At 66.8% G+C, this 49,581-nt stretch carries 41 protein-coding genes and 1 tRNA gene; 16 read left to right on the top strand and 26 right to left on the bottom strand.

Features of this window, described 5'->3' with window-relative positions; genetic code table 11:
* Positions 1-160: 160 nt before the first annotated feature.
* The gene (locus ACTJJK_RS12865; RefSeq protein WP_031371528.1) at positions 161-754 is read right to left on the bottom strand and encodes an alpha-ketoglutarate-dependent dioxygenase AlkB family protein; all 594 of its coding nucleotides are present in this window, start codon (positions 752-754) and stop codon (positions 161-163) included.
* Between the two features lie 231 nt (positions 755-985).
* Between ACTJJK_RS12865 and ACTJJK_RS12860 the strand changes: the two genes are divergently transcribed.
* Entirely contained in the window at positions 986-2,635 is a 1,650-nt protein-coding gene (locus ACTJJK_RS12860; protein ID WP_031371527.1) for an electron transfer flavoprotein-ubiquinone oxidoreductase, read from the top strand.
* 83 nt (positions 2,636-2,718) lie between these two features.
* On the opposite strand, the gene ACTJJK_RS12855 is transcribed toward ACTJJK_RS12860, so the two are convergent.
* The 7 genes from ACTJJK_RS12855 to ACTJJK_RS12825 form a co-directional block, all read right to left on the bottom strand.
* Positions 2,719-4,992: an FG-GAP-like repeat-containing protein gene (locus ACTJJK_RS12855; RefSeq protein WP_440730389.1), complete on the bottom strand. Its 2,274-nt coding sequence runs from the start codon at positions 4,990-4,992 to the stop codon at positions 2,719-2,721.
* 54 nt (positions 4,993-5,046) lie between these two features.
* A complete protein-coding gene (locus ACTJJK_RS12850) occupies positions 5,047-7,341 on the bottom strand; it encodes an FG-GAP-like repeat-containing protein (protein ID WP_440730388.1) in 2,295 nt (764 codons plus the stop codon).
* A gap of 65 nt (positions 7,342-7,406) precedes the next feature.
* Positions 7,407-9,668 (bottom strand): reprolysin-like metallopeptidase, encoded by a 2,262-nt coding sequence (locus ACTJJK_RS12845; protein WP_161786090.1) that lies wholly within the window; start codon positions 9,666-9,668, stop codon positions 7,407-7,409.
* A gap of 53 nt (positions 9,669-9,721) precedes the next feature.
* Positions 9,722-11,881, bottom strand: a complete 2,160-nt coding sequence (locus tag ACTJJK_RS12840; RefSeq protein ID WP_440730387.1) for an FG-GAP-like repeat-containing protein — start codon at positions 11,879-11,881, stop codon at positions 9,722-9,724.
* A 246-nt stretch (positions 11,882-12,127) separates the two neighbouring features.
* Positions 12,128-14,371, bottom strand: a complete 2,244-nt coding sequence (locus tag ACTJJK_RS12835) for a reprolysin-like metallopeptidase (protein ID WP_440730386.1) — start codon at positions 14,369-14,371, stop codon at positions 12,128-12,130.
* A 264-nt stretch (positions 14,372-14,635) separates the two neighbouring features.
* Positions 14,636-15,268, bottom strand: a complete 633-nt coding sequence (locus ACTJJK_RS12830) for a CoA transferase subunit B (protein WP_440730385.1) — start codon at positions 15,266-15,268, stop codon at positions 14,636-14,638.
* A gap of 309 nt (positions 15,269-15,577) precedes the next feature.
* Positions 15,578-16,315: a CoA transferase subunit A gene (locus ACTJJK_RS12825; protein ID WP_408952613.1), complete on the bottom strand. Its 738-nt coding sequence runs from the start codon at positions 16,313-16,315 to the stop codon at positions 15,578-15,580.
* 117 nt (positions 16,316-16,432) lie between these two features.
* On the opposite strand from ACTJJK_RS12825, the gene ACTJJK_RS12820 reads away from it, so the two are divergent.
* Complete coding sequence (locus tag ACTJJK_RS12820) at positions 16,433-17,344, top strand: ATP-grasp domain-containing protein (protein WP_440730384.1); 912 nt, start codon at positions 16,433-16,435, stop codon at positions 17,342-17,344.
* Between the two features lie 110 nt (positions 17,345-17,454).
* On the opposite strand, the gene ACTJJK_RS12815 is transcribed toward ACTJJK_RS12820, so the two are convergent.
* Complete coding sequence (locus tag ACTJJK_RS12815) at positions 17,455-18,867, bottom strand: mannose-1-phosphate guanylyltransferase/mannose-6-phosphate isomerase (protein ID WP_031371518.1); 1,413 nt, start codon at positions 18,865-18,867, stop codon at positions 17,455-17,457.
* A gap of 182 nt (positions 18,868-19,049) precedes the next feature.
* Here ACTJJK_RS12815 and ACTJJK_RS12810 point away from each other — a divergent pair, with 182 nt between their 5' ends.
* From ACTJJK_RS12810 to ACTJJK_RS12785, 6 genes are all read left to right on the top strand, one after another.
* Positions 19,050-19,895, top strand: a complete 846-nt coding sequence (locus ACTJJK_RS12810; RefSeq protein ID WP_440730383.1) for a D-hexose-6-phosphate mutarotase — start codon at positions 19,050-19,052, stop codon at positions 19,893-19,895.
* A 352-nt stretch (positions 19,896-20,247) separates the two neighbouring features.
* Positions 20,248-20,994, top strand: coding sequence for an electron transfer flavoprotein subunit beta/FixA family protein (locus tag ACTJJK_RS12805; protein ID WP_031371516.1), 747 nt, complete (start codon positions 20,248-20,250; stop codon positions 20,992-20,994).
* The gene (locus ACTJJK_RS12800; protein WP_031371515.1) at positions 20,994-21,935 is read left to right on the top strand and encodes an electron transfer flavoprotein subunit alpha/FixB family protein; all 942 of its coding nucleotides are present in this window, start codon (positions 20,994-20,996) and stop codon (positions 21,933-21,935) included. The genes ACTJJK_RS12805 and ACTJJK_RS12800 overlap by 1 nt, the downstream gene beginning before the upstream one ends.
* A 180-nt stretch (positions 21,936-22,115) precedes the next feature.
* The gene (locus ACTJJK_RS12795) at positions 22,116-23,168 is read left to right on the top strand and encodes an acyltransferase family protein (protein ID WP_081930731.1); all 1,053 of its coding nucleotides are present in this window, start codon (positions 22,116-22,118) and stop codon (positions 23,166-23,168) included.
* On the top strand, positions 23,087-24,238 hold the full coding sequence (locus ACTJJK_RS12790; protein ID WP_440730382.1) for an NAD-dependent epimerase/dehydratase family protein: 1,152 nt from the start codon (positions 23,087-23,089) through the stop codon (positions 24,236-24,238). The genes ACTJJK_RS12795 and ACTJJK_RS12790 overlap by 82 nt, the downstream gene beginning before the upstream one ends.
* The gene (locus ACTJJK_RS12785; protein WP_440730381.1) at positions 24,235-25,173 is read left to right on the top strand and encodes a hypothetical protein; all 939 of its coding nucleotides are present in this window, start codon (positions 24,235-24,237) and stop codon (positions 25,171-25,173) included. The genes ACTJJK_RS12790 and ACTJJK_RS12785 overlap by 4 nt, the downstream gene beginning before the upstream one ends.
* On the opposite strand, the gene ACTJJK_RS12780 is transcribed toward ACTJJK_RS12785, so the two are convergent.
* Complete coding sequence (locus ACTJJK_RS12780; RefSeq protein ID WP_440730401.1) at positions 25,146-25,397, bottom strand: hypothetical protein; 252 nt, start codon at positions 25,395-25,397, stop codon at positions 25,146-25,148. The genes ACTJJK_RS12785 and ACTJJK_RS12780 overlap by 28 nt on opposite strands.
* Here ACTJJK_RS12780 and ACTJJK_RS12775 point away from each other — a divergent pair.
* Complete coding sequence (locus ACTJJK_RS12775; protein WP_440730400.1) at positions 25,287-27,023, top strand: glycosyltransferase; 1,737 nt, start codon at positions 25,287-25,289, stop codon at positions 27,021-27,023. The genes ACTJJK_RS12780 and ACTJJK_RS12775 overlap by 111 nt on opposite strands.
* 52 nt (positions 27,024-27,075) lie before the next feature.
* Here ACTJJK_RS12775 and ACTJJK_RS12770 read toward each other — a convergent pair whose 3' ends face one another.
* The 8 genes from ACTJJK_RS12770 to ACTJJK_RS12735 all read right to left on the bottom strand — a co-directional run bounded on the left by ACTJJK_RS12770 (position 27,076) and on the right by ACTJJK_RS12735 (position 34,285).
* Positions 27,076-28,425 carry an ABC transporter ATP-binding protein gene (locus ACTJJK_RS12770; protein WP_031371510.1) on the bottom strand — a complete coding sequence of 450 codons (1,350 nt, stop codon included), beginning with the start codon at positions 28,423-28,425 and terminating at the stop codon, positions 27,076-27,078.
* Positions 28,415-29,254, bottom strand: coding sequence for an ABC transporter permease (locus tag ACTJJK_RS12765; protein ID WP_081930729.1), 840 nt, complete (start codon positions 29,252-29,254; stop codon positions 28,415-28,417). Before ACTJJK_RS12765 ends, ACTJJK_RS12770 begins: the two co-directional genes overlap by 11 nt.
* The gene (locus ACTJJK_RS12760; protein ID WP_440730380.1) at positions 29,251-30,429 is read right to left on the bottom strand and encodes a cystathionine gamma-synthase; all 1,179 of its coding nucleotides are present in this window, start codon (positions 30,427-30,429) and stop codon (positions 29,251-29,253) included. The genes ACTJJK_RS12765 and ACTJJK_RS12760 overlap by 4 nt, the downstream gene beginning before the upstream one ends.
* Positions 30,430-30,778: 349 nt before the next feature.
* Positions 30,779-32,149: a pyridoxal-phosphate dependent enzyme gene (locus tag ACTJJK_RS12755; protein ID WP_440730379.1), complete on the bottom strand. Its 1,371-nt coding sequence runs from the start codon at positions 32,147-32,149 to the stop codon at positions 30,779-30,781.
* Between the two features lie 372 nt (positions 32,150-32,521).
* Complete coding sequence (locus tag ACTJJK_RS12750; RefSeq protein ID WP_031371506.1) at positions 32,522-32,737, bottom strand: YdcH family protein; 216 nt, start codon at positions 32,735-32,737, stop codon at positions 32,522-32,524.
* 38 nt (positions 32,738-32,775) lie between these two features.
* A complete protein-coding gene (locus tag ACTJJK_RS12745; RefSeq protein WP_255610692.1) occupies positions 32,776-32,898 on the bottom strand; it encodes a hypothetical protein in 123 nt (40 codons plus the stop codon).
* A 383-nt stretch (positions 32,899-33,281) separates the two neighbouring features.
* Complete coding sequence (locus ACTJJK_RS12740) at positions 33,282-33,911, bottom strand: hypothetical protein (RefSeq protein WP_223619681.1); 630 nt, start codon at positions 33,909-33,911, stop codon at positions 33,282-33,284.
* Positions 33,908-34,285 carry a DUF4398 domain-containing protein gene (locus ACTJJK_RS12735; protein WP_036148343.1) on the bottom strand — a complete coding sequence of 126 codons (378 nt, stop codon included), beginning with the start codon at positions 34,283-34,285 and terminating at the stop codon, positions 33,908-33,910. The genes ACTJJK_RS12740 and ACTJJK_RS12735 overlap by 4 nt, the downstream gene beginning before the upstream one ends.
* 96 nt (positions 34,286-34,381) lie before the next feature.
* Between ACTJJK_RS12735 and ACTJJK_RS12730 the strand changes: the two genes are divergently transcribed.
* The gene (locus ACTJJK_RS12730) at positions 34,382-35,500 is read left to right on the top strand and encodes a PilT/PilU family type 4a pilus ATPase (protein WP_031371504.1); all 1,119 of its coding nucleotides are present in this window, start codon (positions 34,382-34,384) and stop codon (positions 35,498-35,500) included.
* Positions 35,501-35,597: 97 nt separating this feature from the next.
* Here the strand turns inward: ACTJJK_RS12730 and maiA are convergent, their stop codons facing one another.
* On the bottom strand, positions 35,598-36,260 hold the full coding sequence (gene maiA / locus ACTJJK_RS12725) for a maleylacetoacetate isomerase (protein WP_223619680.1): 663 nt from the start codon (positions 36,258-36,260) through the stop codon (positions 35,598-35,600).
* A gap of 98 nt (positions 36,261-36,358) precedes the next feature.
* Positions 36,359-37,345, bottom strand: coding sequence for a fumarylacetoacetate hydrolase family protein (locus ACTJJK_RS12720; RefSeq protein ID WP_440730378.1), 987 nt, complete (start codon positions 37,343-37,345; stop codon positions 36,359-36,361).
* Positions 37,346-37,706: 361 nt separating this feature from the next.
* Here ACTJJK_RS12720 and ACTJJK_RS12715 point away from each other — a divergent pair, with 361 nt between their 5' ends.
* Positions 37,707-39,677 carry a M23 family metallopeptidase gene (locus ACTJJK_RS12715; RefSeq protein WP_440730377.1) on the top strand — a complete coding sequence of 657 codons (1,971 nt, stop codon included), beginning with the start codon at positions 37,707-37,709 and terminating at the stop codon, positions 39,675-39,677.
* A 197-nt stretch (positions 39,678-39,874) separates the two neighbouring features.
* Here ACTJJK_RS12715 and ACTJJK_RS12710 read toward each other — a convergent pair whose 3' ends face one another.
* Positions 39,875-42,661, bottom strand: coding sequence for a tetratricopeptide repeat protein (locus tag ACTJJK_RS12710; protein ID WP_440730376.1), 2,787 nt, complete (start codon positions 42,659-42,661; stop codon positions 39,875-39,877).
* 32 nt (positions 42,662-42,693) lie between these two features.
* Positions 42,694-43,245 carry an ECF-type sigma factor gene (locus tag ACTJJK_RS12705; protein ID WP_031371499.1) on the bottom strand — a complete coding sequence of 184 codons (552 nt, stop codon included), beginning with the start codon at positions 43,243-43,245 and terminating at the stop codon, positions 42,694-42,696.
* A gap of 226 nt (positions 43,246-43,471) precedes the next feature.
* Here ACTJJK_RS12705 and ACTJJK_RS12700 point away from each other — a divergent pair, with 226 nt between their 5' ends.
* A complete protein-coding gene (locus tag ACTJJK_RS12700) occupies positions 43,472-43,960 on the top strand; it encodes a GNAT family N-acetyltransferase (protein ID WP_440730375.1) in 489 nt (162 codons plus the stop codon).
* 188 nt (positions 43,961-44,148) lie between these two features.
* On the opposite strand, the gene ACTJJK_RS12695 is transcribed toward ACTJJK_RS12700, so the two are convergent.
* The 3 genes from ACTJJK_RS12695 to rplM form a co-directional block, all read right to left on the bottom strand.
* A tRNA-Gln gene (locus ACTJJK_RS12695) sits at positions 44,149-44,223 on the bottom strand.
* A 45-nt stretch (positions 44,224-44,268) separates the two neighbouring features.
* Entirely contained in the window at positions 44,269-44,661 is a 393-nt protein-coding gene (gene rpsI, locus ACTJJK_RS12690; RefSeq protein WP_031371497.1) for a 30S ribosomal protein S9, read from the bottom strand.
* A 10-nt stretch (positions 44,662-44,671) separates the two neighbouring features.
* Complete coding sequence (rplM, locus tag ACTJJK_RS12685; protein WP_031371496.1) at positions 44,672-45,100, bottom strand: 50S ribosomal protein L13; 429 nt, start codon at positions 45,098-45,100, stop codon at positions 44,672-44,674.
* Positions 45,101-45,271: 171 nt separating this feature from the next.
* Between rplM and ACTJJK_RS12680 the strand changes: the two genes are divergently transcribed.
* Together ACTJJK_RS12680 and coq7 are read left to right on the top strand one after the other, a co-directional pair.
* Positions 45,272-46,444: a (Fe-S)-binding protein gene (locus ACTJJK_RS12680; RefSeq protein WP_440730374.1), complete on the top strand. Its 1,173-nt coding sequence runs from the start codon at positions 45,272-45,274 to the stop codon at positions 46,442-46,444.
* A 37-nt stretch (positions 46,445-46,481) separates the two neighbouring features.
* A complete protein-coding gene (gene coq7, locus ACTJJK_RS12675; protein WP_057916849.1) occupies positions 46,482-47,123 on the top strand; it encodes a 2-polyprenyl-3-methyl-6-methoxy-1,4-benzoquinone monooxygenase in 642 nt (213 codons plus the stop codon).
* A gap of 212 nt (positions 47,124-47,335) precedes the next feature.
* Here the strand turns inward: coq7 and speD are convergent, their stop codons facing one another.
* Complete coding sequence (speD, locus tag ACTJJK_RS12670) at positions 47,336-48,130, bottom strand: adenosylmethionine decarboxylase (protein WP_031371493.1); 795 nt, start codon at positions 48,128-48,130, stop codon at positions 47,336-47,338.
* Positions 48,131-48,346: 216 nt separating this feature from the next.
* On the opposite strand from speD, the gene crp reads away from it, so the two are divergent.
* On the top strand, positions 48,347-49,036 hold the full coding sequence (gene crp / locus ACTJJK_RS12665; RefSeq protein ID WP_031371492.1) for a cAMP-activated global transcriptional regulator CRP: 690 nt from the start codon (positions 48,347-48,349) through the stop codon (positions 49,034-49,036).
* Between the two features lie 47 nt (positions 49,037-49,083).
* Positions 49,084-49,509, top strand: a complete 426-nt coding sequence (locus ACTJJK_RS12660; RefSeq protein ID WP_031371491.1) for a global regulator CLP-associated N-acetyltransferase — start codon at positions 49,084-49,086, stop codon at positions 49,507-49,509.
* Positions 49,510-49,581 lie beyond the last annotated feature (72 nt).

Genomic DNA, 49,581 nt, shown 5'->3' with positions numbered 1-49,581 from the left:
CTCAGTCGCGTCGTAGTTGCGGATTCGCGGTCGCAGCTTGCGCAGCTCCTACAAGGCGCTTCGGCTGGACTCGACTGACTCTTGCTCTTGGGTAGGAGCGGCGCGAGCCGCGATCGCGCCAACGCACCGACTGCGTCACCCGCACAGAACCAATGCCCTGTCACACCCGCGGCCCGATTACCCGGAACGTCAGGTTGATCCGCTCGCCCACCGGCCGCGCCGTGCGCGGCAGCGCATGGCGAAAATTCGCCTGGGTCGACCCCGACATCACCAACAAACTGCCGTGCCCCAGTTCCAAGGCGCCCTTCAATTCCGCACGGCGCCGATGCTTGAACGCGAAGCGGCGCGTCGCCCCGAGGCTCAAGGACGCAATCACCGGCCTCGGCCCGAGCTCGCGCTCGTCGTCGCTGTGCCAGCCCATCGCATCGCGGCCATTGCGGTAGCGATTGGCGAGCACGCTGTTGAAGCCGACCCCGAGCTCGCGCATCAGCCGCTCGCGGATCGGCGCCAGCGCAGCGGGCCAGGGATACGGACGGAAGTCGGCGCCGGAGTAGCGGTAGTGCGCCTCGGGGTCGCCGATCCAACTGCTGAGCCGCGGCGAATCGTGCTCGCGCCCGAACAGGCGGATGCGGTGTACCTCCCAGCGGATGTCTTCCACCAGGGCGGCGTACAGGGCATCGGCGGCGGCGCGCTCCAGCCAGTGCGGATCGAAAGCCAGTTCGGCGTCTTCCAGAGGCAGGCGTTGCAAGGGCATGGCGGCACGCTAGCACGCGTCGCGCGGGCCTCGCGATCCGGATCTTGCGCCCGCCCGGCGGCCATCGCCCGGCCTCCATACGCCCCTCGCCGCGAACGTCCGGGAACGCGTGCGCAACAGTACGCAAAGCGTTTTAAACGCCGGCGCAGCGCGGCGCCGACGGGGTCACATTTGGCGCTGCCGCCGCAAACCCGCGACAATATGCGGATCGCACGCCAGAGTCCCGCCAGCATGAGCGAACAGCCGATCGATACGGTCCAGCCGTCCGACACGCCAGCCATCGAAATCGAACGCGACGTCATGGAGTACGACGTCGTCACCGTCGGCGCCGGCCCGGCCGGGCTGTCGTTCGCGATCCGGCTCAAGCAGCTCAATCCGGAGCTGTCGGTCTGCGTGATCGAAAAATCCAGCACCATCGGTGCGCACATCCTGTCCGGCGCGGTGATCGAGACCGGACCGCTGGACGCGCTGCTGCCGAACTGGCGCGACAACCCGCCGCCGATCTGCGTGCCGGCCACCGACGACGAGTTCTGGCTGCTCAGCAAGACCGGCGGGCGCAAGCTGCCGGTGCCGCCGGGCATGCACAACCAGGGCAACGTCATCGTCAGCCTCGGCGCGATGTGCGCCTGGCTGGCGCCGCAGGCCGAAGCCCTCGGCGTCGAGATCTACCCCGGCTTCGCCGCCGCCGAGACCCTGCACGACCCCGACGGCCGCGTCGCCGGCGTGCGCATCGGCGACATGGGCATCGCCAAGGACGGCAGCCACAAGTCCGGCTTCACCGCCGGCATCGACATCCGCGCCAAGGTCACCGTGTTCGCCGAAGGCGCGCGCGGCCATCTGACCAAGCGCCTGATCAAGCGCTTCAAGCTCGACGCCGACAGCGACCCGCAGGGTTATTCGATTGGCATCAAGGAACTGTGGCAGGTGCCGGAAGACCGGGTCAGCCCGGGCAAGATCGTGCACAGCTTCGGCTGGCCGGCCGACAGCCACACCTACGGCGGCAGTTTCCTGTATCACCTCGACAAGGGCCGCATCGCGCTCGGCTACGTCAGCGGCCTGGATTACCGCGACCCCGACTACAAACCGTGGGAGGCCTTCCAGCAATGGAAGAACCACCCGATGGTCAAACCGCTGCTGGAAGGCGGCAACCTGGTATCGGCCGGCGCGCGCGCCATCGTCACCGGCGGTTACCAGTCGCTGCCGAAGGTCGAGATGCCCGGCGCGCTGCTGATCGGCGACACCGCCGGCCTGCTCAACGTGCCCAAGGTCAAGGGCACCCACCAGGCGATCCGCTCCGGCATGCTCGCCGCCGAACACCTGGCGCAGTCGCTGAGCAGCGAAGGCTTCGACGCCAAGCTGCGCGCCTCCGATGCGATGGCCGAACTCAAGAAGGTCCGCAACATCAAGCCCGCGTTCAAGCGCGGCCTGTGGTTCGGCATGCTCAACGCCGCCTGGGAAACCGTCACCGGCGGACTCTCGCCGTGGACCCTGAAGAACAAGGCCGACTGGTCGTCGTTGCAGAAACTCGGCGAGGCCGAGAAGCCCAAGCGCGATTACGTGGATCGCAGCCTGGCGCCGCGCGATCGCCTCGCCTCGGTGTACTTCGCCGCCACCGAGCACGACGAAGACCAGCCGGTGCACCTCAAGGTCGCCGACACCAACATCTGCATCACCCAGTGCGCCGAGGAATACGGCAACCCCTGCACGCGCTTCTGCCCGGCCGGCGTCTACGAGATCGTCGAAGAAGCCGGCGCCAAGCGCCTGCAGATCAACTCGGCGAACTGCGTGCACTGCAAGACCTGCGACATCAAGGACCCGTACGAGATCATCAACTGGGTCACACCGGAAGGCGGTTCGGGGCCGAATTACCAGAACCTCTGAACGGCTCCGCGTAGCGATCGCCGCAACCGGCAGACCGCCCTCGGGCGGCCTGTCGGTCTTCCGCCTTAGCGCCGCAGTCGTAATCAGAACAGGGCGACGATCGTCCAATCCGGCGGATACGGCCTGTAATCCGTGTAGCGGCGGCCGCCGCCCCCGACGTACTCGTAGCCCATCGACGGCCAGGATTCGCCCTGACGCGGCGGGCGGTTCCAGATCAATTCGGCGCCCGGCGCGGGGCTGTAATTGCGTGCGGTCACGAAACTCTGGCCCGGCACGACCGGCAGACTAGGATTGGCCTGGATCGCAGTCCCGTTCATCAGCCAATAGCTCAGCACGTCGCCGTTGGGCGACATCCAGAACATGTCCTCGCGGCCATCGTCGTTCATGTCCGCGGTGGCGACGTACTTCCAGCCGGCCGGACGCGCAGCGAGGCGGGTGCCGGCGAAACCGTTGCCGTTGAGGTTGACGTAGAGATTCAGGTCGCTGGCGCTGGCATAGACGATGTCGCTGAGGCCGCGCCCATGGAAATCGCCGATGCCGAGGATTTCGAACCAAGCCGGCATCGGCGCGGTCCTGCGCTCGGACACCGACAGCCCGCGCATGATCCAGACCACGATCTCGCCTTTGGCGAGGTCGCGCCACAGCAAATCGGCATTGTCGTCTCCGTTGAAATCGCCGGTGCCGACGAAGGCGAGCCCGCTGGCGGCTTCGTTGATGAAGCCCTCCACGAAGCCGTCTTCGTGAGCGGTCCATACCGTCAGCGAACCGCTGTCCGGATCGCGCCACAGCACGTCGATACGCGAATCGGTGTTGAAATCGCCCAAGCCGATCGGCCGATACTTGCGCCACGGCGAATAGAACGCGCCGGAAGCGTACATGGTCCCGCCGCCGCGCCAGTACGAAAACTGCGCCTCGGCCGCGTTGTGCCAGAACATGTCGGCATAGCCGTTGACGTCGTAATCGTCGCGCGCGGCCGGGGCGCGCACGGTCTCGTTGCGGAACGCGCCGGCCACCGGCGTGGTCCGGTTCAAGGTCAGCGCGTTGTCGGCGTAACCCGCCTGCCCGCAATAAGTCCAGCCGCAAGGCGCGGCTATACGCGGATTCGAGAACACCGAACCGCCCCACAGATAGCGGTCCGCTTCGTACGCCAGGAAGCTCCCGGACGGGTACTGGCCGCTCATGTAGCGGTAGCCGTACGAATACGAGTACGCGCCGGACACCGCCGAACCGTCGATGCCGGCGTGTTCGCGATCGTGCTGGGCGCCGAGGTTGTGCGCGACTTGATGCATCAAGGCGGTGTTGGCGCAGGCGGCGTTGATCACCGAATAGCCGTAGCCCGAGTCGCCGGCGCTGATGCCGCGTCCGCCGGCGCCTATCAGCCAACCCGCGCCGCAATCGGCGGTCGAGCTCCCGGCGTCGCGCAGCAGCACCACCAGGTCGCCGCCGTGCGCTTCGCGGGCGGCGCGAAGTGCGTCGAACGCAGGATCGACGCTGACGCCGCTCGCGCCGCTCATGCGTTCCAGCACGGCCTGGCTGGACAGCCCGGAAGCGTAGTTCACCGGCAAGGTGCGCACGACCCGCAACCGGGCATTGACCAGGCTCTGGAACAGCATGTCGTTGCCGACCGCGACCATCTGATTGAGCTTGGTCAGCATCGCATCCTGGTTCGGACCGGTGATTCCCACCACCAGGTCGATCACGGCCGACGGCGGCGAATAGGCGCTGGCGGCCGCCATCGTCGCTCCGTTTCCGGACCGCACCGCGCCGGGCGTCGGGGCGGGCGGCACCAGGAAGTCGGACGACGCTGCGGCTTTGCCGGCCGCGACGCTCGCGGCCTGCGCAGGATCCGCCTCGACCACCCACGCCGCGCCGTCGCGCGTGGTCAATTCCAACGGTGCGGCGCCCGGCACCGAAATCGATCCGTAAGCCGCCGACACGCCGAAGGTCAGCACGACCCGCCCGCGCGCGGCCTCGCCGTCGATGCGGCCGATCCAAGTCCAATCGCCCGATGCGGCGGTCGCGTCGCGCTCGTAACGCACGCTCAGCGCGCGCCCGCCGGGCGTGCGCAAATGCAATCGGCCACTGGCCACCGCGGCGCGCGCATGCGCTTGGCTGAGGCCGATGCGATGCCAGAGCAACCCGTGCTCGCGCATCGCGACGGTCTTGTCGGGATAGACCAGCAGTTCGCCGCGATCGGCCGCAACGCCAAAACGCAGGTGCGGCCGGCTCCCGGCGGCATGCGTCTGCGACGGAACGGTCGGAGTGCGGGCAGCATCCGATCCTTCGCGGTCCCGGTCGACCACGACGCAGCCTGCGCCGGACATCGCCAGGATCGCCATCCACAGCCACTTGTTCATCGCCATCCCTACCGTGCTTCTATGCGTGTTCGTGCATGGCCGACCGGAGCCCGGTCAACGCATCGGATGCAACTCCCAGCCGACCGGGTACTGGTGGTAGACAATGAAATCGAAGCCGTTGATCAGGGTATTCCTGCCGACATTGCGCTCGCCGACGCTGGTCCCGCCCTTGGGCACGTCCCAGATCACGTCGGCTTCGGCGATATGGCCCGGGCCGCGCACCACGCCCGCCAACTGATGCCCGGCGCGCAATGTCTGGCTCGGGTTGGCGGTGATGCGCGGGCCGTCCATGACCCAGCGGCTCAACGTATCGCCGGCGGGATTGGCCCAGTACATATCGTCGCGGCCGTCGCCGTTGTAATCGCCCGTCGCCACGTAGGTCCACCCCGGATGCCCGGCGACCACGGCACCGGTGAAGCGCATCGCATCGTTGACGTACAGGTTGACGTTGGCGCCGTCGGCGTAGACCACGTCGCTATAGCCGTCGCCGTTGAAATCGCCGATACCCAGGATCTCCATCCAGCCCGGCATCGGCGCCACGGCCTGTTCGACGATGCGCTCCTCGCGCATCGCCCAGACCTTCATTTGCCCGGTGGTGTAGTTGCGCCACAGCAAGTCGTAACGCTCGTCGCGGTTGAAATCGCCGACTCCGACGATGTGCATCCCGGGCTCGTAGCCGCCGACGATGCGCTGCTCGAAGCCCTCGCCGACCGCCACCCACAACACCAGGAACCGGTCCAGGTCGCTGCGCCACAACACGTCAGCGCGACCGTCGCCGGTGAAGTCGCCGATGCCGGCGACCCGGTAGGCGGAGACCATGCCGAACGCCTGCGAGGACTGTTGCGGGCTCATGCCGCTCCAGTAGGCAAACAGCTGCTGCCCCTTGTTGCGCCAGAACAGCTCCGGATTACCGTCGCCGTCGGTGTCGTAGCGGGCGAAACCGCCGCGCGTCAGCTTGCGCCGGAACCGGCTCACGATCGGAATCGTCTGCTGCAGGGTCAGTACGTTGTCCGCTTCGGCCGTGCCGCAGGGCGGCGGCGGGCCCTCGTCCCCGGCATAAGCGCAGGACCGGCGCGGGTTGGACAGCGTCTGCATCGGCCGGGTCGTGCTGGAGGCCGCCAGAGCGGTGTGGAACGTGGCGCCCACATAGTCGAACGAATACGGATAGGCGCCGTACTCGACGCTGCCGCCGGCGCTGGCGGTCGCCAGGTCGTGCTGAGCGCCGAGGTTGTGGGCGATCTGGTGCAGGAAATACATGTCCGAGCAACCCGAAGCGTTCTTGACCACCGAGTAGCCGTAGGCCGCGTCGCCGGCCTCGATGCCCTTGAGGTTGGCGCCCAGCAACCAGGAGGCGCCGCAGCCCGGGGTAGCGACGCCGACCATGTCGCGCACCAGCACCGCCAGGTCGCCGCCGAACTGCTCGCGCGTAGCGCGCAGACCGGCGAAGGCCGGATCCGGCGCGACCGTCGGGCTGCCGGTCAGTTTCCGCAACGTGATCTGATCGTTGGCGTCGTTGACGTAGTAATCGACGTAAGTGGCATTGACCATGCGCAGACGCGCCTTGACGCCGCTGCTGCGCAGTATCGAATTGGCGAAGCTCATCATGTCGTTGAGGTGGGTCATGACCACCGAACGCGGCCCCTGCTCTGTGTAGCCCACCACCAGATCGACCAGGCGCATCGCCGGGTCGGTATTGGCCGCGGCCGGCGCATCGGGAAGCTTGTCCGCAGCGACCGTCGGCGGGATCAGATAGTCCGGCGCGGCCGCGGCCGCGGCGGCGGCAGCGGGTTGGGCCGCGGCGGGGTCGGCTTCCACTGCCCAGGCGGCGCCGTCGCGCGTGATCAGGCGCAAGGCGCTCTGGCCGGGCACGGCGAAGGTGCCGAACACTGCGTCGGCGCCGAAGGTGACGGTCGCGCGCTCGCCGGCGTTGCCGTTGGCGGCGCGGCCGACCCAGGTCCAATCGCCGTTGTCGTGCCGGACCTGTTCCTCGTACGCGTAGTCCAGAAGCTGCCCGGAAGGCGTGGTCAGGCGCAGGCGGCCGCCGGCCGTCGCGGCACGCGCATGCGCCTGGCTGATCCCGCCGACCCGATGCCAGACGAATCCGCTTTCGCGTCGCGCCGGCGTGGCGCGCGAGTACGACAGCAGTTCGCCGCGGTCGGCCAGCCCGGCCAAGCGGCTTCGCGCATCGGCGTACGCCGGTGGCGGCACCGATGCGGCCGTAGCGGCAGGCGCGGCGACCAACGACGCGCCTGCCGGCCGAGCCGCCGCGACGGGCGGGTTGGGCGCGGTGCAGGCGCCCGTCGCAAGCCCGAGCAACAGGGCGGCACCCAATTGGATTTTGCTGCGCATTGCTTGCTCCATTTCGTTGTCGCTCGATTGCGGCTGCGCTGGTCGCCGTACGGCGGCAAATTGTCTCAGCGCGGTTCCCAGCCGGACGGGAACGGCAAGCTATGGGTCGCGCCCGGCAAGTACGGGGCGTCAACCACGGTGATCTTCAAATTCGGCGACGACTCGGCGTTGTAGGCCGGCTCCAGCCAGATCAGCTCGGCGGACGGATTGCCACCGACGTGGCGCGCGGCGATGAAGCGCCGATCCGGATAGGTGGTCAGCGACGGGTTGCCGAGAATGCGGGCGCCGTCCATGGTCCAGTAGCTGACCGCGGTACGGGCGCCGTTCTGCCAGATCAGGTCGTCGCGCCTGTCGTTGTTGAGATCGCCGCTGCCCAGGAAGGTCCAGCCTTGCGGCCGTGCGGAGATCCGTTGGCCGGCAAAACCAGCGCCGTTGTTGAGATACAGATTGACCTCGTTCGAATCGGCATAGATCGCGTCGCTGTACCCGTCGCCGTTGTAGTCGCCGATGCTCAGCACCTGGTACCACTGCGGCATCGCGGCGACGAACTGCGAACGGATCTGCGCGCCGTTCATGGTCCAGACCTTGAGCAACTCGGCGCCGTAGCTGCGCCACATCAGGTCCTGCTTCTCGTCGCCGTCGAAGTCGCCGATGCCGACGAAGCTCATGCCCGGCTCAAAGCCGCCGATGCCGCGCTGCTCGTAGCCGTTGTCCTTGGCCACCCACAGCACCAGGTACTTGTAGGCATCGCTCTTCCACAGCACGTCGCTGCGGCCGTCGCCGGTGAAGTCGCCGATGCCCGCCACCTCGTACTCGGCCTGCATGTAGAAGCCGGCAGAGCGTTGACTCGCTATAGGATCGAGCCAGTAGGCGAATTCCTGCGTCCCGGGATTGCGCCAGTAAACATCGCCGGTGCCGCCGGCGTCGAAATCGCCGCTCACCACACCGCCGAGCACCTTGCGCGGACGGAAACTGGCGACGACCGGGATGGTCTGGCGCGCGGTACGCACGTTGTCGGCCTCGTTCGCCACCCCGAGCACGCAGGGCGAGGCGGGGTGACAGGTGATGTCCGGGGTCGAGTAGGTATACGAATAGCTGGCATCGACCTGGAACGGATACGCCATCGCGGTGCGGGTCTGGCCGTAACCCGGGTTGCCATGGACGTAGCCGAACGCGTACGGCGTCGCACCGTATTCCAACACCCCGCGCGGGCTCGCGCTGGCGCGGTCGTGCTGCAGGCCGAAGCTGTGCCCGATCACGTGCGGTGCGGCGAACGGGTGGCAGTAAGGCATCGACTGCGCGCCGGTGTAGTTCCACACCAGATAGCCCAGGCCGGCATCGGAAGCGTCGATGCCTTTCAGGTTGCCGCCGATCAGCCACGACGCGCCGCAGGCCCGATCGGTCTGCAGGCCCTGGTTGCGCACCAGCAGAACCAGGTCGCCGCCGTAAGTGTCGCGCGCCTGGCGCAGCGCCGAGAACGCCGGCGCCACGGCCACGCCGTCGGCGCCGGTCATTTCGCGCAGGACCTGGAAATTGGCGTTGCTGTCCGGATACTCGACCTGCATCGCGTGCACGATGCGCACGCGGGCGTTGATCGTGCTGACGTACAAGGCGTTGTTGATCGTGGCCTGCAGGTTGTACAGGTCCGATTCCGCGCGGGCGCGGTCCTCGAACACGCTCGCGTAGCCCGGGGTGTAGCCGATCACCAGATCGACGATGGCCTGTTGGTCCGCGGGCCCGCCGGCCGCTGTATCGGCCGGCCGGTCGACCGGCGGCATCAAATAGTCGGTTTCGAAGCTGACCGCGTCCGCGAGCGTTGCTGCGGGGCCGAGGGCCTGCGCGCGCCCGACCCAAGTGCGCCCCTCGAACGTGGCCAGTTGCCATGCCGAGCCGTCCGCTTCCGCGACGGTGCCTGTCGCGCCGTAGGGGCCGAACACCAACAGCGCGCGCGCATCCGCCGGACCGCTTTCGGCGTGCCCGATCCAGCTCCAATGATCGCCGTCGCTGCGCTGATGCTCGAAGCGGAACGGCAGGCTGCGCCCGTCCGGCGTCGGCACGCTCAGCCGTCCTTGGGTCTGCGCGGCAGCCAGCGCATGGCGTCGGCTCAGCGTCACCGCATGCCACTGCATGGCCCCGACCCGGCGCGGGGCAACGCTGCGGTCGTAGGCCCACAACTGCCCTTCCGGTACGGCCCGCGACGCGGCCGGCACGGTCGCTACCGCGGTCCTGCCTGCGCGCTCGCCTTCGCGCTCCTGCCCTGCGCGCTGAGCCTGCGGGGGCTGGCACGCTGCCAGCAAGACCACGGACGCCCACATCCACTGTTTCATTTGCTTTCCCCCAAGGTGTCGGTTGGCGCGACCGGCGACGGTCGGCGCGGCGCTTATCTGATTTCCCAGCCGCGCGGATAACTCGCGTAGCGCGAGTCGTCGTTGACCGGCGAATGCATGCGCAGGTAACGCGGCCCCGAGGGCGCGTCCTCGGCCGCATCGTCCCAAAGCAACTCCATCCCGGAGCGACCGAAGAGGTGGCGCATCCCGGCCAGACGTTCGTAGGATTCGGTGCGCAGGCTGGGATTGCCGACGATGCGCGCTCCGTCGAGGCGCCAATAGCTCAGCGTGCCCAGCGCCGGATTGATCCAGGACATGTCGTCGCGACCGTCGGAGTCCAGATCGCCGCTGCCGGCATACGTCCAGCCCCCGGGCCGACCGGCCACTCTGGCGCCCGAGAACGAGACGCCGTCGTTCATGTACAGGTTCACGCTCGCCGAATCGGCATAAACGATATCGCTGCGGCCGTCGCCGGCGAAATCGCCGATGCCGAGGATCTCGTACCAGCCGGGCATCGTCGCGTTGCGCGTGGATGCGATCTGCTCGCCGCGCATCAGCCACAGTTTGAGCTCGCCGGTGGCATGGCTGCGCCAAGCGATGTCGTAACGCTCGTCGCCGTCGAAGTCGCCGACGCCGACGAAGCTCATGCCCGGCTCGAAGCCGCCGATCGCGCGCTGCTCGTACCCATCGCCCTGGGCCGCCCACAGCACCAGGTAATGATCCGGATCGCTCTTCCACAGCACATCGCTGCGGCCGTCGCCGGTGAAGTCGGCCACGGCGGCCACGTCGTAGGGCGCGACCATGAAGAATCCGCGGCCGGCTCTGGGTTCGGCGTACGGCCAGATGGCGAATTCCTGGCTGGCCAGATTGCGCCAGTACAGTTCGGCGCCGCCGCTCATGTCGAAATCGCCGACCACGCTGCCGCCCGGCACGCGCTTGGGACGGAAGCTGCTCAGCACAGGAAAGGTTTGCCGCGCCGCGCGGCGGTTGTCGGCCTGGTCCTGCACGCCGCACACCTGCCCGTAGCATTTACGCTCGGGCGTCGAAAGCATGCTTCGATGCTGGGGCGTTTCGACCGGATACGCCATGACCGTGCGGATCGCGTTCGGATCGGTCGCCGGCCCGGAAACGTAGCCGAAGGCGTACGGGAAAGCGCCGTATTCCAACGTGCCGTTCGGGCTGGCGCTGGCACGATCGTGCTGCAGCCCCAGGGCATGGCCGAACTGGTGCGCGGCGCTGTATTCGGTACAGAAGTAGCGGCCCAGGTCCCAGTCGAACACCGCATAGCCCAGCCCCGAGGACGCACGCGCGTACGGCGTCAGCCCGCCGCCGATCATCCAGGACGCGCCGCAACGGCCGCCCTGCGGGCCGTCGTACTTGCGCACCAGGTAGACCATGTCGCCGCCGTAGGCGTCGCGCGCGCGGCGCACCTCGGCAAAGGCCGGGTGCGCCGGCACGCTGTCGGTACCGGTCAGCTCGCGCAGGGCCTGCAGGTCGTCGGTGTCGTCGGGATAATCGACCTGGACCGCATGAACGATGCGCACCCTTGCGTTAATGCCCATGGACAGCGCCGCGTTGATGCCGCCGAACAAGGTGTCCAGGCGCAGGGCCAGACCATAGTCCCCACCGCCGCCGGGCTGATCGAAACGCGCCCGGAAGCCCTTGGTGTAGGCGACCACGATGTCCGCACCGGCGCGCTCGTCCTGCTCGGAGCCAACGCCGGGATCGGCCGGCAGCGCGGCCGGCGGCATCAGGTAGTCGACCTGCGACTGCGCCGCCGAGGTGGCCGCTGCCGCGGCCCGCGGCGGGTCGGGCTCGATCAGCCAGGTGCCGTCGCGTTCGGTCGCCAGGTGCAGGGTCGTGCCGCCGGGACGGTCGACACTGCCGGAGATGCGGCTGCCGTCGAAGGACACCACCGCCCGCCCCGGCTGCCGACCGTCGCTGCGCCCGGTCCAGATCCGCGCCCCGGACAGATCGCCGGTCCACGCGCCGGTGGAGCGGAACGCCAGGACCTCGCCGTCGGGCGTGCGCAGCCGCAGACGGCCCTGCGGCCGGGCCGCGATCGTCAATTGGGCCGAATCCAGGCGCACCGGCCACCAGGTGGCGGCGCCGCGCCGCTGCGGCTTCGCCCCCGGCTCGATCCGGATCGGCTCGGCCGCGGCAGCCGTCAGCGGTACGGGGATCGGCGGCTGTGCCTGCGACGCGACCGCCATCGGCATATCCGCACGAGCACTATAGGAAAAGCCAGCGTCCGAGCTTGGCGGCACGGTCTGCGTGCACGCCGAGGCCAGGGCAGCGGCCCCGACCAATATCCATTTGCGCATGTGCGGCCCCCCTGGGTGCACCAATGGTGCCATGCGTCACGGATTGACTTCAATCTGTGCCAGGTTGCACATAAACAAAATACGAAGGCCGCCCTGCGGCGGCCTTCGAGAACCCTGTTGCGCTTGCGGGCGGGCTCAGCGCCGCATCTGCCAACCGGCCGGATAAGCATTGCTGTAGCGCTGACTGCTCCCGGTCAAATCGATATTGACCTTGAGCTGCGCCGCCGCATTCCAGATCAGGTCGGCGCGCCCATCTCCGTTGACGTCGCGCGCGGCGAAGAAGGCTTCGCCAGCCCGCCCTGCCACAGCGGGATTAGCGACGATCGACGCTCCGTTCATGACCCAATAGCTCAGCACGTTCTGTCCTGGATTGAGCCAGACCATATCGTCGCGACCGTCGCCGTTGATGTCCGCGCTGTCGACATAGCTCCAACCCGCGGGGCGTGCGCCGACGCTCTGACCGGCGAAATAATTGCCCCTGCTGAAGTACAGGCTGGTCTGCGCATCGTCGGCATAGACCACATCGGAGCGGCCGTCTCCATCGAAGTCGCCGACGCCCAGGATCTGGAACCACGACGGCATGGGCGCGTCCCATTTGGACGCAACCTGATTGGCCTGCATCAGCCAAACCCGCAGGCGGCTGCCGGCGAGCGAGCGCCAAATCAGATCGTGCCGTCCATCGCCGTTGACGTCGCCGCTTCCGACCAGCGTCATATCCGGCTCGAACCCGCCGACCACTTGTTGCGTGTAGCCACCGCCCGAACTGAGCCAGAGTACGAGGAACCGCTCAGCCTCGTTCTTCCACAGCACATCGCCGCGGCCGTCGCCGTTGAAGTCGCCGACGGCCCCGACATCGTAGGTAGAGACCATGTCGAAGCCGGCCGCGCTCGCGAAGCCTTGCAAAGCATCGGACGAACCGGCCAGCCAATGCGCGAACTGATGCGCGGAAGCATTGCGCCACAGCAAGTCGGCCCAGCCATCCCCGTTGACGTCGCCGCGGACCACCCGCTGCGGCACGGCGGTCGCCCGGAACGTCGCGATGATCGGCATGGTCTGATTGAGGGTCTGCGCCGTATCGGCCTGGCCGCCGACGCCGCACGCGAAACCGCCGCAGCTGGTGATGCGCGGATTCGAGAAGACCCGATAGGAGGTCTGGCCCGCATCGCCATACGCCATGATGTCGTAGAAATTGCCGCTGCCGGCGCCGGCCTTGTAGCCGAACGAATATGCGTAAGCGCCGTACTGCAGGCTGCCGCCCGAGGAGGCCGTCGCGCGATCGTGCTGCGCGCCCATGTTGTGGCCCAACTCGTGCGCGAAGGTTTCGTCGCGGCAGAAATAGGTCGTGCCGCCATCGTTCTGGCGCCCGTCGCTGACGACCGAATAGCCGTTGGGCGCCGATGAGGTGGTGATCGGCTGCTGGCCGCCGCCGAGCAGCCAGGCGATGCCGCAACCGTCCTGCGCAGTGCGGTCGTACTTGCGCACGAACGAGACCAGATCGGCGCCGTATTGGTCGCGCGCCGCACGCAACGCATTGAAGGCCGGATCGACCGGCGTCGTGCGCGTGCCGGTCAATTTTTCCAGTGCGCTGCCGTTGTCGGAACTGTCCGCATAGTTGACTTGCATGGCATGGACCATGCGGATACGCGCGGTGATCTGGCTGTTGACGTAGGCCTGATTGGTGACTTCGACCAGATAGTTGAGCCGGGTGACGGCCTGGGACGCGCCGCCCAAACCGTTGGCGAACCCGTTGCTGTAGCCGACCAGGACATCGACCAGGACCTGGCCGTCGGCCGCGGTCTCGGCGGCGCCGATCGAAGCGCTGGCCGGCGCGACGCTCGAAGCGTTCGCCGCCGCGCTCGGTATCAGATAGTCGTCGGCATGATCGGGGCCGATCGAATTTTCGAGCAGCGCCAGCTTCGCCGGATCGGTCTCGATCAACCAGGACTTGCCGTCGCGCAAGGTCAACTTCAGCGCGGGCTTGCCGGGCTGGGCGATGCTGCCGAACACGGCGCGTTCGCCGAAAGTGATGATGGCCTCCTGCGCGAGGCCGCCGCGATCGATGCGCCCGACCCAGGTCCAGTCGCCGCTCGGATGTTCGACATGGCGCTCGTAACGGAAGTCGAGTTTTTCGCCCGAGGGCGCGGTGATGCGCAGATGACCGCCGACGGTCGCGGCGAGCGCGTGTTGTTCACTCAGTTCGACGCGATGCCAGGTATAGGCGCCTTCGGAGATGGCCGGTTGCCTGGACGGGTAAGCGGCCAGGTCGCCGCGATCGGGCAGGCGCGCGAATCCGGCGGCGGCGATGCGACGCGACGCAAGCCGCGCCGATAACGGATCTGCGAATGGAGTCGGCGCCGAACGCATTGCCGGAGCGGACATCGCCGCTCCGCTCGCAAGCCTTTGAGCCACTGAGGAAGAACCGGAGTCGGATGACGTGCAGCCGACCGCAAGCAGGACCAGCATCCCCAGAAAAGCCAAATTGCGCATAGCGACCAGCCAAGTAAAAGCAGCGCCGCATCCTGCATCCGCGGCGCAGATACTTCAATGGCCGCAAAAAACACATGCACCATAAATTGAGAAACACGTCTCAATTTTCCGGAGAGCTTGCTTTTGCCAGCGCTCGCGACGCCGCAGTTACGCTATTCAGGCGCTCAGCAAAGGCACGCCGGTCTTGCTGCGCAGTTCGTCTTCGTTCACGCCCGGCGCGATCTCGACCAGCACCAGACCGCGCTCGGTGACGTCCATCACCGCAAGCTCGGTGATGATCCGATTGACCACGCCCAGGCCGGTCAGCGGCAGCGTGCATTCGGACAGGATCTTGTGCTCGCCGTTCTTGGCGCTGTGCTCCATCAGCACGACCACGCGCTTGACGCCGGCGACCAGATCCATCGCGCCGCCCATGCCCTTGACCATCTTGCCGGGCACCATCCAGTTGGCCAGGTCGCCCTTGTCGGTGACCTGCATCGCGCCGAGGATCGCCAGATCGATATGACCGCCGCGGATCATCGCGAAGCTGTCGTGGCTGCCGAAATAGCTCGCGCCCTGGCGCGCGGTCACGGTCTGCTTGCCGGCGTTGATGAGGTCGGCGTCGATCTCGCTTTCGGTCGGGAACGGACCGATGCCGAGCAGGCCGTTCTCGGACTGCAGCCACACGTCCATGCCGGCGGGAATGAAGTTGGCGACCAGCGTCGGCAGGCCGATGCCGAGGTTGACGTAGGCGCCATCGGTGAGTTCCTGCGCGGCGCGCTGCGCCATTTCATCGCGGGACCAAGACATTGGTAATTCTTCCTGTATAGGTGGACGCAATTGAAGTGCCGACGGAGAAAGTCGGTTTACGGCGACAGGCTCCGGAAGCTTTTCCCGTATAGCTGGATGTATCGAATCGACTACGGAGAAAATCGGTCTGCGACGATCGGCTCCGAGAGTTTTTTCCTTTTAGCTGGACGCACCGAAATCGACGAAGCAGAAAACCGGCGACGCCGATCCGCTCCGACTCGAGAAAACCGGCGTGCGAGCCGCAGCGACCGCTCCAACCTAAGCGCATCGATCGCAAGGATGCGCATAAGATCAGGACGGCCCGCCCACTCACCCAGCCCGCACCGTCCGCTGCTCGATGCGCTTCTCCGGGGTCGCATTGACGACGATCCGGTCGACGTAGATACCCGGCAGGTGCACGTGATCGGGATCGATCGCGCCGACTTCGACCAGTTCCTCGACTTCGGCGATGCAGACCTTGCCGGCCATCGCGCAGGCCGGGTTGAAGTTGCGCGCGGTCTTGCGGAACACCAGGTTGCCGGCCTTGTCGGCCTTCCACGCCTTGACCAGCGACACGTCGGCCTTGAGTGCGGTTTCCATGACGTAATGGTGACCGTCGAACTCGCGCGTCTCCTTGCCGTCGGCCACCACGGTGCCGTAGCCGGTGCGGGTGAAGAAGGCCGGGATGCCGGCGCCGCCGGCACGCAGGCGCTCGGCCAGGGTGCCCTGCGGATTGAATTCGAGTTCGAGTTCGCCGGACAGGAACTGGCGCTCGAATTCTTTGTTCTCGCCGACGTAGGACGAGATCATTTTCTTGATCTGGCGCGTTTCCAGCAGCAGGCCCAGGCCGAAACCGTCGACGCCGGCGTTGTTGGAGATCGCGGTGATGCCCTTGACGCCGCTGTCGCGCAGCGCGCCGATCAGGGCCTCGGGAATGCCGCACAGGCCGAAGCCGCCGACGGCCAGGGTCTGCCCGTCCGCCACCACGTCCTGCAGGGCTTGTTTCGCACTGGGGTACAGCTTGCTCTTCGCGGCGCCGGTGGGCGTCGCGGCGATGGCCTCGGCCATGGGACAACTCCTTTGCGGGATGGGCGCAGTTTAGCCTGCGTCCGGGTCCGGACGTAGCGGACTTTCGGGCAATACCGCGACAATGCCCCGATCGTGTGCCGACGCTAGACTTGCGATATGAGCCGACTCGCCCTGGTCACCGCCATCGCCGCCGCCGGGCAGGACGACGACCTGTCGCCCCTGCTTCGAGCCTGTACCGCACGCGGCATCGCCGCCGAGATCCGCGCCTGGGACGATCCCAGCGTGGCCTGGGCACGATACGACGCCGTATTGCTGCGCTCGCCGTGGGACTACACCGAGCGCCTCGACGAATTCCTGGCCTGGTGCGAACGCGTCGACGCCCACACGCGCCTGCTCAATCCCTGGCCGGTGGTGCGCTGGAATACCGACAAGCATTATCTGGCCGACCTCGCCGCGCGCGGTGTGCCGGTGGTGCCGAGCGCGTTCGTCGAACCCGACATGGATGCGCTGCCGGCCCTTCAGGAGTTTCTCGCCGCCCATCCGGACGCCGACGAATTCGTGGTCAAGCCCGCGATCAGCGCCGGCTCGCGCGACACCCAGCGTTATGCGCGCGCGCAGGAATTCGCCGCGGCCAATCACCTCGCGCGCCTGCTCGACGAGGGCCGCAGCGCGATGCTGCAGCCCTATCTGGTCTCGGTCGATCGCGACGGCGAGACCGCGCTGATGCATTTCAACGGCGTGTTCAGTCATGCCATCCGCAAAGGCGCGATGCTGCAACGCGAGGATGCCTTGAACCTGCGCGCGGTGGAACGCATCGCCGCGCGCGAAGCCGGCGACGACGAGCGCAGGGTCGCCCTGCATGCGCTGACCGCGATGACCGCGCGGCTCGACCTCGAAGAACCCTTGCCGTACGCCCGCGTCGACCTGATCCGCGACGGCGAAGGCAAGCCGCAGTTGCTGGAGCTGGAGTTGTGCGAACCCTCGCTGTTTTTCGCTCACGCCGAAGGCAGCGCCGAGCGTTTCGCCGAAGTGCTGGCCGAGCTGCTGGCGACGATGCAGGTCGATTGAGCCGCTCGCGCCCGCACAGGCGGGCGTCGGCACGCCCTCGCCTCGACGGGGCCATAAAGAAAAAACCGGCCTCGCGGCCGGTTTTTTCGTGCGCGGACGCGACGGACCGCTTACGAACGTCCGTACACGTCCTCGAGACGGACGATGTCGTCTTCGCCCAGATACGCGCCCGACTGCACCTCGATCAACTCTACCGGCTCGGTGCCGTTGTTGCGCAGGCGATGGACGCTACCCAGCGGGATGTAGGTGCTCTGGTTCTCGTGCAAGTCGAATACCTTGTCGTCGCAGGTCACTTCGGCCACGCCGGACACCACGATCCAGTGCTCGGCACGCTTGCGATGCTTCTGCAGGCTCAGGGCCGCGCCCGGCTTGACCACGATGCGCTTGACCTGGAAACGCGGCCCCACATCGATCGAATCGTAATAACCCCAAGGCCGGTAGACCTTGCGATGAAACAGATGCTCCTGGCGCCCGGCCTTTTTAAGGCGATCGACGATGGTCTTGACATCCTGAACCCGGTCCTTGCGCGCGACCAGGGTCGCGTCGGGCGTATCCACGATGACCAGGTCCTCGACCCCGATCGTGGCGATCAGGCGCCGTTCCGAGGCACGCACCAGGCTGTCGCGCGTATCCAGGGAGATCACGTCGCCTTCGTAACGGTTGCCGTCTTCGTCGCGCTCGGCCACCGACCACAGCGACGACCAGGAACCGATGTCGCTCCAGCCGCAACTGACCGGCACCACCGCGGCGCGATCGGTCTTCTCCATGACCGCGTAGTCGATCGAATCGCTGGGGCTGGCGGCGAACTCGTCCTTGCCGACGCGGATGAAATCCAGATCGCTTTGCGCCGCCGCATGAGCCGCGGTCGCGGCGGCATGGATCTGCGGCGCATAACGCGCGAGTTCCTGGAGATAGCGCTCGGCCTTAAACAGGAACATGCCCGAGTTCCACGAATACGTGCCCTCGGCCAGATAAGTTTGCGCCGTCGCCAGGGCCGGCTTCTCGACGAAGCGGGCGACTCGGTAGCCGTCCTCGCCGAGGGCCTCGCCGCGGGCGATGTAGCCGTAGCCGGTTTCCGGATAGTCCGGCTGGATACCGAAGGTGACCAGCCAGCCCTGCTCGGCCAGCACGGCCGCACGCTCCACCGCGGCCCGGAAGGCCGATTCGTCCTCGATCAGGTGATCGGCTGGCAGCACCAGCATCACTGCGTCGGGGTACTGGGCGAGCAAATGCAAGGCGGCCAACGCGATCGCCGGCGCGGTGTTGCGGGCGCTGGGTTCGAGCAGGATGCCGCCGCTGCCCACACCGATCCCCTGCAATTGCTCGCCGACCATGAAGCGATGCCCCTCGGCGCAGACGGTCACCGGCAGACCCGCTTGCGGCAGGGCGCAAGCGCGCAGCACCGTTTCCTGGAACAGCGAACGATCGCCGATCAGCGACAGGAATTGCTTAGGCTGGTTCTCGCGCGACAATGGCCACAGGCGCGAACCACTGCCGCCGCTCAATACGACAGGATGCAGCATCCCGGCTCCGAAAGACTGGGGATGGGCAAGAATAGCCCGGCCGGGCAGTTGGGGGCTTCATGTATCGTGACTGCATGGCCAGTCGGCACGCTGGGCCACGGCTTTAGAATCCTCCCAAACGGCATGCGGGACACGCCGTCGGCGCGCCGACGACGGGCCCCAACCCAACCAAGGACAGGCTCGTGGCTTCCGACTCGAACGGCACCGCCCCCAACGCCCTTCGCCTCCAGGCGCCGGGAGGAGGCGAAATCCAGGCCACCGCGTTCGGTGCGCATGCCCTGTCCTGGCAATGCCGTGGACAGGAACGCCTCTACCTGAGCCCGCGCGCGGGCTTCGGTGCCGGCAAGGCGATCCGCGGCGGCGTCCCGGTGATCTTTCCGCAATTCGGCGAACGCGGCGATGGACCGCGCCACGGCTTCGCGCGGACGTTGGACTGGCAAGTGCTGGATACCACCGGCTCGAAACTGCCGCGACTGGCGTTTCGCCTGAGCGACAGCGAACAGACCCGAATTCGCTGGCCGCATCGCTTTGAAGCCGTGTTGTCGCTGGAACCGGGCGAGAACCGGCTGCGAATCGCCCTGAATGTGCACAATTCGGACAGCACCGCCTTCCAATTCACCGCCGCGCTGCATACCTACCTGCGTGTGGCCGATGTAGCCGGAACGCTCGTGCACGGACTCGAACGGTCGCCGTTCCTGGATTGCGTGCGCGGCAACGAGCCTCAGCCGGCCGCCGACGCGCCGGTACGCTTCGAAGGCGAAGTCGACCGTATCTACGCCGGCACCGTTGGCACCGTGCGCGTCACCGATGGCGTGGATCTGTTGCGCATAGAAGCCGAAGGCTTCGCCGACACGGTGATATGGAATCCCGGGGCCGAACTGGCCGCCGGCATGGGCGACCTGGGTGCCGGCGAGTACGGCCGCTTCGTCTGCATCGAAGCGGCGCAGGTACTCAAACCCGTCCACCTGGACCCGGGCGCCAGTTGGAGCGGCGCCCAGATTCTGACCGTCGAAGATCCGGTGACGTAGCCGGAAAGCAGCGAATTCCCCCTAAGGCGCGCCTCGAACTCAGCTTCGGCGATAGCCCCCAGGTCGCGGTTGGCACTGCGGTGCCGCGGCACATTCATACCTGCAACGCCCTCAGATCGGCACCCGTCGCGATGGCGCCTGATCGAACCTTACGGCTGCAAGCCCCTAAAGCCCGGCGTCCAGCCGGATACGTCGCAAATCCCACCATACGGGATGGCGCTGGCGCTGCAGGTCGTGGAGGGTTCAGGTGCCAGGCCGAGCTGGCCCCGACCTGCGTACGTGGGCCGTCTCAGCTAGAATTGGGGGCTCTCGGCCGCTCCTGGCCCAGCACCCCACAAGGAATCCCCGCACGATGAAGATCCTCGTCGGCTACAAGCGCGTGGTGGACTACAACGTCCGCATTCAGGTCAAGCCGGATGGCTCCGGCGTGGTCACCGACGGCGTCAAGCTGTCGGCCAATCCCTTCGACGAAATCGCCCTGGAAGAAGCCCTGCGCCTGCGCGACAAGGGCATCGCCACCGAGGTCGTGGTCGCGACGATCGCCCCGGCCGACGCCCAGGCGCACCTGCGCAACGGCCTGGCCATGGGCGCCAATCGCGCCGTGCACGTGGTCTCGGACCAGCCGATCCAGCCGCTGACCGCCGCGCGCGCCCTGCTCAAGCTGATCGAGAAGGAACAGCCGGACATCGTCATCCTCGGCAAGCAGGCCATCGACGACGACGCCAACCAGACCGGCCAGATGCTGGCCACGCTGTGGGGCCGCCCGCAGGCGACCTTCGCCTCCAAGCTCGAAGTCGAAGGCGGCAAGGCCACGGTGACGCGCGAAGTCGACGCCGGCCTGGAAACGCTGGAAATCGACCTGCCGGCGGTGGTCACCACCGACCTGCGCCTCAACGAGCCGCGCTTCATCAAGTTGCCCGACATCATGAAGGCCAAGAGCAAGCCGCTGGAGACCATCGCCTTCGCCGATCTCGGCGTCGACACCGGCGACACGCTTAAGACCACCCATTACGCACCGCCGCCGAAGCGCAGCAAGGGCGTGATGGTCAAGGACGCGGCCGAACTGGTCGCCGCACTCAAGGCTAAGGGGCTGCTGTAATGAGCAAAGTTCTGATCGTCGCCGAACATCTCAACGGCAAGCTCAACGCGTCGACCGCCAAGTGCGTGTCGGCCGCGCAGGCGCTGAAGCCGGACTCCATCGACATCGTCGTGCTCGCCGCCGACCCGGCCGCGGTCGCCGCCGAAGCCGCGCAGATCGCCGGCGTCGCCAAGGTGCTGACCATCGCCAACGCCGCCAACGCCAACGCGATCGCGCAGGTGCTCGCGCCGCAGGTCGCCGCGTTGGCCAAGGGCTACAGCCACGTGTTCGGCCCCAGCACCACCTTCGGCAAGGACCTCATGCCCTGCGTCGCCGCCCTGCTCGGCGTCGCCCAGGTCTCCGACGTCATGGCCGTCGAAGGCAGCCACACCTTCAAGCGTCCGATCTACGCCGGCAACGCCATCGTCACCGTCGAAGCGCCCGCCGACCACACCGTGGTTGCCACCGTGCGTACCGCGTCCTGGCCGGAAGCGGCGAAGGGCGGCAGCGCCGCGGTCGAAGCCGCCTCGGTCGAGGCGAGCCTGCCGAGCCACACCCGCTACGTCGGCCTGGCCGCCGGCAAGTCCGACCGTCCCGACCTGCAGAGCGCCAAGCGCGTCGTCTCCGGCGGCCGCGGCGTGGGTTCGGCGGACAACTTCAAGATCATCTACGACTTCGCCGACAAGCTCGGCGCCGCCGTGGGCGCTTCGCGCGCCGCGGTCGACGCCGGCTACGTGCCCAACGAGATGCAGGTCGGCCAGACCGGCAAGATCATCTCGCCGGAGCTCTACGTCGCCGTCGGCATCAGCGGCGCGATCCAGCACCTGACCGGCATCAAGGACGCCGGCACCATCGTCGCGATCAACAAGGACGGCGAAGCGCCGATCTTCGAGATCGCCGACATCGGCCTCGTAGGGGATTTGTTCACACTTCTTCCGCAACTATCCGCCGAACTGAACTGAGTTCACTGCGCATGCCAGTGTGCTTTGGCCGGGCATTTCACCCGGCCTTCACGGCAAATTTTCCGCAGTGAGAGTTTTCCCGCATTCTTGTTTCACAGTGCGGTGTCTCTAACGGCCCCCATCGAGAAGTCGACGCTCGATGGGTTCGCCTCACATCCAAACGGCATCCGAGACGCAAGCATGGGGCGAGTCAACAATTTTGATGCAGTGCGATTGTTGGCCGCTGCGGCCGTCATTTTCGGACATGCGCATCCCCTGACCAATACGCCCAGCCCGGCGCTGCTCGGCAATTCGGTGCAGGCGCTGGCGGTGAAGATCTTCTTCGTCATCAGCGGCTATCTGATCTTCACCAGTTGGACCCTGGAGCCGGTGCTGACGCGCTACATGCGCAAGCGCTCGCTGCGCATCTTCCCGGCGCTGATCGCGATCATCCTGTTCAGCGCCTTCGTCGTCGGCCCGGCGCTGACTGCGCTGCCGCTGGCCGAGTACGCCGCCAACGGCCGGATGCTGCACTACCTCAAGAACATTTTCCTGTATCCGGTCTACGACCTACCCGGCGTATTCGCGGACAACGCGTATCCGGTTGCGGTGAACGGCTCGCTGTGGAGCCTGCCGGTCGAATTCGCGATGTATCTCACCCTGCCGCTGGTCTGCGTCATCGGCGCCCGCCTGCGCCTGAAATGGCTCCTCGGCGGGTTCGCGCTCGCTCTTTGCGCCGCCAGCATCTATTACGTGCGTTTGGCCCCGCCCGCGGCGCATCCGGTCTTCTACGGTAGCGACCTGATCAGCGCGCTCGATGTGGCCCCCTACTTCATGATCGGCGCCTTCATCGCCCAGGCCAAACTCGAGAAATACCTCGAGCCCAGTCTGGCCCTGTTCCTGATCGGCGTGGTCGCCTTGGTTCCACCCAGCTCGGCCTGGGCCGGCGAGATCGTCCTGTACGCGGTACTACCGATATCCGTGCTTTCACTCAGCCTTGCAGCTCACCCGGTACTTTCCAAAGCCGGCCGCTACGGCGATTTTTCCTACGGTTTATACCTGTACGGCTTCCTGGTCCAGCAAATCGTCAACCATCTGGCCGGCAACAAGCTTAGCGCGCTCGAGAATGCGCTCGTCAGCTTGCCCATCGCCCTGGCCTGCGCGGCGCTGTCGTGGCACTACATCGAGAAGCCGATGCTCGCGCTGAAAAACAAGAAACCCGTAGCGGCACTCGTTCCCAGAACTTCGGAGTAAGCATGACCCAAATTTGTCTCGTCACAGGCGGCGCCGGATTCATCGGCTGTGCCATATCCGAAGCCCTCGTGAAATCGTTCGATCGGGTCGTCGCTGTCGACAACCTGCATCCGCAGATCCATAAGAGCGGAACGAGGCCGGCCGCGCTTCATCCTCAGGTCGAGCTCATCGTCGCCGATGTGACCGAAACCGCGACGTGGAGCGACGTGCTGTCCAAGCACCGTCCGACCACGATCGTCCACTTGGCCGCTGAAACCGGTACGGGACAATCCCTGACCGAAGCCACTCGCCATGCGCAGGTCAACGTCGTTGGCACCACGAGAATGCTCGACGCGCTCGCGGCCAACGAAATCAAACCCGCACGCATGGTGCTATCGAGCAGCCGCGCCATATACGGCGAAGGCGAATGGCTCGACGCCAGCGGAAACTCGCACTATCCCGGCCAACGCTCGGCCCAGATGCTCGAACAAGGACAGTGGGATTTCCAGGGACTGCGGAGCCAGCCGTTCCGCTGCGCGGCTACCCGCCCCGATCCGACCAGCGTCTATGGAGCCACGAAGCTGGCCCAGGAACACATCCTCTCGGCGTGGTGCCTCGCATTCGGCACCTCCCTCAACGTCCTGCGCCTGCAGAACGTCTACGGGCCCGGCCAGTCCTTGACCAACCCCTATACCGGTATCGTCTCGCTGTTCGCCCGGCTGGCCAAGGCCGGCAAGAGCATTCCGCTTTACGAGGACGGCAAGATGCTGCGCGATTTCGTCTTCATCGACGACGTCGCGGACGCGATCGTAGCGGCCGCCACTTCCGACAAGAGCGGAATCCTGGCCGATATCGGCACCGGCGAGTCGCTCTCGATCGAACAGCTGGCCGGCATCATCGCCGAGATCTATGGCGCGCCGCCGCCGCACATCACCGCTCAATACCGCAACGGCGACGTTCGCCATGCGGCCTGCGACGTCAGCGCTTCCCTGGGCACGCTGGGCTGGTCGCCGAAGGTCGATGCCGCTACGGGCGTACGCCGCCTGTGCGCCTGGATCGATCAGCGCGAGGGAGAGTTGGAGCAGCTATGACCGCCAAGATCCATAACATCGGCCACGTGCGCGTGCACTCGGTGCTCTACGGCAACGAGCCCGAACGCATCGTCCAGACCGTGGCTCACCTCAATCGCGCCGCGGATCTTGCGATTGCCGCTGGCGCCATGAGCTCGGTGTCGCTGGTCTACGGCGACAGCTCGCCCGCGCCGGTGCTCGATGAGGCCGCGATCGCATCGATCGCAGCCTCGTCCGAGGCCCTGCGCAGCGTCGAGAACGTGAATTTCGGCCGCAACATGGGCTCGGCGCGCGGTCACAACACCTTGATCGCCCACGCCGTCGAGGCAATCGAAAAGGGCGGCCAGGTCGACGTCGTGCTGATCATGAACCCCGACGTGATGCTCGCGCCCGATGCGCTGATAGAGCTCGCCAGGCCGTTGCAGAACGCCAAGGTCGGATTGGTCGAAGCCCGCCAACTGCCGGTGGAGCATCCCAAGGAGTACAACGCGAGCAGTGGCGAAACCGGCTGGGCAACGACCGCCTGCGCGCTGATTCCCCTGCCGGTACTGCGCGAGCTCAACGGTTTCGATGCCGAGTCCTTCTTCCTGTACTGCGACGATGTCGATTTCTCGTGGCGTGCCCGTCTGGCCGGCTACAGCATCATCTACCAGCCCTCGGCCGCGGTGTTCCACGACAAGCGCCTCGGCGATAACGGCCAGTGGCAACCGACTTCGTCCGAGCAGTACTACTCCGCCGAAGCGGCGCTGATGATGGCGCATAAATACTCGCGCCCGGAAATAGTCGCCCGATTGCTGGAGGGCTTCGGAAAGTCCCCGTTGGCGCACCTCAAGCGCGCCGCGGACAGTTTCGAGACCCGGCGAACGGAAGGCCGTCTGCCCACCCCCATCGACAAGCAGCGATCCGTCTCGGTGTTCCGCGGCGACCACTACACCGAACACCGGTTCAGCCTCTGATGAATACCTACGACAACCCCTATTTCCACGATAACGTCTACGGGCATGTCATCAGCCTGCTGACCGGTCATGGCGACAGCCGCGAAGGCCTGCACCTCGACATCGGTTGCAGCCTGGGACCGATCGCCGAGCATGTACGCGACGACCTTGGCCGCAAGTACATCGGCCTGGACATCGACACCCAGGCATTGGCCCAACTCGGCGCACGCGGTTTCCAGACCCATGCGCTCGACTTGAGCGACATCGAACGAGCCGAAGCCACGCTTCGGCAGGTGATCGGCGACCAAGCCGTCGCGTCGATGTCGATCATCGACACGCTGGAGCATGTCGCCGAGCCCGAGAAAGTAGTGGCCATGCTGCGCCGCATATCCGAGGCCCATTGCGCTCCGCTGGCGGTTTCGGTGCCGAACGTCGCCCATCGCGATGTAGGCTTCAAGCTCGCCTTCGGCCGATGGGACTACACCAAGACCGGCCTGTTGGATCACACCCATCTTCGCGGCTTCACCCAGGCCAGCCTGCAGACGATGATGCAGACATCGGGCTGGCACTTGGTCGAGTCGAAGGACGTCAAACTCAGCCAAAGCGACCAGTACTTCCCTAGCTATCATCCGGCCTTGGCGACCGGAGCGTTGCTGCAGCGGGTCATGTCCCACGTTCGCGACGGCGTCGACGCCACCGCGACCACCAATCAGTTCGTTGGCCTGTACCTGCCCGGACACGGCCGCGACGCGGTGATCTACACCGACGACCACGGCGACGCCGAGCGTCCCTTCCTGAGCGTAATCACGCGCACCCAGGGCAAGCGGCTGGATACGTTGCGCGACGTCTTCCTTTGCCTCTCCGCGCAGACCGATCAGGACTTCGAAGTCCTGATCATCGGCCACAAGCTTCCTCCGGAAAGCGTGACGGCGGTCGAGCGCGTGATCGAGGACACCAACGCCACGATCCGAAACCGCATCCGCCTCGTCAAGGTGGACGACGGCACTCGTACGCGGCCGCTCAATGTCGGCTTCTCCGAAGCCAAGGGCCAGTACATCGCCATCCTCGACGACGACGACATCGTCATGGGGCACTGGGTCGAAGAGTTCAGAAAGCTGGCCAACCGGACTCCCGGACGAGTGCTCCGCAGCAGAACCGTTGCGCAATCCTGGCAACCGGTACGCACGAACTACGGCAGCCCGTCGGTACGGGCCGTGGGCGGCATGGACTCGCGCTACCCGAAGGAGTTCGATTTCCTCCAGCATTTGGTCGAGAACAACACGCCGCCGGTTTCAATCGCGTTTCCGCACTCGGCCTTCCACGACCTCGGCATCACTTTCGACGAGTCGCTGACCACGACCGAAGACTGGGATTTCATGATGCGCACGGCCAACGTTTGCGACGTGGGCAGCGGCGGCGAGATCACCTCGATCTATCGTCTTTGGAAGCAGGCCGAGTCCTCCTACACCCTGCACTCGGCCGAAGAATGGCAGTCCAACCATCACGCCATCTGGCGCAAGTTCGACGCCATGCCGTTATTGCTGGCGCCCGGCAGCGCGACCCGGATCAGGCAGTTGGTGCAGGATTGGAACCGCGTCCATCGCGGGCAGCATGGCCCGCTTCCGGACCCGCTGCTCGAAGAACAGCGTTACGCGGACGCATTACGCGAACAGATTCACGCGACCATGAACAGCCGCACCTGGGCACTCGGGTGGCCGGTGCGCGCGGTGGCCACGCTGATGGGCCGCAAGCAGGTGTCGCCCATGCTTTGGGCGATGGGGCCGGCCGAGCTCGAGAATTACCAAGCGCGGCTGCAGGCTTCCAAATCCTGGCGCTTCGCCAACAAGCTCAAGCGCTTATTCGGCCAGTAATCGCAACTCGCACCGGCCCATCGCATGGGCCGGTGCGCGATACGGTCGACGCTCAGCCGATTTTTCCGAGAGCGATCGATTTCATCGGAATACCGATCATTCCCGTGCTCACGGCCGAAGAATGGCTGCTGATGATGATCGCATCGTGAACCCAATGGTGCACGACGTGGTCCCGTTGAGTGCCATCGGACACCGCAACCGACACCGCATATTCGCCTGCCGGCAATATGGGCATACGGAAATCGAAACGCGCGAACCACGTCTCGTCCGCGCCGCACTCGGGCTTCTGGTCCAGATACGACAGATACGTGTTCTCGCCGAACAGCGACAAGCCCTGGCGATTGCGCACCAGGAAGCCGACGATCAGGCCGGAGATCGCCTCGGAGCAGTGCAGCGTCACCACTAGCGAAACCGGCTCCCCGCCCACGGCCCACTGCAGTCGGGCGCCGTGCTCGTCGAGCAAGCGCGTATCCAGGATACGGGCCCCGCCCTTTCCGAAGACATCGCCCGTCTCGTCGAAACGGCTGACTTCAAGGTCGTTGCGCAAATTCGAATTCAGGACCAGATCGCGCCTGGCGTCCGCGTAATCGTCGTCGGCTAAATGCTGCAGCAAGGCCTTGCCTTGCTCCTGGATCTGCTGGGCCACTTCGTCGTCGCCCTGCTCTTGCCGATACAGGTCCGCCAGATACGCCTGGGTCACCTGCTTGGGAGCATCGTCCATGCGGACTTTTCCGTCCTGCAGCCAGATAGCCCGATCGCACAGCGAAGTGATCGTCGAGCTGTCGTGGCTTACGAACAGCAACGTGCCGCCGGATGAGCTGAAGGTGTGCAGGAACCTCATGCATTTCTGCACGAAGTAGGCATCGCCCACCGCCAAGGCCTCGTCGATGATGAGGACGTCCGCGTCGACATGGGCGATGACGGCGAACGCCAGACGCATGAACATGCCGCTGGAATAGGTTTTGACGGGCTGGTCGACGTAATCGCCTATGTCGGCGAATCGCAAAATGCTCTCGAAGCGCGCATCCACCTCGTCGTTGCTCAACCCGAGGATCTGCGCGCTCATACGGACGTTTTCCGCCCCGGTATATTCGGGGTTGAAACCCGCGCCGAGCTCCAACAGCGCCGCGACCCGGCCGTTGACCCGGTGCTCTCCATCGCTGGCCTCGAGCGTGCCGCAAATGATCTGCAGCAACGTCGACTTTCCCGAGCCGTTGCGGCCGATCAGACCGACGGTTTCGCCGCGCCTGACCTGGAACGAGATCCCCTTGAGGACATGATGCTCGCGGAAGAAATGCTTCTTGCCGCGCAACAGCATCTGCCATAAGCGATGCACCGGGCTATCGAAAATCAGATAGCTCTTGTGCAGCCCCACTACATCGATCGCGATTTCAGATGACATCGGCAAAACCGTTCTTACTGCGCCAGAACCAGGCGAAGCTCAACACCAACAGGACATAAGCCGCCAAGGCGTAGAGCCCGAGCCAGGCCCAATCCGGCCACTGCCCATAGAGAGTCGCGGCGCGCAACTGCGCGACCGGGACGGTCAGGGGATTGAGCTGCAACAAGCCTCTGTACCGCTCGGGCACTGATTCGATCGGAAACAGCACAGGGCTCAGATACATCATGGCGATCGTGACCAGGCCGGTTATCTGGCCGAGATCGCGCAAGAACACGCCGAGCGAAGAGAGCAAGAACACGCACGCAGCCATCATGACCGCCAAGGGCAGGACGATAATGGGCACGCTGATCCAGCTCAACGGGACCGCCCCCTCCAGCACCAACTGTCCCACGAGCAAGATGGCTAGCGAGATGCACAGATTCACCGCCGCGCCGCCGACCACCACGGGCGGCAACAACTCGAGCGGGAAGACCACCTTTTTCACATAATTACTGTTCTGCAGAATGAGCATCGGCGCCCGATTGATGCACTCGGACGCAAACAGGAACAGCACCAGGCCGGAAAACAGCACCAGGGCAAAACTTTTGGTGTCGCCGGCCACGCCCCATCGCGCTTGAAAGACGACCCCGAAGACGAAACCGAAAACGCACAGCAATGCGAGCGGATTCAGCAGCGACCAAAGGATGCCGAATACCGAACCTTTGTAACGCGAACCCACGTCGCGCGAAACGAGACGCGCGAACAGGGAGCGTTCCCTGAAAAGCAGCAAGAACGCCCCGAATGCATACCAGGCGATCCCGCCTGTCGCACGGCGCGCGCTTGTCGTCACTGCAAGGCTCCAGCCAGCGCATTGCGCAGGTCTTCGACGTCCTCCACGCCCACGCTCAGGCGCACCAGGTTGTCGGTGATGCCCAGCGCGGCGCGGCGGTCCGGCGGAATCGAGGCGTGGGTCATCACGGCCGGGTGGTTGACCAGGCTTTCCACGCCGCCGAGCGATTCGGCGATGGTGAACAGTTCGCAGCGCTCCATCATCCGGCGCGCGCCGTCGAGGCCGCCCTTGACGTAGATGCTGACCATGCCGCCGAAACCGTGCATCTGCTGCTTGGCGAGCGCGTGCTGCGGGTGCGACTTGAGGCCCGGGTAGATCACCTTCTCGACCGCCGGGTGAGTCTCGAGCCATTCGGCCAGCGCCTGGGCGTTCTCGCAGTGGGCCTTCATGCGCAGGTGCAGCGTCTTCAGGCCGCGCAGGGCAAGGAAGCTGTCGAACGGCCCCTGCACGGCGCCGACCGCGTTCTGCAGGAAGGTCATGCGCTCGGCGAGGTCGGCGTCGTCGCCGACCACGGCGATGCCGCCGACGATGTCGGAGTGGCCGTTGAGGTACTTGGTCGCCGAGTGCATGACGATGTGCGCGCCGAGTTCGAGCGGGCGCTGCAGGATCGGCGAGGAGAAGGTGTTGTCGACTACCACCACCAGCCCGCGCTTGCGCGCGATCGCGGCGACGGCGGCGATGTCGACCAGCTTCAGCAGCGGGTTGGTCGGGGTCTCGATCCAGACCAGCTTGGTCTCGGGACGGATCGCGGCTTCGAACGCGGCGACGTCGCTGAGGTCGACCCAGCTGAAGTCCAGGCCGGCGGAGCGGCGGCGGACGCGTTCGAACAGACGGTAGGTGCCGCCGTATACATCGTCCATGGCGATGACGTGGCTGCCGGCATCGAACAGTTCGAGGATGGTCGAGGTCGCGGCCAGGCCTGAAGCGAACGCATAGCCATGGCTGCCGCCTTCGAGGCCGGCGATGCAGCGCTCATAGGCGAAGCGGGTCGGGTTGTGGCTGCGCGAGTACTCGAAGCCCTGGTGCTGGCCGGGGCTGCTCTGGGCATAGGTCGAGGTCGCATAGATCGGCGGCATCACCGCGCCCGTGCTCGGGTCGGGCGACTGACCGGCGTGGATCGCGAGGGTACCCAGGCCGAGCTTGCGGGCCCCGTCTTCCGGCTGCTGTTGGCTCATTGAATGCTTCCGATTCCGCTCATTGGCGCAACCGGGAATTCTAACATTGTCATCGCAGCCGGCCGCCGCGACGCCGCCTCACTTCAGGTCGGATGCAGGCGGGGTATGCCGATGACCGAGGGCGGTCCGGAGGCTTGGCTTGGACGGCCGGACACAAGCTGAATGCGGGTCGGCGTGGCCGCGGAGGCGGAGGTAACGCTTCCGGGCAGGAGCGCAGCAGGCCACGGGAGGTCGAGCAGGCCGCCCTGGATTCGTGCTTCGCAGGCGGCTACGAGTCGCGGCTCGCGCCGCTCCTACCCCTGAAGCCGACGTGGCCTCCGCCCGGCGCGCGGCGGAGGCCCCGCGGCGCTTACTGCACGCGGCGGCGCAGGAAGTTGAGCAGGTCGATGCGGGTGATCAGGCCCAGGAAGCGCTCGCCGTCGACGACGATGGCGACATGGCCGCGGTCGAACACCGGCAGCAGCGATTCGATCGGCTGGCCGACCGGGATCTTGTCGAGTTTGCTGACCATGGCGGTCGAGACCGGGTCGCGGAACCGCGACTCGTCGCCGTACACGTGCAACAAGACGTCGCTCTCATCGACTATCCCGACGATGTGCTCGCCGTCCATGACCGGCAGCTGCGAGACGTCGTACAGCTTCATGCGCTGGTAGGCGGTGACCAGCAGGTCGCCCGGCCCGACCACCACCGTGTCGCGCTGCGAGTACGGGCGCAGGATCAGGTCGCGCAGGTCGCCGTGCTGTTCGCGCTGGATGAAGCCGTTGTCGAGCATCCAGTAGTCGTTGTACATCTTCGACAGGTACTTGTTGCCGGTGTCGCAGACGAACACCAGCACCTTCTTGGGCTCGGTCTGTTCCTGGCAGTACTTCAGCGCCGCCGCCAGCAGGGTGCCGGTCGAGGAACCGCCGAGGATGCCCTCCTTCTCGAGCAGCGAACGCGCGGTCAGGAAGCTTTCCTTGTCGCTGATCGCATAGGCCTTCTTGACCCGGGTGAAGTCGGAGATCGGCGGCAGGAAGTCCTCGCCGATGCCCTCGACCATCCAACTGGCCGACTTGTCCGAGAGGGTGCCGCGGTTGATGTATTCCTCGAGGATCGAGCCGACCGGGTCGGCCAGGACCAGTTCGGTCTTGGGCGAGAGCTTGGCGAAGGCGCGCGACAGGCCGGTCATGGTGCCGGAGCTGCCGCAGCCGAAGACGATGGCGTCGAGGTCGCCGCCCATTTGTTCGAGGATCTCCGGGCCGGTGCCGAACTCGTGCGCGGCCGGGTTGTCGGGGTTGCCGAACTGGTTGATGAAATAGGCGCCCGGGGTCTCGCTGGCGATGCGCTCGGCGAGGTCCTGATAGTAGTCCGGGTGGCCCTTGGCCACGTCCGAACGGGTCAGCACGACCTGCGCGCCCATCGCCTTGAGGTTGAAGATCTTTTCGCGGCTCATCTTGTCGGGCACCACCAGCAGCAGCTTGTAGCCCTTCTGCTGGGCGACCAGGGCCAGGCCGATGCCGGTGTTGCCGGCGGTGCCTTCCACCAGGGTGTCGCCGGGCTTGATCTTGCCGGCCTTCTCGGCCGCTTCGATCATCGACAGGCCGATGCGGTCCTTGATCGAACCGCCGGGGTTCTGCGATTCGAGCTTGAGGTACAGCTCGCAGACGCCGGTGTCGAGGCGCTGGGCTTTGACGATCGGGGTCTGGCCGATGAGTTCGAGTACGGAGGAATGAGTGGCCATGCGAATCCTGTAGGCCGCGACCATGCGGCGGACCCGGCCATTCTAGCGAGGCCTCGGCGGACTGCGCTGCGCTACGGGCGCGTTCGCATCGCGCGAGGGCGCGAGGCGGCGACGCAGACCACGTTTCGCGGCCGGCGAAGCGCCTCGATCCTGCTGCATGAGAGATTCGGCACTGAGAGATTCGGCACTGAGAGATTGGGCACCGAGAGATTCGGTAGCCGCGAGCGGTGGCGACCGACGAGGATGGCCGCCACCGCCCGCGCTAAACCTGGAGCCGTCGGCCGCAGGCGGGCCGGGGTCCATACGATCAACGCCGGGAAACTCCTTCCCGACGGGCGCCGCACCGGCGTCGTAGCGCCGATGCCGCCTGGATCAATGCTGTTGGTCGTACAACTGGATCAAGCGGTCCTTTGCAGCCAGCTTCTCGCGCTTCATCTGCCCCAGGGTGGTGTCGTCGATCGGCAATACGCCGAGCTCGGCGTCCATGACCTTTTTGTCGAGGTCCTTGTGGCGCTGGTAGAGCTGTTTGAATTCCGGATTGCTCTTGATGAGCGCGTCGATTTCAGGCTGCGGTTGTTCTTCGAACATGAAAGCCTCCTTCAGCACGAATGCAAACGCCCCGGCCGTCAGACCAGGGCGTTGCGGGGGACCGTGAGGATCATCAGGCGCGGTGCGGCGTCCACTTCACGCAACCCGGCCGCATGCAGATGTGCGGCGGCGGGGTCCTGCGGAAAGGGCGTATCGGTCATCGGCCTGGCTCTTCGCCAAGCGGTCGGAGAACCGCTTGGGTATTTGACCCTACTCCTGTGCCTGGGATCCGGCAAGGGCGCTCTGCAACCGTTTTCAGGGCCGGGACAGCCGCGGCCACGAGCGCCCAACGCAGAACCAACTCATTGTTTTATCGAATATTTACAGCGAAACCCGAAAACATGAACAGCGGCGCCCCGGGCGCTCACAAAAATCGGCTCTGGGCCCACGCCGTTCGTCGGAAGCGCAGCCGCCCGATACGGCAAGGCGCGGCCCGACAGCAGGCGCCTGCGGCGCGACGGCGAGGACACGGCTTCAAGCCGCCGACCCGGTCTCGCATTGGGCCGAATCAGGCCTGGCTGGGCCAGGCCTAAACCCGGACGGCTTACTTCTTCTTCGGCTTGGGCTTGGATGGCTTCGGCGGGGTCGAGGACTGGCCGAGCAGCTCGGCTTCCTTGCGCGCCAGCTCGGCGTCGCGCTCGCGCGCGGCGCGCAGCTTGGACGCCTGCTGGTTGGCGACGTTGTCGAGCAGGCCTTCGGCCTCCTGGCGCGCCAGGGCTTCCTGGTCGGCGGCCTGGCGCAGGCGCTCGGCCTCCTCGGCCTGGATCTGGGCCTGCACGCGCAGGCGCTCGGCTTCGGCGCGGGCGCGGTCGGCGTCGCGGCGGCTGGCTTCGACCAGCAGCTCGCTGCGCTCGCGATCGAGGCGGTCGACCTCGCGCTGGGCAAGCTGGGTGCGGGTCACGACCTCGGCGGTCTCGACCCGGCGGTCGGCGATGCGCAGGGCCCACTGGCGGTCGCGGCTGCGGGCCTGGCGGACCGCATCGATCGCCTGGCGCGCGCGCAGGCGCTCGAAGGCGCCGTAAGCGGCGGCGTCGGGATGGGCCTCGATCGCGGTCACCCGCTGCGCCAAGCGGGCGACCTCGGGGTCGTCGGCGGGCGCGGCGAAGGCCAGGCCGCAGGCCACGGACAGGGCCGCAAGCGCCGACAGGCGCATAACGCGAAAGCGCGCGCTCATCGGTCGCCTCCCTGCAGGCGATTGCGCAATTCTGCGATCTCGGTCCTGCGCTGGTTGAGTTCGGCCTGGGTCAGGGTCTCGCGGCTGTGGGCGTAGGCCAGGTCGGCCTCGGCCGCGGCAGCCAGCGCCAAACGCCGCGCATCCTCGTCCTTGCCCTGCGACAGCGCGGCCTGGGCCGCGCTCAGCGCGGTGCGCGCGGCATTGAGGTCCTGCGGCGCATATTGGTCGGCGTCGGCGTCGGCCGCGCGCATGACCGCCTGCTGCGCGGAGGACAGTTCTCCGGTCGGCGGAGGCGTGGAGGCGCAGCCGGCCAGCCCGGAAGCGAGAACTGCGGCCAGCAGCGGCAATCGAATTTGTGCGAAGCTTGCGGTCATTGGGGAGCGCCGTACGGAAGGGATGTCGCACGGACATTGTCGGAAGCCGGCAGCGTGCTTGCAACGGCGCGCGCCGTCAACAAGGGGTGTGAATGCATGGACATCGGCTATTTCCTGAAGCTGATGACGGAAAAAAACGCGTCGGATATGTTCCTGACGACTGGCGCGCCGGTGTACATCAAGGTCGAGGGTCGCCTGTACCCGCTCGGCAATACCGGTCTGCCCCCGGGCATGGTCAAGAAGATCGCCTATTCGTTGATGGACGAGGGCCAGGTACCGCTGTTCGAGCGTGACCTGGAGTTGAACATGGCGCTAGCCCTGCCCGACGCCGGCCGTTTCCGCATCAACGTTTTCAAGCAGCGCGGCGAAGTCGGCATGGTCATCCGCGCCATCCGCAGCATCATTCCGAGCATCGAAGAGCTGCAGCTGCCGCAGGTGCTCAAGCAGATCATCATGGCGCCGCGCGGCCTGGTCCTGATCGTCGGTTCGACCGGCTCGGGCAAGTCGACCACGCTGGCCTCGATGATCGACCACCGCAACAGCAATACCGCCGGGCACATCCTCACCATCGAGGATCCGATCGAGTATCTGCACAAGCACAAGAAGTCGATCGTGAACCAGCGCGAGGTCGGCCTGGACACCCACGCCTTCCACAACGCGCTCAAGAACGCGATGCGCGAAGCGCCGGACGTGATCCTGATCGGCGAAATCCTCGACGCCACGACCATGGAGGCGGCGATCGCCTTCGCCGAAACCGGTCACCTGTGCCTGGCGACGCTGCACTCGAACAACGCCGACCAGACCCTGGAGCGCATCCTCAACTTCTTCCCCGAGGCCGCGCACAAGAACGTGTTGATGAACCTCGCCCTGAACCTCAAGGCGGTGGTCTCGCAGCGCCTGGTGATCGGCCTCGACGGACGCCGCCTGCCGGCCGCGGAAATCCTCATCAACACCCCGCACGTGCGCGATCTGATGCGCCGCGGCCAGGTCCACGAGATCAAGCAGGCGATGGAAGAGTCGCTCGAAGAAGGCATGGAGTCGTTCGACCAGTGCCTGTTCCGCCTCTACAAAGAGGGCCGGATCGAGATGGAGGAGGCGCTCAAGGCGGCCGACTCGCGCGACGGCCTGGCGCTGAAGTTCCGCCTGTCCGAAGGCGGCACCGGCGAGCACGACCCCTACGCGGACATGTACGACGCGACCGCCGCGCAGCACTGACGCGGACGCAGCACGCAAGACAAAGCCGGCCGTCGCGAGACGGCCGGCTTTTTTGTGGGACGGGAAACCGCGCGCCGCTCACGCCGCGGCGCCGTGCTCAGCCCGGCGGGCAGTCCGGCTGGTTCTCCGGACGCGCGGCATCGAACTCGGGCAGGGCCAGACAGGCCGCTTCGATCCGCAACAGGGTCGGATAGGCCTCGAGCGGCACGCCGAAGCGGCGCGCGTTGTAGAGCTGCGGCACCAGGCAGCAGTCGGCCAGCCCGGGCAGGTCGCCGACGCAGAAGGTGCCGGTGGCCTCGTCCTCGACCAGCATGGTCTCCAACGCAGCGAAGCCCTCGGAAATCCAGTGTTTGACCCAGCCGTCGCGCTCGGGCTGCGGCACGTTCCAGGTGCCGTCGAGGTACTTCAGTACGCGCAGATTGTTGAGCGGGTGGATTTCGCAGGCGATGGTCTGTGCGATCGCGCGTACCCGATGGCGCTCGCGCGCGGTCGTCGGCAGCAGGTTCGGCCGCGGCCAGGTCTCGTCGAGGTATTCCAGGATCGCGATCGACTGGGTCAGGGTGCGCTGGCCGTGCTGCAGCACCGGCACCAGCCCCTGCGGGTTGAGTTCGCGATAGGCGGCGGCGTGCTGTTCGCCGCCGTCGCGGACCAGGTGGACCGGCACGGTCTCGTAGTCCAGGCCCTTGAGGTTCAGGCCGATGCGCACCCGATACGAGGCGCTGGAACGCCAGTACGAATACAACCGTAATTGTTCGCTCACCCGGATGCGCCTCGCTTGCCTTGCCCGATCGGCAGGACGCAAACCTTACCGGTTGCGCCGTGCCGTCGGACGACCTCTCGTCGTACGCGCCGCTGCCGTCAGGCGGAAGGACGTTCCATGCGCTGTTCGATCGCGCCGAAGATGCTGCGGCCTTCGGCGTCGAGCATCTCGATGCGCACGGTGTCGCCGAACTTCATGAAGGGCGTCGACGGCTTGCCGTGCTCCAAGGTCTCCACGGTGCGCTTCTCGGCGAAGCACGACGCGCCCAGGCTGGTGTCTTCGTTGGCCACGGTGCCGGAGCCGACGATGGTGCCGGCCGACAGCGGCCGGGTCTTGGCGGCGTGGGCCACGAGCTGGGCGAAATTGAACTGCATGTCGATGCCGGCCTCGGGCGCGCCGAACCATGCGCCGTTGATGTGGGTCAGCAGCGGGCGGTGGACCTTGCTGTCGATCCAGGCCGGGCCGAGTTCGTCGGGGGTGACGAACACCGGGCTCAGCGCCGAACGCGGCTTGGACTGCAGGAAACCGAAGCCCTTGGCGAGCTCGTTCGGAATCAGATTGCGCAGGGACACGTCGTTGACCAGGCCGATCAGCTGGATGTGCGCGGCCGCCGCCTCGGGCGTCGCCGCCATGGGCACGTCGTCGGTGACGATCACGACCTCGGCTTCCAGGTCGATGCCGTAGTCCTCGCTGACCACGCGCACCGGGTCGCGCGGGCCGTAGAAACCGGCGCTGACCGCCTGGTACATCAGCGGATCCACGTAGAAGCTTTCCGGCACCTCGGCGCCGCGGGCGCGGCGCACGCGCTCGACGTGCGGCAGGTAAGCGCTGCCGTCGACGAACTCGTAGGCGCGCGGCAAGGGTGCGGCCAGGGCTGCGAAATCGACCTCGAAGGCATCCGCGGCGCGGCCCTCGTTGAGTGCGTCCGACAGGGCGTTGAGGCGCGGCGCGGCGTTCGACCAATCCTCCAGCGCGCGCTGCAGGGTGTCGGCGATGCCGGTGGCGCGCACGGCGCGGGTCAGGTCGCGCGAGACGACGATCAGCGTGCCGTCGCGGCCGCCTTCCTTCAGGGATCCGAGTTTCATCCAGGCCTCGATGTCGATGCAGGGCGCCGCAGCGCGATGGTTTCAATTGTAACCACTCGCGCGCCGGTAATCACCGGCCGGCGGCGGCCGGGCCCATTCGGGCCGACCGGATCGCCTGTCGCGAGGGGCGCGCCCCGGGGGCAGCGGGCGCCGTTTCGAGCCCCGGCAGCCTACCCCGAAAAAAAGTTTCGCGGCCGTGATGGGTCCGGCCGCCCTTTGCCGGTTTGTTGAGTTAAGCGCGGCGTGGTCACGCCCGGGTTCGCCGGGGCAGGCCCAGCCAGGTCAACGATCCAAGGATCGGGTTGAGGGCACGTCCCTCTGCGACCGCGTGATTCCTCAATCATGCCTTCGGAGTTCCATCATGAAATCGCAATCCGCTCTCGTCCTGCGCGCCCTGCCCGCCGCCCTCGCCCTGTGGTTCGGGGCCAGCGCCGGCGTCCACGCCCAGGCCCTTACCATCGACGTGGTCAATCCGATCAAGGACGGCCGGGTCGTGTTCGAAGCGATCGGCCCGGCCCAGGTCGGCAGCGCCAAGCAAGGCCGCGTGTCCCTGCGCATGGGCATCCGCAACGACGGTGCCGTGCCGCTGTCGATCACCAAGGTCGAGATCCTCGACCAGCTCGCATCGAACTTCCTCGCCCCGGTGCAGATCGACCCGGGCAAGAGTTACGCCTTCCAGAACTGCAAGTGCAACTACTTCAATCCCGACCCGGACGCTCCGAAGGTGCCGTCGTCCTACCCGATCGTGATCACCGCGCCCTATCCGAGCACGGTCAAGATCGCGGTCTACGTGCAGGGCTACCGCAACCCGGTCATCAAGAACCTGTCGTTCGCGCCCGCCACCAACGACAACGGCCCGCTGCGCTACCCGGGCAAGGTCACCGACCTGCGCGCCAACGAAGCCTGGCAGACCTCGAGCAATCACCCCGGTGACAGCCAGTCCTTCGGCCTCGACACCAGCGTGACCGGTTGGACCGGCACCACCTGGGACGCCAAGCGTCCGGGCGCCGACCCGAACAAAGCCGAAGGCCAGCGCGCCTATGGCCTGCCGCTGTACGCGATGGCTGACGGCATCGTCTGCAGCGCGCTCAACGATTTGCCGGAATGGAAGAACTACCCGCGCGTCAGCAAGGAGATCGAACCCGAGCCGATCGCGCCGAGCACCGGCCAGTACTCGGCCGGCGGCAACTTCCTCAAGGTCAAGAGCGGCGACGAGATCGCCTTGTACGCGCACATGCAACCCGGCTCGATCCCGGCCGAACTGCTGGTGCCGGGCGCGACCATCAAGCAAGGCCAGTACCTCGGCAAGGTCGGTTACTCCGGCAAATCCAGCGGCCCGCACGTGCACGTCCACGTCACCCAGGAAAGCACCAGCACGCCCTGCGACGGCAACGACCTGCGTCCGCGCCCGATGACCTTCGCCCAGATCCAGAGCCTGACCTGGGGCGAAGCCAAGGCCATGGCCGGCGCCAACAGCATGGACCCGACCGATTGGACCCCGCTGAGCAACCACTCCGCGCCGCATCCCTACAGCCTGGTCTATCCCTCCAGCACGGCCTATCCCTTCGATGCCGCCGAGACCGACGCCAAGACCTTCCTCGGCGTGTGGAAGGCCAGCAGCGAGATCGAGCTGCGGGTCAATCGTCCTAGCTGGACCGCGTTCACCCAGAAGTGGTCGGAGTTGTCGGCCGACGGTTTCCGCCTCGAACAGGTCGAGAACTACGTCGAGAACGGCGACCGCCACTTCGTCGGCGTGTACAAGCGCGGCAGCGGCGCCGGCGCGCTGTACAACTTCGACAATTGGGACGATTTCACCGCCAAGTGGAAGGAGCTGTCCGACGACGGCCAGCGCCTGCTCGACCTCACCACCTACCTCAGCGGCGGTAAGCGCCACTACGTCGGCGTGTTCCGCGCCGGCAACGGCAACGCCGGCCTTTGGAGCCACACCGGCTTCGCCGCCTTCGCCAATCAGCGCGAGATCGCCAAGGGCCTGGGCCTGCGCCTGATCGACATGGAGAGCTTCGACATCGGCAACGGCCAGCGCCAGTTCATCGGCGTGTACCGCGAAGGCACCGACAACCACGCCCTGTGGCGCTCGAACAGCTGGGCCGCGTTCACCGGCAAGTGGGACGAGCTCAGCGACAACGGCCTGCGCCTGATCGACGTCGACAGCTTCGTCGAAGACGGCGTGCGCAACTATGTCGGCGTGTTCCGCGCCGGCACCGGCGGCTATGCGCTGGAAGCGGTCAAGAGCTATCAGACGCTGTATCAGTCGGCCGAGAAGTACGCGACCAAGGGCCTGCGCCTGGTCGACGTGCAAGCGGTCGAATGATCGGCCCCGACCGCATCGGCGAAATATCGCCGGCGTAACGTTCCTTGCCGTAGCGAACCGACACGCCGCCTTCGGGCGGCGTGTTTTTTGGCGAAGGATCGATGCGTCAGCGATGGCTCGGCGATGCGCGCAGAGCGGGTCGCCGCTTGCGCCGCTCCGCCCCTGAGAATGGCACAAGCCGCGAACCGGCAGGCCGCCTAGCGCGCCGCCACCTGCACCGGCGGCGCGCCCTGCTTCACCGACTGCAGGCGCCGCAACAACGCCGACTCGCTGTACATCTCGCGCCGCAGCACCGCCTCGGCGAGTTGCACCTGCGCCGCCGCGCCGCGCGCATCGCCGCGCGCGAGCAGGACCTCGGCATAGGGCACGCGCAACCGCGCGGTCTTGACCTGCTGCGCACCGTAGGCGGCGCGACTGTCTTCGATCGCCTTGGCCCAGCCCCGCTCGGCTTCGTCCCACTGCCCGCGGCGTTGCGCGAGCTCGGCTTGCAAGCTGGGAATCCGCGCCAGCATGAAGGCGTTGTACTCGCCGCGGCTGAGGTCGATCGCCGTCAACTCGGCCTGCGCCTCGTCGAGGCGGTCGCGGCTCAACAGCCATTCGACCCGGGTCAGCGCCACCATCAGCAGCCCGGCATGGTCCTCGCCATAACGACGGCGCCAAACCGAGGCGCTGCGCTCGACCAGCGACCGCGCCTCTTCGTTGCGGCCGCCGCGTGCGAGCACCAGGCCGAGACCGTTCTCGGTGCGCAACACCCGGCGCTCGTCCGGCGCCAGGTGCTCGCGACGGATCGACAAGGCCTGGCGCAGGCGGCGCTCGGACTCGGCCAGGTCGCCGCGCTCCAGCGACAGGGCCGCGTAGTTGTTGAGGATGCGGGCGTAATCGAGGCTGCGCTCGCCGGCGACCACGGCCATGATCTCCAGCGCGGCCCGATAGTGTTCCCCTGCCTGGCGATAATCGCCAAGGTCCTGGGTGGCGTTGGCCAGGTCGACATGGATGTTGGCGACCATGTCGCTCTGCTCGCCGTACAGGTCGCGCGCCAGGCTCAGATTCTCGACCAGTTCGCGGCGGGTTTCCGCGACCCGCCCGAGGCCGAACAACGTGCTCGCTAGACCGAACTGGTTGAGCTGGGTCGCGACCGGGTCGCTGCCGGTCTCGCGGTTGATCTCCAGCGCATCGCGATAAGTCTGCTCGGCGCGCTTGAGTTCGCCGCGGCGCCGGTACAGCTGGGCAAGGCGGGCGAGCATCGCCGCGCGTTCGTCGGGCGACTGGCGCAGGCCGCGTTCGCTGCGCAGTTGCTGCGAGCGCTCGAAGCTGCGTTCGGCCTGCGCGTACCGGCTGTCGGCGACCTGGGCCAGGCCGAGCGTGTCGTAGGCATCGGCGAGGCCGCGCGGGTCGCCGTCGCGCTCGCGCAGGGCCAGCGAACGGCGGGCGGCGGCGACGGCCTGGGCGCCGTACTGGCGGTCGCTGAGCGAACGCGACAGATCGGCGAGCGCTTGTGCGGCCTGGTCGGGCCGGTCCACCGCCGGGTCGAGGAACTCGCGAGCGGCCTGGTCGAGCAGCGCCTCGGCGCGCTGCGGCTGGCCGAGGTTGCGATAGGCACGACCGAGCACCGCGCGCAGGCGGGCGCGGATCGCCGGGGTGTCGTCGAGCCCTTGTTCGATGCGCGCGGCGGAGGCGTCCAACACCTGTCGCGCACTCAAGTCCTGTCCGGCCTGCGCCCCGCGCATGCGCGGGTCGGCGGCGTCGAAAGCCGAGACCAGGAAATCGCTGACCTGGCGTGCGACCGAGGCCTCGCGCTCGGCGCGCGCGCGCTCGGCGGTGACCCGCCAGACGAAGCCGCCGGCCAGCGCGAGCACCAGCGCCGCCGCCGCGGTCTCGCGCCAATGCCGGCGCAGATAACGGCCGAAGCGGTAGCCCAGCGTCGGCGTGCGCGCCGACACCGGACGCCAGGCGAGATGACGCCCGATGTCCTGGGACAAGGCTTCGACCGAGGAATAGCGCTGCCGCGGATCGAGCGCACAGGCGCAGGCGGCGATCGCATCCAGGTCGCCGCGCAGGCGCTCGCGCCAGGCGCAGTCGGGCCCGGCCCATTCGCTCGGCAGCGGCACCGCGACGTCGCGATCGCCCAACCCGCGTTCGACCGAACGGCAAGCCAGCAATTCGGTCAGCAACACGCCGAGCGCGAACACGTCGCTGACCACGCTGACCCGCGCGCCGCCGAGCAATTCCGGGCTCGCATACGCCGGGGTGCAGAAGCTACCGTAGCAGGCGTTGTCGTCGCCGGCCTGGTGATCGAGCACCTGGGCGATGCCGAAATCGAGCAGTACCGGCTCGCCGTCGTCCTGCACCATCACGTTGCCGGGCTTGAGGTCGCAATGCACGATCAGGCGCTGGTGCGCGCTCTGCACCGCCGCGCAGATGCGCTGGAACAACTGCAGGCGCTGCAGCAGGTCAGGCTGGCGCTGCTCGCAGTATTCGTCGAGATCGCGGCCGAGCACGTACTCCATGACCAGGTACGGCTGCCCGCTCGGCGTGGTGCCGCCGTCGTAGAGGCGGGCGATGTTGGGGTGCTGCAGCTCGGCCAGCAGTTGCCGCTCCACCGCCAGGCGACGGGCGAATTCGGCCTGGTTGAAGCCGCTGCCGCGCAGCAATTTGATCGCCACCTGTTGGCGGAACAAGCCGTCGGCGCGCTCGGCCACAAACACCGTGCCCATGCCGCCGCTCGCCACGCGCTCGATCAGGACCCAGGCGCCGAGGCGGTCGCCGGCCTGCAGTTCGCTGTCGGGCAGGCCCGCGACCAGATCGTTCAGCGGTTGCACGACGCGATCGAACTGCCCGGTCTGCGCACCGAGCAACTCCATGACCTCGGCGATCAGCGCCGGATCGTCGCTGATCGCGTGCAGTTCCTCCAACCAACGCTCGGCCGGCAGGTCGCATACCGCATCGAACAATCGGCGCAGGTCGTGCCAGCGCTGGGTTTCCATGTCGCCTCCTGTCGCGTCGGATCGCCGCTCGCTCAGCCCAACTGCTGTCCCAGCCAGGCCCGGGCGAAACGCAGGTCGCGTTCGACGGTCGGCACCGAGACTTCCAGCACGCAGGCGATCTCACTGTGCTCCATGCCGCCGAAGTAGGCCATCTCGACCGCCCGCGCCGAACGTTGATCGCGCTCGGCCAGGCGTTCGAGGGCATCGTGCAGAGCCAGCACGTCGAAGCCGACGGTCTGCCCGCCGTGCAGGTCGGCGTGCGACAAGGTCAGCATCACCGGCCGCGCGCCGCGCTTCGCCGCCGCTTGCGCACGCGCCTGATCGACCAACACCGCACGCATCTTCAGGGCCGCGAGCGCATAGAAGTGAGCGCGGTCCTGCCAATCGACCTCGCCGCCTATCAGGCGGATCAGGGCTTCGTTGACGAGCGAGGTGGGCTGCAGGGTGCGCTGACCGTTGCGCGCGCCCAGGCGCACCGCCGCCATGCCGCGCAAGGTGTCGTAGACCAGTGCGAACAAGCGGTCGCGCGAAGCGACGTCGCCGCCGCGCCAGTCATGCAGTAACCGAGTCAGATCCTCGCTCATGCGCGCTCTCCAACGCCGCTGCGCGGCCCCTGCGCCGCGGATGGTAGCCGAGTAGCGCGAACCGCGGAGACCAGGCGGTCACAGCTGCGATCAGTCGCGACGGCCGGTAGCGTACGGCAGCGCCTGCGCTGCGGCGGGTTCGCGCACAGGCTGTGCCCGCCATCGGCCACGATTACGCCGGCACCGGCGCTACAGTGTCGCGCTGCGCCCCTTACGCCCGGACGCCATGCCGACGACCCGCACCATCGATGCCAACGACCGCGAACGCATCCGCGCCTTCCTCGACCTGCGCTGGGGCGGCCCGACGATCATGCTCGACGGCCGCGCGATCGACGCCACCGCCCTGCCAGGCTTCATCGCCGTGGATGCGGACGGCGCCATCGTCGGCCTGGTGACCTTGCTCGACGACACGGTCCAGTCGGAGCTCGTCACCCTCGACGCGGTGCGGGCCCAGGCCGGCCTCGGCACCCGCCTGGTCGAACTCGCGGTCGGGCGTGCACGCGCACTGGGCCTGAGCCGGCTGCTGACCCGCACCACCAACGACAACCTCGATGCACTGCGTTTCTACCAGCGCCGCGGCTTCCGCCTGCACCGGCTCGTCGCCGGCGCCATCGATCTGGAACGCGAGGCCGACCCGGCCATCCCGTTGCTGGGGCGGCACGGCATCCCGCTGCGCGATGAGATCAGCCTGATCAGGAGCTTGGGCGCGTACTGAAGGCAGGCATGGCGAAGATGCTTCAGCGGGGCGGCGCGAGTCGCAGAAACAAGAAACCCGCCTGATGGCGGGCTCACCCCACAAAACAAGAAACCTGCCTTGCGGCGGGCTCATATAACAAGAAACCCGCCTTGCGGCGGGTTTCAGGTCGCCGATTCGAGCCGTTGAGCTGGAATCGGGCTTGGGTATGGCAGCCCCGGATGGATTCGAACCACCGAATGCCTGAGTCAGAGTCAGGTGCCTTACCGCTTGGCGACGGGGCTATAAAACCGATATTAACGCAAAAACGCGACGCGAAAAAAGAACTATTAGCGCTTCGAGAACTGCGTTGCGCGGCGAGCCTTGTGCAGACCGACCTTCTTACGCTCGACTTCACGGGCGTCGCGGGTCATGAAGCCTGCCTTACGCAGTTCGCCCTTCAGGGTTTCGTCGTACTCGACCAGTGCGCGGGCGATGCCGAGACGGATCGCGCCGGCCTGACCGGTGATGCCGCCGCCGGCGACCGTCACGTTGACGTCGAACTTGTCGGTCGACTGGGTCAGCTCGAGCGGCTGGCGGACGATCATGCGCGCGGTTTCGCGGCCGAAGAATTCTTCGATCGTACGCTGATTGATGGTGATCTTGCCGTCGCCCTTGCGCAGGAACACGCGAGCGGTGGAAGACTTGCGGCGGCCGGTGCCGTAATTCTGCTGGATAGCCATGGTCTTTACCTTAGATGTCGAGCGGCTGCGGCTGCTGGGCGGTATGCGGATGCTCGGAGCCCTTGTAGACCTTGAGCTTGCGATACATGGCGCGGCCGAGCGGATTCTTCGGCAGCATGCCCTTGACACCGATCTCGATGACGCGTTCCGGGTGGCGCTCGAGCGCCTGGCCCAGCGTCTCGCTCTTCAGGTTGCCGACGTAACCGGTGAACCGGTAGTACATCTTGTCCTGCAGCTTATTGCCGGTGACGGCGATCTTCTCGGCGTTGATCACCACCAGGTAATCGCCGGTATCGACGTGAGGGGTATAGACGGGCTTGTGCTTGCCGCGCAGGCGACGCGCGAGTTCGGAGCACAAACGGCCGAGCGTTTTGCCCGACGCGTCGACGACGTACCAGTCGCGCTGGACGGTCTCGTTCTTGGCGGTAAAAGTCTTCATGACAACTCTTTATGTGGGCACAGTGGTCGGGCTGGTTCCGCCGTTTCCCGGTGCGGGAAGGGCGTCGGAACGTCGCCTCGCGTTGTGATTGCGGAACGAAAGAGGCGGAATGATAGCGGGCCGCCCGGGATCGTGCAAGCCTGGGTTTTGCCCGTGCTAGCATCGATGGTCATGCCGCACGACCGTCGCCCGCCCTCCGCCGACCCCCTGGTGGCTCTGGCCGACCGCTGCGTGCAATGCGGGCTGTGCCTGCCCTCCTGCCCCACTTACGGCCGCGACCGGCTCGAAGCCGAGTCGCCGCGCGGCCGGATTGCCCTGGCCCGGGCCTGGGCCCTGGACAGCATCGTCCCGACCCCGACCTCGGACGCTCATCTCGACCACTGCCTGGGCTGCCGCAGTTGCGAGTCGGTGTGCCCAGCCGGCGTGGAGTATGGCCGATTGCTGGTCCTGGCCCGCACCCGCCAACGCGATCGCCGGCCGCCGGCCTGGCGCCAACGGCTGATCGAAGGCCTGGCGGCGCGGCCGCGCTGGCTGGCGGCGGCGCTGTCCCTGTACCGGATCGGCCACCCCTGGCTGCCCGAGGCCTGGCGCTCGTTGCCGCGCCCGCCACGACGGCTGCCGATGCCCGCAACACGCCTCCAGACGGCCGGACAGGCCCGCGCCGGACTGTTCGTGGGCTGTGTGGCCGGTGCCTACGAAAGCGCCGTGCGCGCCGCCACGGTGCGGCTGTGCGCCTCGCTCGGCGTCGCACTCGACCCGGTCGCCGGCCAAGGCTGTTGCGGCGCCCTGCACGAGCACGCCGGCAACGCCGCCGCGGCCCAGGACCTGGCCCAGGCCAACCGCAGCGCCTTCACGGCCCACGCCACCGTCCTCAGCCTGGCCAGCGGCTGCCACACCGCACTGGCGCATGCGCTCGCGCCGCAGACCCAAGTGGTCGACGCCATCGCCTATCTCGATCAGGCCGGCGCCGGCCTGCGCTTCCGCACCTCCCATCAGCGCATCGCCGTGCACCTGCCCTGCACCCAGCGCAACGTGGTCAAGTCGGTCCCGGCCTTGCGGCGCTTGTTGGCGCGGGTGCCCGGACTGCAGGTGGTCGAACTCGACGCCGGCTACGGCTGCTGCGGCGCTGCCGGCAGCCAGATGCTGACCGACCCGGCGCGTGCGGCCGAATACCGCGCTCCACTGCTCGAACAATTGGCGCACAGCGGCGCCAGCGTGCTGCTCAGCGCCAACATCGGCTGCCGCCTGCACCTGGGCGGCGGCACCGCGATCCCGGTCCAGCACCCGCTCGAATTCCTGGCCGGCCTGCTCGACGACGGCGCGGCCGGGCCGGCAGCCGATTAACCGACTTCTACGCCGGCCTCGCCTTAGAATCGGCGTCATGACGACCCGCGAACTCAGCCCCCTGGACCGCGTGCTCAGCGAAGCACAGCGCGCGCTCGATACCGTATTCGGCGCCCCGGGCGCCGAACGCCCCAACCCCGCCGGCAACACCGCCGAACTGGTGCTCGAACCCGACGAGCGCCGCCATTCGGCTGGCCTGATGCGGATCAACCACGTCGGCGAGGTCTGCGCCCAGGCCCTGTACTGCGGCCAGGCCGCGGTCGCCCGCGACGAATCCACCCGCGGCCACCTGCTCGAAGCCGCCCAGGAAGAGACCGACCACCTGGCCTGGTGCGCCGACCGCCTGCGCGAACTCGACAGCCGCCCGAGCCTGCTGAACCCGTTGTGGTACGCCGGCAGCTTCGCCATCGGCGCCCTCGCCGGGCTGCGCGGCGACGGTTGGAACCTGGGCTTCGTGGTCGAGACCGAACGCCAGGTCGAGGCCCATATCGACGAGCACCTGCAGTCCCTGCCCGAAGGCGACCAGCGCAGCCGGGCGATCCTGCGGACCATGAAGGCCGACGAGGCGCGCCACGCCGAGAACGCCGAGGCCGCCGGCGCGCGCATCCTGCCGATGCCGGTGCCGGCCCTGATGGCGGCGGCGTCCAAGCTGATGAAGGCCGTGGCTTACCGGGTCTGAGTCGCCCTGGCGACGCCCCCGGACCTCTATGCCCTCACCCCGGCCTTCTCCCGTGAGCGGGAGAGGGGAGACGCGCCCCTGGCTGCAAAGCTTTGAGCCCCCTCTCCCGTTCACGGGAGAGGGAGACAAGCGGCACCGGTTCGGGGGCCGCGCCCGCCCAGCAACGAAAAAGGCCGGCTTTCGCCGGCCTTTTCGCATGCATCGCGCAGGGCTCAATCGACCAGGTTGCGGCCGTGGTAGAGCTCTTCGATCTCGCGGCGCAGGCGCGCCTCGATCTTCATGCGCTCCTTGAACGAGAGGTTCTTGGCCTTTTCCTCAAACAGGTAGGTGTCGAGGTCGAATTCCTTCAGGTGCATCTTCGTGTGGAAGATATTTTCCTGGTAGACGTTGACGTCGATCATCTCGTAGCGCGACTTGATGTTCTTCGCCAGGTAGTCCTGGATCGAGTTGATCTTGTGGTCGATGTAGTGCTTCTTGCCCTTGATGTCGCGGGTGAAGCCGCGCACCCGGTAGTCCATCACCACGATGTCGGACTGGAAGCTTTCGATCAGGTAATTCAAGGCCTTAAGCGGCGAAATCACGCCGCAGGTGGCCACGTCGATATCGGCCCGGAAGGTCGCGATGCCGCTGTCCGGGTGGGTCTCGGGATAGGTGTGGACGGTGATGTGGGACTTGTCCATGTGGGCGACCACGGCGTCGGAGATGATCTCCTTGCCGGCCGCCTTCTTGTCGATCACCGGTTCCTCGGAGATCAGAATCGTCACCGAGGCGCCCTGGGGGTCGTAGTCCTGGCGGGCGATATTGAGGATGTTGGCGCCGATGATTTCCGCCACATCCGTGAGGATCTGGGTGAGGCGGTCGGCGTTGTACGCCTCGTCGATGTATTCGATATAGCGCCCGCGCTCGTCTTCCGAGGCGGCAAAGCAAACATCGTAGATATTGAACGAGAGGGCCTTGGTGAGGTTGTTAAAACCCTGCAACCGCAGGCGCGGCAACGGCTTGACCACTGTAGGAATATCCGGACGGACGGCGAGGGCCGCGATTATGAGGCAATTGGCCCCGGGGGGAAACGCAGCTAGGTTTTGGACTGCGTCGATTACAAAAGCGTGACCGTCTCTGCGCTTCCATCATCGCTCTCTATCGGACCGGGAGTTTCAGCGGCAGGATTTGCTCATGCGGCCGTATCGCCCTAAGCTCGGCCGAAAGCCAAAAGCCCATTCCCAATGTCCGCCAACCCGGTAGCCCCCTTGACTGCATTACGCAGAACCAATAGCCCGTTGTTGCCGGACGGCGCAACGATCGAACGCTTCCTGGCCCATTGCCACCGTCGTCGTTACCCGTCCCGCACGGACGTGTTTCGCCCCGGGGATCCGGCCAGCACGCTGTATTACGTCGTCTCAGGCTCGGTGAGCATCATCACCGAGGAAGAGGACGGCCGTGAACTGGTCCTGGGCTATTTCGGCCCCGGCGAGTTCGTCGGCGAGCTCGGCCTGTTCATCGAGAGCGACCATCGCGAGGTGATCCTGCGAACGCGCAGCACCTGCGAACTGGCCGAAATCGGACACGAGCGCCTCTACGACCTGCTGCTGACCCGGCTCTCGCTGGACGCGCCCAAGCTGCTGTATGCGATCGGCGCGCAGATTTCCCGGCGCCTGCTCGACACCAGCCGCAAGGCCGGCCGCCTGGCCTTCCTCGACGTCACCGACCGCATCGTCCGTGCCCTGCACGACCTTGCCAAGGAACCCGAGGCCATGAGCCATCCGCAGGGCACCCAGCTGCGGGTGTCGCGCCAGGAGCTTTCGCGCCTGGTCGGCTGCTCCCGCGAGATGGCCGGTCGCGTGCTCAAGAAGCTGCAGGCCGACGGCAAGCTGCACGCCCGAGGCAAGACCGTCGTCCTCTACGGGACCCGTTAAGGGCCCCGGTGGGACGCATCGCGCCCTCCTCCGGGACCGCACCGACGGTGCGGCTCGCGGAGCTGGGCGATGCCAGCGACGTCGCCGAGCTGCTCAGCCAGCTCGGCTATCCCTGTACCCGCGATGAGGCCATCGAGCGCATCGCCGTGCTGCGCGAAGACCCACGCCACGACCTGTTGTTGGCCGAACTCGACGGCCACGCCTGTGGCCTGATCGCCAGCCATACCCGCTATTCGCTGACCCGCGGCAACCTGCTGACCCGCATCACCGCCCTGGTGGTGGCCACGTCCTGCTATCGCCAGGGTATCGGCCGCCTGCTGCTGCGCGAGGTCGAGCGCCGCGCCCGCCGCGACGGGGTCGGCCGGGTCGAGGTCGCCAGCAACATCCGCCGCACCGACGCCCACGACTTCTACCGCGCCTGCGGCTATTCCGACGGCTCGTCGGTCAAGTTCGTGAAGACGCTGGGCGATTGAGGGGACGGGCTGCGGCCTCGGCGTATTCATCCCCAGATCGAAACCGCGCAGCATTCGGCTGGATGGTGGTCG

Source organism: Lysobacter sp. 22409, assembly GCF_052045105.1.
GTDB classification, from domain to species: Bacteria; Pseudomonadota; Gammaproteobacteria; order Xanthomonadales; family Xanthomonadaceae; genus Lysobacter; species Lysobacter antibioticus_B.
This window is presented reverse-complemented; position numbering and strand designations above follow the sequence as displayed.

Excerpts from the sequence above, each read along its gene's own strand:
- crp (WP_031371492.1), top strand. The coding sequence starts at position 48,347 with ATGTCCGCCAACCCGGTAGCCCCCTTGACTGCATTACGCAGAACCAAT.
- coq7 (WP_057916849.1), top strand. The coding sequence starts at position 46,482 with ATGACGACCCGCGAACTCAGCCCCCTGGACCGCGTGCTCAGCGAAGCA.
- ACTJJK_RS12735 (WP_036148343.1), bottom strand. The coding sequence starts at position 34,285 with ATGACCGCAAGCTTCGCACAAATTCGATTGCCGCTGCTGGCCGCAGTT.
- ACTJJK_RS12795 (WP_081930731.1), top strand. The coding sequence starts at position 22,116 with ATGGGGCGAGTCAACAATTTTGATGCAGTGCGATTGTTGGCCGCTGCG.
- ACTJJK_RS12705 (WP_031371499.1), bottom strand. The coding sequence starts at position 43,245 with ATGAGCGAGGATCTGACTCGGTTACTGCATGACTGGCGCGGCGGCGAC.
- rpsI (WP_031371497.1), bottom strand. The coding sequence starts at position 44,661 with ATGGCTATCCAGCAGAATTACGGCACCGGCCGCCGCAAGTCTTCCACC.
- ACTJJK_RS12805 (WP_031371516.1), top strand. The coding sequence starts at position 20,248 with ATGAAGATCCTCGTCGGCTACAAGCGCGTGGTGGACTACAACGTCCGC.
- ACTJJK_RS12755 (WP_440730379.1), bottom strand. The coding sequence starts at position 32,149 with ATGGCCACTCATTCCTCCGTACTCGAACTCATCGGCCAGACCCCGATC.
- ACTJJK_RS12750 (WP_031371506.1), bottom strand. The coding sequence starts at position 32,737 with ATGTTCGAAGAACAACCGCAGCCTGAAATCGACGCGCTCATCAAGAGC.
- ACTJJK_RS12700 (WP_440730375.1), top strand. The coding sequence starts at position 43,472 with ATGCCGACGACCCGCACCATCGATGCCAACGACCGCGAACGCATCCGC.
- ACTJJK_RS12780 (WP_440730401.1), bottom strand. The coding sequence starts at position 25,397 with ATGGGTCTGGAAACCGCGTGCGCCGAGTTGGGCCAATGCCTGGGTGTC.
- ACTJJK_RS12710 (WP_440730376.1), bottom strand. The coding sequence starts at position 42,661 with ATGGAAACCCAGCGCTGGCACGACCTGCGCCGATTGTTCGATGCGGTA.
- ACTJJK_RS12715 (WP_440730377.1), top strand. The coding sequence starts at position 37,707 with ATGAAATCGCAATCCGCTCTCGTCCTGCGCGCCCTGCCCGCCGCCCTC.
- ACTJJK_RS12680 (WP_440730374.1), top strand. The coding sequence starts at position 45,272 with ATGCCGCACGACCGTCGCCCGCCCTCCGCCGACCCCCTGGTGGCTCTG.
- ACTJJK_RS12745 (WP_255610692.1), bottom strand. The coding sequence starts at position 32,898 with ATGACCGATACGCCCTTTCCGCAGGACCCCGCCGCCGCACATCTGCAT.
- ACTJJK_RS12835 (WP_440730386.1), bottom strand. The coding sequence starts at position 14,371 with ATGTCCGCTCCGGCAATGCGTTCGGCGCCGACTCCATTCGCAGATCCG.
- ACTJJK_RS12860 (WP_031371527.1), top strand. The coding sequence starts at position 986 with ATGAGCGAACAGCCGATCGATACGGTCCAGCCGTCCGACACGCCAGCC.
- ACTJJK_RS12760 (WP_440730380.1), bottom strand. The coding sequence starts at position 30,429 with ATGAGCCAACAGCAGCCGGAAGACGGGGCCCGCAAGCTCGGCCTGGGT.
- ACTJJK_RS12785 (WP_440730381.1), top strand. The coding sequence starts at position 24,235 with ATGACCGCCAAGATCCATAACATCGGCCACGTGCGCGTGCACTCGGTG.
- ACTJJK_RS12800 (WP_031371515.1), top strand. The coding sequence starts at position 20,994 with ATGAGCAAAGTTCTGATCGTCGCCGAACATCTCAACGGCAAGCTCAAC.
- ACTJJK_RS12865 (WP_031371528.1), bottom strand. The coding sequence starts at position 754 with ATGCCCTTGCAACGCCTGCCTCTGGAAGACGCCGAACTGGCTTTCGAT.
- ACTJJK_RS12815 (WP_031371518.1), bottom strand. The coding sequence starts at position 18,867 with ATGCTGCATCCTGTCGTATTGAGCGGCGGCAGTGGTTCGCGCCTGTGG.
- ACTJJK_RS12740 (WP_223619681.1), bottom strand. The coding sequence starts at position 33,911 with ATGAGCGCGCGCTTTCGCGTTATGCGCCTGTCGGCGCTTGCGGCCCTG.
- ACTJJK_RS12825 (WP_408952613.1), bottom strand. The coding sequence starts at position 16,315 with ATGGCCGAGGCCATCGCCGCGACGCCCACCGGCGCCGCGAAGAGCAAG.
- ACTJJK_RS12830 (WP_440730385.1), bottom strand. The coding sequence starts at position 15,268 with ATGTCTTGGTCCCGCGATGAAATGGCGCAGCGCGCCGCGCAGGAACTC.
- ACTJJK_RS12770 (WP_031371510.1), bottom strand. The coding sequence starts at position 28,425 with ATGTCATCTGAAATCGCGATCGATGTAGTGGGGCTGCACAAGAGCTAT.
- ACTJJK_RS12820 (WP_440730384.1), top strand. The coding sequence starts at position 16,433 with ATGAGCCGACTCGCCCTGGTCACCGCCATCGCCGCCGCCGGGCAGGAC.
- ACTJJK_RS12720 (WP_440730378.1), bottom strand. The coding sequence starts at position 37,345 with ATGAAACTCGGATCCCTGAAGGAAGGCGGCCGCGACGGCACGCTGATC.
- ACTJJK_RS12855 (WP_440730389.1), bottom strand. The coding sequence starts at position 4,992 with ATGAACAAGTGGCTGTGGATGGCGATCCTGGCGATGTCCGGCGCAGGC.
- ACTJJK_RS12730 (WP_031371504.1), top strand. The coding sequence starts at position 34,382 with ATGGACATCGGCTATTTCCTGAAGCTGATGACGGAAAAAAACGCGTCG.
- ACTJJK_RS12845 (WP_161786090.1), bottom strand. The coding sequence starts at position 9,668 with ATGAAACAGTGGATGTGGGCGTCCGTGGTCTTGCTGGCAGCGTGCCAG.
- ACTJJK_RS12850 (WP_440730388.1), bottom strand. The coding sequence starts at position 7,341 with ATGCGCAGCAAAATCCAATTGGGTGCCGCCCTGTTGCTCGGGCTTGCG.
- rplM (WP_031371496.1), bottom strand. The coding sequence starts at position 45,100 with ATGAAGACTTTTACCGCCAAGAACGAGACCGTCCAGCGCGACTGGTAC.
- ACTJJK_RS12840 (WP_440730387.1), bottom strand. The coding sequence starts at position 11,881 with ATGGCGGTCGCGTCGCAGGCACAGCCGCCGATCCCCGTACCGCTGACG.